Source organism: Eubacterium sp. AF16-48, from assembly GCF_003479405.1.
GTDB classification, from domain to species: Bacteria; Bacillota; Clostridia; order Lachnospirales; family Lachnospiraceae; genus Eubacterium_G; species Eubacterium_G segne.
The window spans coordinates 346,029-403,699 of the sequence record NZ_QUHB01000001.1 but is presented as its reverse complement, the minus strand read 5'-3'; the positions used below and the strand labels follow the sequence as shown (position 1 = coordinate 403,699).

Sequence of the window (57,671 nt, the reverse complement as noted above, 5' to 3'; positions counted from 1 at the left end):
TATATGTGTGGGCAAAATATATGTTAAAACATAAAATATTTCTTTGCCGTTTGTTATCCGGGTAAGATATATACTGGATAAAAATGATTAAAATTTTATTGGAGGACTGATTATGAGTACAGCAGCTAAAGTTATAGCAAGAGAGAGGATAGAAACTCTTCTTGATGATAACAGTTTTGTTGAAATCGGCGGATTGGTTAAAGCAAGAAGCACAGATTTTAACATCAAGGCAAAAGATACTCCATCAGACGGTGTTATTACCGGATATGGTGTTATCAATGGAAAGTTAGTGTATGTTTACAGCCAGGATTCATCAGTACTTGGTGGTTCAGTTGGAGAAATGCACGCTAAGAAAATTTCTAACCTCTACGATATGGCTATGAAGATGGGAGCACCTGTTATTGGTCTTATTGACAGTACAGGTCTTAGACTTCAGGAGTCAGTAGACGGACTTAATGCATTTGGACAGATTTATATGAAACAGTCACTTGCATCAGGGGTTATTCCACAGATTTCAGTAATATTTGGAAATTGTGGTGGAGGATTAAGTGTTATTGCAGGACTTTCTGATTTTACATTTATGGAGAAGGATAATGCGCATTTATTTGTGAATTCTCCGGATGCAATTGAAGGAAACAGAAAAGAAGTGTGTGACAGTTCATCAGCTAAGTTCCAGAGTGAGACAGCAGGAAATGTTGATTTCGTTGGAACACAGCAGGAAATCATGGAGGGATTAAGAGACCTTATATCAGTCATTCCTTCAAATAATGAGGATGAAGCATTTGATTTAGAATGTGATGATGATTTAAACAGAGCAGCAGAAGGAATTGAAAACTGCGGTGAGGACACATTACAGGCACTGACAAGCATTTCAGATGAGGGATATGTTCTTGAAGTTAAGAAAGATTATGCTCCTGAAATGGTTACAGCTTTCATTAAGTTAAATGGAGCTACAGTAGGTGCAGTAGCTAACAGAACTAAATCTTATGATGAAGATATGAATGTTACAGCAGAATATGAAGCAAAGCTTACAGCTAACGGCTGCGAAAAGGCTGCAGATTTTGTTGAATTTTGTGATGCTTTTGAAATTCCTATACTTACATTAACTAATGTTAATGGATTCAAGGCAACAAAATGCCAGGAAAAGAAGGGTGCAAAAGCTACATCAAAGCTTATATATGCTTTTGCTAACGCAACAGTTCCTAAGGTAAATCTTATTGTGGAAGATGCAATAGGAAGTGCATATATTGCAATGAACAGCAAGGCAACAGGTGCAGACGTTGTTTACGCATGGCCAACAGCCAAGGTTGGAATGATGGATGCTGCAAGTGCTGTTAAGATTATGTATGCTGATGAAATTGAAAGCGGTGATGCAACAGAAGTTATCGCTGAAAAGACAGCAGAGTACCAGAATCTTCAGGGCAGTGTAATGTCAGCAGCTGCAAGAGGATATGTTGATAGTATTGTTGAACCTGTTGATACAAGAAAGTACATAATAGGTGCATTTGAAATGTTATATACAAAATTTGAAGACAGACCTGGTAAAAAGCACGGAACAGTTTAATAGGAGGACAATATGAATATTAAAAGAAAGTTACGTTTAATATTTTCACTGGTTTCTCTTATAATTTGTTTTGGTTTAAGCAGTGTTATGGTTATGGCAGATGATGTGATTAATCTTGATGAGACTGCTACACAGGAGGAGACAACGTTATCTGCTGAGGATATGAAAACATATGCAGACGGCAAGATAACCATGGCTCAGGCAAAAGCGTTAGTTGAACAGTATGCCAATGCCATATCTCAGTATTCAAATTGCAGTGATGATGAATTAGAATATCTTGGTGGATATTTTAGTTATCAGACAGACGCATTTGAGAACTTTGCCAAAACTGTTGGCGATGAGAAATGCGGTGAATATAAGTCTTATGACAAAATTGAAGTTGAAGAAACAGAAGACGGAAAAGTAGATGTAAGCGCTATGCTTCATTTTGAAAAAAGAGATTTAAAGATGATTATGCATGTATCATTATTTGACAATCTCGGATGTGTGCCTACATCTATAGAGTTTAATCTTCCTGACGAAGGAAACAACACTTTGTTAGGTAAGCTTCAAACAGCAGGTGGTAACACATTACTTGGAATGGGCGTTGTATTCCTTGTATTAATTTTTATAAGCTTTATTATTTCCTGCTTTGGATTCATTCCAAAAATTGTTGATTCCTTTGGAAAGAAAAATAAAGCTTCAGAAGAAGCAGCCACACCGTCTGAAAGTACGGTAAGTACTACAGAAGAGACAACGGATGATTCAGAGCTTATAGCTGTTATTGCTGCTGCAATAGCCGCAAGCGAACATACATCTACAGACAGTTTTGTTGTAAGATCAATAAGAAGACGTTAATTACTATCTATATTTAGGAGGATACAAAATGAAAAGTTATACAATTACAGTTAATGGAAATGTATATGATGTAACTGTTGAAGAAACAGGAAGTACAGCAAGTGCACCGGTAAGACCTGCAAAGAAGGCAGCAGCACCTGCTAAGCCGGCAGCACCTGTAGCTACCGGAAAAGAAGGAAGTGTTAAGGTTACAGCACCTATGCCTGGAAAAGTTTTATCAATCAGTGCAAATCCTGGTCAGGCAGTTAAGAAAGGTGAAACAATATTAGTATTTGAAGCAATGAAGATGGAAAATTCTGTTGTTGCTCCGGAAGATGGAACAGTTGCAAGCATTTCTGTTAGCGTTGGAGACAGCTTTGAAGCAGGTGCAGTTATTGCAACATTAAACTAGTTAATATTAAAAAAACTGGAGGTAACAAATGAACATCTTTGATACATTGGGAAATCTGGTAGGACAATCAGCGTTTTTTAGCCTTAGTGGTGGAAACTATATTATGATTGCCGTAGCCTGTGTTTTCCTATACTTAGCAATTAAAAAAGGATATGAACCATTATTGCTGGTTCCTATTGCCTTTGGTATGCTCTTAGTAAATATGTATCCGGACATTATGAAAGCACCTGCTGATGGTGAAGCGGGAGGATTGTTATATTATTTCTACATATTAGACGAATATAGTATTCTTCCTTCACTTATTTTCATGGGTGTAGGTGCCATGACGGACTTCGGACCGCTTATTGCAAATCCAAAGAGTTTCCTTCTTGGAGCTGCAGCACAGTTCGGTATATATGGGGCATATTTCCTTGCAATTTTCATGGGATTTGGTGGAAAGGCAGCTGCAGCCATCTCTATTATCGGTGGAGCAGACGGACCTACATCTATTTTCCTTGCAGGAAAGCTTGGACAGACTGATTTGTTAGGACCTATCGCAGTAGCAGCATATTCGTATATGTCATTGGTTCCTATTATTCAGCCACCAATTATGAAATTATTAACAACTAAGAAGGAACGTGAAATTAAGATGGAACAGCTTAGACATGTTTCACAGTTAGAGAAAATTTTATTTCCTATAGTTGTTACTATCGTTGTTGTTATGATTTTACCTACAACAGCTCCATTAGTTGGTATGCTTATGTTAGGTAACTTATTTAGAGAATCCGGAGTTGTTAAACAGTTACAGGAAACAGCAAGTAACGCACTTATGTACATTGTAGTTATCTTACTTGGAACAAGTGTTGGTGCTACAACAAGTGCTGAAGCATTCCTTAATGTTGACACAATTAAAATCGTAATTTTAGGTTTGGTAGCCTTTGCAGTAGGTACGGCAGCCGGAGTTTTGTTTGGTAAACTTATGTGTGTTGTAACACATGGAAAAGTTAATCCACTTATTGGTTCTGCAGGTGTATCAGCCGTGCCAATGGCAGCAAGAGTATCACAGAAGGTTGGATCTGAAGCTGATCCTACAAACTTCCTTTTGATGCATGCAATGGGACCTAACGTAGCCGGAGTTATTGGTACTGCAGTCGCTGCAGGAACATTTATGGCTATATTCGGAATTTAAATGGAGGAAATAAAAATGGCAGATAAGAAACCGGTAAAGATTACCGAAACTATATTAAGAGACGCACATCAGTCACTTATTGCCACAAGAATGCCTACTGAGGAAATGCTTCCTATTATCGACACAATGGATAAAGTAGGTTATCATGCAGTTGAGTGTTGGGGTGGTGCAACTTTTGATGCATCCCTTAGATTTTTAAAAGAAGATCCATGGGAGAGACTTAGAAAGTTAAGAGACGGGTTTAAAAATACAAAATTACAGATGCTTTTCAGAGGACAGAATATTTTAGGCTATAGTCATTATTCAGATGATGTTGTTGAATATTTTGTTCAGAAATCAATAGCTAATGGTATTGATATTATTAGAATCTTTGACTGCTTAAATGACCTTAGAAATTTAGAAACAGCTGTAAAGGCAGCAAACAAGGAAAAAGGTCATGCACAGATTGCTCTTTCATATACATTAGGAGATGCATATACTCTTGATTATTGGAAAGAAACAGCAAAGAGAATTGAAGATATGGGTGCTAACTCACTTTGTATTAAGGATATGGCTGGACTTCTTACACCATATAAGGCAACTGAATTAGTTCAGGCATTAAGAGAAGGAACAGACATTCCAATAGATCTTCATACACATTACACATCAGGTGTAGCAGCTATGACATATATGAAAGCTGTTGAAGCAGGATGTGATATTATTGATACAGCTATTTCACCGTTCTCTATGGGAACATCACAGCCGGCAACAGAAGTTATGGTTGAGACATTTAAGGGAACACCTTATGATACAGGTCTTGATCAGAAGCTGTTAAAGCAGGTTGCAGATTACTTCAGACCATACAGAGAAGAGTGCCTTAAGAATGGATTATTAAATCCAAAGGTTATGGGTGTTAATATTAATACACTTCTTTACCAGGTACCTGGTGGAATGTTATCAAACCTTGTTTCACAGTTAGATGAAATGGGTGCATCAGACAAGTTTGAACAGGTTCTTGAAGAAGTTCCAAGAGTTCGTAAGGACTTTGGTGAACCACCTCTTGTTACACCATCAAGCCAGATTGTTGGTACTCAGGCAGTTTTAAATGTTGTTATGGGTGAAAGATACAAGATGATTAATCAGCAGGCAAAGGATTTGTTAGCAGGAAAATATGGTCAGACAGTTAAGCCTTTCAATGAAGAAGTTCAGAAGAAGGCAATTGGTGATGAAAAGCCTATTACCTGCAGACCGGCAGATTTGTTAGAGCCATCTCTTGATAAGTTTGAAAAAGAATGTGCACAGTGGAAACAGCAGGATGAGGATGTTCTTACATACGCATTATTCCCACAGGTTGCAAAGGAATTTTTCGAATACAGGGAAGCACAGCAGACAAAGGTTGATCCGGCTGTAGCTGATAAGGAAAACGGAGCATATCCGGTATAATATTTATATTATGAAAGATTTTAAACACCTGCTTATTAAAAGCAGGTGTTATCTTTTAATAAGGGTAAATTTCCCGGAAAAAAGGATTTAGAAATGAGTAAGGTATTGATTATTGGAGGCGGCGCGGCAGGAATGATGGCTGCCATAGCTGCTGCATATAATGGAAATGAAGTTCATGTTTTTGAAAAAAACGAAAAAAACGGAAAGAAACTTTTTATAACAGGCAAAGGAAGATGCAATATTACAAATGCATCGGATATAGAAAATCATTTTGCCAATATAATGAGAAATTCAAAGTTTTTGTACAGTGCATATCATTGTTTAGACAGCTACGGAGTATGTACAATGATAGAAAGTGCAGGAGTAGAAACAAAAATTGAAAGGGGAAACAGAGTTTTTCCTTTAAGTGATAAGTCCTCAGATGTAATTTATGCATTAAACAAAATGATGAGAGACATTGGAGTTAATATTCACTTGAAATCAGAGATTGTATCTGTTAGTAAAGAAAATGAAAATATAATATTAAAAGAAAAAAATGGGAAAAAACATATTGGTGATGCCTGTATAATAGCAACGGGAGGCATTTCGTACCCTGTTACAGGTTCTACAGGAGACGGATATAAATTCGCAGAAAAAATAGGACATACTATAACAGAGAGATATCCATCTTTGGTGCCATTTAATATTAAAGAGGAATTTTGTAAGGAACTTCAGGGACTATCCCTTAAAAACGTGGAGCTTAAAATTCAGGATGAAACAGGAAAACAATATTATAGTGAAATGGGAGAAATGCTTTTTACTCATTTTGGAATAAGCGGGCCTCTTGTTTTGTCGGCAAGTGGTCATATAAGTGACAAGTTAAAGGAACATCAATTTATTGCAAAAATAGACTTGAAACCGGCTCTTTCTAATGAGGCATTAGACAAAAGAATATTGAAAGATTTTGAAGAAAACATAAACAGAAATTTCAATAATTCATTAGATAAATTATTGCCTAAAAAACTTATTCCGGTTATTGTTGAATTATCCGGTATTAATCAATATAAAAAAGTACATGAAATAACAAAAGAAGAAAGAGAAAATCTGGTTAAATTAATAAAAGAATTGAAAATGAGTATTTCAGGTGCAAGAGGCTATAATGAGGCAATTATTACAAAAGGCGGAGTGTCAGTAAAGGACATTAACCCAAAAACCATGGAGTCAAAAATTGTGCCGGGTATATATTTCGCAGGGGAAGTTCTTGACATAGATGCACTGACAGGAGGGTATAACCTTCAGGTGGCGTGGAGCACAGGATATTTAGCAGGAAGCAGTATTTATTAAAATGGAGGAATTTATGTATAATATAGCAATAGACGGACCGGCAGGGGCCGGAAAAAGTACAATAGCCAAAATAGTAGCAAAGGAACTGGGATTTATTTATGTGGACACAGGTTCTATGTACAGAACAATGGCACTTTCATGCTATAGAGCAGGAATAAAAGCTGATGAAGAAGAAAAAGTTGTGGCAAAATGTAGGGAAGCGGAAATATCCATTAGGTATGAAAATGGTGTTCAGAAAATGAAGCTAAACAATGAAGATGTAAGCGGTGAAATAAGGCAGGAGGTTATTGGAAACATGACCAGTGCCATTGCAGTGTATGGTCCGGTAAGAGAAAGATTAGTGGAAATGCAGCGTGACATAGCAAGCAAAAATAATGTCGTTATGGATGGAAGAGATATTGCTACTGCCGTGCTTCCAAATGCAGACCTTAAAATATATTTAACGGCAAGTTCTAAAACAAGAGCTGAGCGAAGATATAATGAACTTCTGGAAAAAGGTGTGGACTGTAACATAGAAGATATTGAAAAGGATATTAAAGACAGGGATTACAGGGATATGAACAGGGAAATTTCACCTTTAAAGAAAGCTGATGACGCGGTTTTAATTGATTCATCCAATATGAATATTGAAGAAGTTGTAAATAAAATTAAAGAGCTTGCAAAGGAAGGTAAATAGTATATGGATATTGTGCTGGCAAAAAGCGCAGGCTTTTGTTTTGGTGTTAAAAGAGCCGTAAACAGTGTTTATGATGAAATAGAAAATCATAATACAGGAATATATACCTATGGTCCCATTATCCACAATGAGCAGGTTGTACAGGATATGGAATCAAAGGGTGTAAAGGTTATAGATGATTTAGAAGGACTAAAGATAATTACAGAAGGAACAGTAATTATCCGCTCCCATGGAGTAGAAAAAAGTATTTATGATTTATTGGAAAATAAAAAAATACGAATAGTCGATGCAACATGTCCTTTTGTTAAAAAAATTCATAAAATTGTATTTGAGGAAAGTGCTAATGGCAGAGAAGTAATTATAATCGGAAATGATAAACATCCTGAGGTAGAAGGTATAAAAGGCTGGGTAAATGGCAAAGCATGGGTTGTAAACAACAGTGAAGATGTTGAAAAAATTACAATTAAATCGGATTCAAAGGTATGTATTGTATCACAAACGACATTTAACCACAATAAATTTAAATATTTAGTTGAAATTATAGAAAAAAAAGGTTATGATATTAATGTTGTAAATACGATATGTAATGCGACACACGAAAGACAAGCTGAAGCGAAAGAGATTTCGTCAAAAGTTGAGGCTATGATTGTCATTGGCGGCAGACATAGTTCGAATACACAAAAGCTATACGATATATGTAAGGAAGAATGCAAAAATACATTTTTTATTCAGACAACTGATGATTTAAAGGAAGGGTCTGAGTTTTACAGTTATATGAAGTCGTGTGAAGGTAATTCATTAAAGTCTATAGGTATTACAGCAGGGGCATCTACCCCAAAGAATATTATTGAGGAGGTCGTTCTTAATGTCAGAGATGAGTTTTGAACAAATGTTGGATGAATCATTCAAGACTATTCACAATGGAGAAGTTCTTGAAGGAAAGGTAATCAGTGTAAGAGAAGACTACGCAGTTCTTAATATAGGTTATAAGGCTGATGGTATTCTTACAAGAGATGAATACTCTAACACACCTGTAGATCTGACAACTGTAATTTCAGTAGGCGATGAACTGACAGTCAAAGTTCTTAAAGTTAATGATGGTGAAGGACAGGTTGCTTTATCATATAAGAGACTTGCTGCAGAGAAGGCAAATAAGAGACTTGAAGAAGCTTTTGAAAATAAAGAAGTTCTCAAAGCACCAGTTGTACAGATTTTGAAAGGTGGTTTGAGTGTTGATGTTGAAGGCGGAAGAGTATTTATACCTGCAAGCCTTGTGTCAGACAATTTTGAAAGAGATTTAAACAAATATCTCAATCAGGAAATTGAATTTGTTATTACAGAGTTTGTATTAAGTCCAAAGAAGAGGATAATAGGTGACAGAAAGCAGTTAATAGTTGCACAGAAGGAAGCTGCTAAGAAAGCTTTATTTGAAAGAATTAAAGTAGGTGATGTTGTTGAAGGTGTTGTAAAGAGCGTTGTAGATTTCGGCGCTTTTGTTGACATCGGAGGAGCTGATGGTCTTCTTCATATTTCTGAAATGTCATGGGGCAGAGTAGGAAACCCAAGAAAACTTTTCAAACCTGGTGATAAGGTTACTACATTTATTAAAGAAATTAACGGAGATAAGATTGCTTTAAGTCTTAAGTTTGAAGACACAAATCCATGGGCTAATGCAAGTGAAAAGTTTGCTGTTGGTGCTATTGTTACAGGAAAAGTTGCAAGAATGACAGATTTCGGTGCATTTGTTGAAATTGAGCCTGGTGTTGATGCATTATTACATGTATCACAGATTGCAAAGCATCATGTAGATAAGCCTGCTGATGAATTATCAATTGGTCAGGAAATCGAAGCAAAGATTGTTGATTTCAATGAAGAAGAAAAGAAAATCAGCTTAAGCATGAAGGAACTCCTTCCTGATGAAGAAGTTGAAGATACAGTTGAAGAGCCTGTAGAGGAAGCAACTGAGGACACAGAGGAATAAGATGAAGTAATTCATTTATTGACAACGTAAAAGCAGGCATATTAGTGCTTGCTTTTATGTTTTGTTATGGAAACAACAGGAGCAGATGAAAGCATCTGCCTGATATAAAAGAGATTTTCTTAAAATATAAGGAGCAAGGCGCTTTATGAGAGTTATTGCGGGAAAGGCACGCAGATTACAGCTTAAAACTGTTAAAGGAATGGATACCCGTCCTACCACAGACAGAATTAAAGAAACATTATTTAACATGATTAATGATTTAATGTACGATGCAGTATTTCTTGATTTGTTTAGTGGAAGTGGGGCTATTGCCATAGAAGCTTTAAGCCGTGGAGCTAAAAAAGCATATCTTGTGGAGAATAATAGAGAAGCCTGCAACTGCATAAAAGAAAATCTGAAATTTACACATCTTGAAGATGGAGCACAGTTAATGCAGATGTCATGCAACGAAGCCCTTGCCAGACTAAATGGCAGGGAAATGTTTGACGTAGTATTTATGGATCCACCTTATAACAAAGAATATGAGAAGGATGTGTTGATTTTTCTGGGAAAATCTGATTTAATAAATAAAAATTCTTTAATCATTGTGGAGGCCTCTCTAGATACAGATATGTCTTACGCAGAAGAATTAGGATTTGAGATTACGAAAGAAAAGAAGTATAAGACAAACAAGCATGTTTTTTTTAAGATTATGGAGTGAAAGGATGACTAGAGCGATATATCCGGGAAGTTTTGATCCCGTAACTATGGGTCACTTAGATATAATTAAGAGAGCTTCAAAAGTTGTGGACGAATTAATCGTCAGTGTTTTAAATAATAATTCTAAATCTCCGTTGTTTTCAGTAGAAAATCGTGTTAAAATGCTAGAAGAAGTTGTTAAGGATTTGCCAAACGTTAAAGTGATGTCTTTTGAGGGTCTTTTGGTGGATTTCGCAAAGGAAGTGAATGCCAAGGTTATAGTAAGAGGTCTTAGGGCTGTTACTGATTTTGAATATGAACTTCAGATGGCACAGACAAACACAGTATTAAACAATGAGATTGATACAATCTTTTTTACAACCAGTTTAGAGTATGCTTATTTAAGCTCAAGTACAGTGAAGGAAGCGGCATATTATGGCGCTGACATTAGCAAACTTGTTCCCGAAACAGTTGTAAATAAAGTTTATGATAAGATTAAGAGATAAAGGAGAAGCGATATGAGTAAGATTGAGCAGATTATTACAGAGATAGAAGAATATATTGATAATTGTAAATTTCAGCCATTATCAACATCAAAAATTATTGTCAACAAAGACGATATTGATGAATTGTTAGCAGAATTAAGATTAAGAACACCTGATGAAATTAAGAAATATCAGAAGATTATTGCTAACAAGGATGCTATTTTAAATGATGCTAAAGAAAGATCAGAGGCTATGATTGCTGAAGCAACAGCACATATTAATCAGTTAGTAAGTGAACATGAAATTATGCAGAAGGCATACAACGAAGCTAATCAGATTATTGAACAGGCACAAACTGAAGCTCAGGGAATCTTAGATTCAGCTACAAATGAAGCAAACGATTTAAGAACAAGAGCAATGCAGTATACAGATGATATTTTATCAAATGTTCAGAGCATTCTTACAACTGGTATGAATAGTTTTGAAAGTGCACAAAGCACTATGATGACTTCACTTAACAGCTCACTTAATGTTGTTGTTGAAAGCAGAAAAGAATTAAGTGGTCAGGAAGATGAAGATACTGCAAGTGATGATTCAGATGATGATTTAACTGTAGATTTATTATAATTTTCATAACACTAAATTGTACTGAATGGTGGAAAGATCTTAGTTTATCTAAGGTCTTTCTTTTTACGTATAGATTTTAAAAACTATGTAGATATTATTGAACAGATTGGCTTAGATAAGCTTATATACAGTAGAGATGATTCATAAAATTATGATATTGGAAATTTGATAAGTTTAATGAGATGAAAAATTAATTTAAAAAACTTCACTTGCGCAAAAAACGGATACGTTTACGCATAACCTATTGCAACATTAAAATCCCAACAATAAAATGTAGATAAATAAAGGCTATAAACGGAATACTTAAAAATGGGAGAATGAAAAGAAAAAACAGTAACGTTAATGTAATTTCAATTATAGGGAGAAATTGAAGTAGTAAACAAAAGTGGAGGATAAGTTATGAGGTAAAGGTCGTAAAGGAACTAAAAGACGAAAGAACCAAAAACTCAAACACATATCTTATGAGCAATGGAAGCAAAAAACTGGAATGGTATGGAGACGATATACGTTATAAGGAAAATGGTAAGTGGAAGGACTATGACAGCTCTTTAAAAGAAATAGAAAATAAAGATCTTAAGGAACTTGAAAAGACTGATGTTGTGGAAAGCAATAAAGCCATTGCCCAATATAAAATGGTGAATACTGAGGGAAACTCAAAACAGTATTTTCCGGAAGAACTCGGCAAAGATACCCCAATTATTATGAAAAAAGATAAATATGAAATTGCATTTTCGCAGAAAACGGAAAAAGGTGAAATGCCAAAGAAAAGTGATGGAGACTACGAAGTTATATATACCGGAGAGGATAGCAAAACACAGTACATATCACTAAATAATGGTGTTAAGGAAAATGTCATTTTTAACAGTAGACCTGCAGAAAATACGATTACTTATGAATATGTGCTTAATGGTATGTACATGGAACTGGATGAGAAAACCAATGTCATCGGAATATATGATGAAAAGGGTAAAAAGAAGGCATATATTTCATCACCATACCTGTGTGACAGTACCGGAATTAATTACAGCTTTAACATAAAATATGATATAAAAAATAACGGTGATACATGGACAGTTACCGAAGCATTGGATGAGAAATTTTTGAATTCAAAAGATACAAAATATCCGGTAACTCTTGACCCTACAATGTACTGGACGAGTAAGGATACCGTTGATGCAAGTAATCCAACCAGTGGTTATCCGGCGAATTATGTTATAGATGGCGGTAATGAAATGCTGGTTGGAAAAATATCAGAAGGATTTTATGGTCAGGCAATTATGAAATGGAGGGGACTTGAAGAAAGGCTGAAGAACAAGTTTATAAGTCTGGCTGTTTTGAACGTTGATATAAAGGAAGTGGTTGGAAATCCGGTAATAAATATATATCCGGTTGAAGAAAACTGGGATATTTCTCAGGTAACATGGAACACAAAACCGTCCAATTCTGATGAACTTATATCAAGTCAGACAGGATTTGAGCAGGGGAAAAATACAATCTGGACGTAAAGAAATGGGTGGAAAAGATAGCGTTTGGTGAGATTCCCGAAACATATGGAATTGCACTATGTACCGGGACGGAAGAGAACATGTCATATATGAGGATATGTGGAACAGCTACGAATAAAGCACCTATGTTTGTAGTGGATTACTTTGACCCTATAGATATGAATGGAAAGTATTATGGGGATTTTAATATTACGGGAGAATATCAGGAAGATACAGGAAAAATAGATCTGAACTGGGAAGATTACGGTGATGGCTCAGGTAAAGAAGTAGAGGAATACATGATTGCGACCAGAAAAAATGATGGGGATTTTAAAATGGTTGCAAGAACCAGTGATTTGGAGTATTCTTTAGACATAGACAGTGATACCACGGATATGGATGTAAGATTAGTTGCAATAAGAAAAGACGGAAAATATTTAAGTAACATACTTTCTTATAGTATTAACAGTGAAACAGGTGAAGAAAATCAGGATGAGGCAGGGACATATAGTGCCGTGACAAGAGATACTGATGGGGACGGTCTGGAAGACGGATACGAAATATGGGATTTTAAGACAAAATGGAATACTGAGACAGAGGATAGTACGGAAACGGAACCAAAGTACGTTCAGGATAGTGACGGAGATGGATTGCCTGACGGATATGAGGTTTTTACTCTTGGAACGGACCCGGCAGTAAAGAATGAAGATGGAAAAGACAGTGATGGAGATGGTTGGTCAGATGTAAGAGAGTACAGGGAAGGAACGGATCCATGGCTTGTTGATTCAGATTTTGATGAAGTGTATGATCCTGATGATTTTGGTACAGTTAATCCTAGGAAAACTGACAATCCACAGAATAAGGGAACAGATAGGCTTGGTGCATATTCGGCTCAGGTACATAAGGGATTATACGATTATGAGTATTCCGAAATGGAAGACGGTGTTAAAGTAACATATATAGTAAATATTTATCGTGGAGATACAAAGAAAATAACAACAGATTATGGAGATGTTACATTAAATAAAGTTATAAAATATTTCTATGATGAGAATGGAAACAACACTGCAATTGTAGAGGAAAATCAGAATGATATTAATCATACCATATGCATAACATACACATATGACAGTGATGGCAATGTGACCTATATATGTGATCAGAAGACAGAATATACAATGTCATACAAAAATGGTGATATGAAAACCTTGAAAGTTGGAGACGTTGAATTAGTCAATTATGAAAGTAACATAACAGAAAATAGTAATATTTTAGAACAAATTACTTCATATGGAAATGGTCAGAAAATAAGAACGGTGACTACAAAATCTATTGATGAAAATGGAAATTCATATACAAAAAAATCTGAAATATATTATTGTGATGATACACAATGTTCATATGTTACAGAATATGACAATGAAGGGAGAATACTTAAATTTATAGATTGTACGCGTAAAGAGAAAATAAGTTATGATTATGTATATTCAGACGACAACATCACCGTAGCAAGGAATGATGGATTTATGAAGGAAGTAAAAAATAGTCAAAATGTAGATGGAAACATAACAGATAAAAATATATCTTATACATTTGAAAAGAATCAGGGAAGCAAGGTGACATATCAAGAATCTCAGAAAACAGATATGTCGGACGAAGATAAAACCGTAACAACAGACACCTTGTATAATGGTGATAATATTGTGGTAACGTCTTCTGACGAGAATAAAAAGATAAGTTATGAGATATATTCGCAATTGTGCAAAAAGTATCTATTGAATAGTTATCAGGACGAAATGTCTGATACAAAGATATCATATAATATAAATGCATATGGTGAAAACAAAAAATATGAATATATTTATGATTTGTCGGGAAATATAACGGAAATTAAACTTGATGGAAACAGAATTTATGAATATGCTTATGATGTACATGGGCGATTAGTAAAGGAGTTGGATTATGTTAATAGCACGGGATGTGTTTACGGATATACAAGTACTGGAAATGTTGTGGCAAAGCATCTAAAAAAAATAAATTCGGATGGGAGTCTTACAAATATACAGGACATAAAATATAGTTATGAAAATGGTGATTGGGCTGATCAGTTGACGAAATATGGAAATCAGAAGATAACATATGATAGTGTTGGAAATCCTGTTAAATACCATGACGGGAAGAAATTTGAATGGATAAGAGGCAGAGAACTTTCAAAAATAATATTGAGTGATGATTCGGACGTAACTTATGAATACAATCAAAATGGACTTAGAACTCATAAAGAAACAAATATAACATCTACTGATTATGAATGGGATGAAAAAAAACTCATAAGAGAAACTGTTACATACAAGTTATCGGGAAGAAAATATGATATTTGGTATTATTATGATGGTAATGGAGACATCGCAGGTTTTGAGTATAATGAAATAAGTGAAATGAATCAGGAACTTAACAGGAAAAGCATTTATTATGAAAAAAATATGCAAGGGGATGTCATAGGACTGATTGATTCAACAGGTGCAAAGATTGCAAGCTATGCGTATGATGCATGGGGAAATGTGGTAGATACAGTTTGTTATGAGAAAAATGAGATACCATATGCATTGAATCATATTACATACAGAGGATATTATTTTGATAACGAGAGTGGATTTTATTACCTTCAAAGTAGGTACTATGATGCTGAAGTGGGAAGATTTATTAATGCTGATGATGTAAAATATATTGGCGCAAATGAAAATAGATGGAGTTATAATTTATATATGTATTGTGAAGGTAATCCAATTATAGGGAATGATGAAACTGGTAATTTAATTACTTATCCGATAAAAGTCACAAAGACGTTTAAGAGACATGTGTGGCAAGCTGCAAACGTTTTTCTCACCGCAAAGGGATATCTTGTTGCAAAGATGATGTTTCATCACGCTTTATATGGTGGGGGTAAAAAAATGCCTAGTAACAAATTACAAAAGCTTACAAATAAAATTAAAAGTGATATTCAGTTAAGTAGGGCGGTAAAAAAAGAACTTGATAAGTGCAAAAAAAGAATAGATGGACAGAAAGTATTTAATTTTGCATTTGAGTTTACAGAAAATAGAGATTTATATTATTCTGTTCAACATATTAGAGTGTTTGTTAATGCAAGAATGTATGACGGGCATAAATGGAATTTGGTCATATCTATAGGTGATATATATGATTTTACGGAGACGAGATCATGGTTTAGTTTTGCGGGATTAGCAAATAATATAGGTAAATATATGCAAGATTCAGGACAGTTGAAACCATTTCGTTGGGGATTGAATTATAAAACTACATTTTAGATTCTAAGAGAGGCGGTGTAAATATGATGAAAGCAAATGGAATTATAATAATTGGAATTAGTGTGGCTATGGTAATAACAGGATGTGGAAATAATACAAAAGAGTTTATTTTAGATGGATATAAGTCTTGCGATGAGTATTTTGATGATGGTTTTAAGAAATACACAGATTATTGTAAATACTATTATGATAAATCTTTTGATGTAACTTTTTCAGAAAATTCATATTATACAGTAGTGTCTAAAGATTACGTTAAGGTTATTAAGCAATATTTTAATAATTTTCAATCGGAATTTATGAGTGAACCAGATAAATATGATTTTGATAGTTCATGTATAACTGAGGGGGATTATTACTATAGGAAAGAGGAAGGAGGTGGCTATGACGTCGGTTTGTATGATTTAGAGAGTCATACATTATATTATATACATGATAATTAGAGAAGTAATGTAGATATTAGAAGATGAGGAAATAGAAGGACACGTAATATGGGCACTAAGTAACTATAGGAAAAGTGAAGTGTATGAAATAATGCAAAAATATACAGATCATCCCAGAAAATGGATTAGGGACATAGCTATAAAATATGTGGTTAAATATGAAAAAACAATTCGGTTATAAAATAACAGCTTAATTGAAACAGGAATGTTTTTCACGGAAAAATCCAACAGGAAACTACATATAGCAGTGCAGCACCTTATTAAAGGAGAAATTTTATATGAGAAAAAAGGAATTGGATGGTGTTATATATGAATTAGAGGACATTAGAAAAAAATATGAAGATAAGTACGAAGAGTTAATTAATGAAACTGACATGAAGTGTAAGAGAAAAGAATACTGGAAAGGGGGAAACATGCTTCATACGGGAGCGTATTGTCCAAGTAAAACCGTTGATATGATATGTGGAAATGTAAGTAGGGGAAAACGTGTTAGAAAAGAAGCAAAAGTTGGATACACGAACTTTTTTGATGATAATGACTTACTGATAAGAGCTGATAGTAAAGATGAAAGCTATGAAAGTATAAAAAAAATGGTGGAAGAAAGGGGTGAAGAAATCTTTCCCTGCAGGGAGTTTATTTTTTACACAAGTAATGAAATGCATACGGTAAAATTTGGTTATGGGGGAGGGGAAAACGAAGTAGAAGATGTCTCTAAGTGTATTTATAAAGACGGATATCTACAGGAGTATATTTTATACATAAACATATTGGACGAAAACAAAGGGACAATTGAAGGGGAGCGATATATATTCAGGTAATAGAATAAGTGCAGTTGTAATGTATACATATTTTGGAGATACGGGGCAGTACTTTGAAGAAAAACATGAGATAAATAATTAAAATTCATACTGTTTAATAAAAAACAGGACTACCGGTATTATGTACTGATTAGTCCTGTTTTTTTAAATGAAATGTTTTTATTAGTTTTTTACAAGATATAAAATAAAAAATAATAATGTAAAAACAACAGATGATTCTAATTTGCCCACTAAATAATATACCTTTAATTTTGAATGACAAATCTGACTTAAAGATTGCATTGTAATGGAAATGCCACCAAAAACAGTAAACAAAAGTATAAGGTATGTACAAAGAACAGTGTTTCCACTTATGTTTTCAAATATAATAGCAGTTCCTGACGTTATTTCACTTACGCCGCAAAGAATTGATTTAAACGTGGCATTTATGGGAAGAGTCAAAAGCAACCGGGACATAATATTGAAACAAATAACATAAACCGACAGGGTTGTTAAGGATTTAACAGATAAAAGTATTGGGTTGCCGGTAAAGGGCATAGCTTTTGAATTATTAACTGTAATGTCAGGTTTTAATAAAAAACGGTTGGCTGTTCCTACAATAAAGGCAGGGCAATATACAAGAATGACACATAACAATGCTGGATTAATAAATGCAGTATTTTTTATAAAAGAATTTTGCAGATAATTTAGAAATATATAATTAAGCAAAAAAGACAAACTACAATTGTTACAAAAAGTTACTAAATATGCAGCTTCGGAAAAAGATATTTTTTTATGAATATATAAATCTGATATGGTTTTAGCTCCCATGGGATATCCGCAAATAAAGCCGATAATTACGGCAAAACACCCGTTATCAGATATTTTAAAGAAAATCTTTAATATTGGCTTTAAAATATAACTTATCTGGGAACACAAATCATGTTTTTGCATTATATTTACTATTAGCATAAAAGGAAGCAGTGCAGGAACAAGAGTGTATAGACACAAGGCAATGCCATCCTTTACACTTTTTGATATTAAAGCAGGAAATGTAACAGTTAATACTATGGCAAAAACACATAGGATGGTTTTAATAATTTTTTTCATAAATGCCTTTTTTATTTATAATATTTTGGCAAATTTATATTATTACAACAATATAGGTTGAAATTAATTGAAAAATACAATAAAATGTACAAGGAAGTTTAGAGGTGTACATATGAAAATATCGTCTATTTCAAGTGGAAGTAAAGGCAATTGTATTGTTGTTGATAATGAAAATACAACATTAATGGTTGACGTGGGAATTAGCAGAAAAAAAACAGAAGAAGGTCTGGAGTTTTTTGATAAGACGGCAGATGATGTGGATGGAATACTTATAACCCATGAACATAGCGACCACATAAAGGGGTTGGGAGTGTTCCTTAGAAAGTACCAAAAGCCTGTATATGCCACAGAGAAGACTATTGATTATATATTGAATGAATCATCCATAGGGCAGGTAGATACAGATTTATTTAATGTTATATCTCCTATGAAGGATTTGGTTATAGGGGATATGCAGATTATGCCAATGAAAATCAGTCATGATGCAGCGGATCCTGTTTGCTACAAATTTATGAGCAATACATCAGGGGACAACAAAGTTTGTGCCGTTGTTACTGACTTAGGGGAAAGTAGCGAGCCTTTAATAAATAATTTACAGGATTTAGATGCTATTTTGCTGGAAGCAAATCATGATATTAATATGTTACAGACAGGGCCTTATCCATATTATTTAAAGCAGCGTATATGGGGAAATAAGGGACATTTGTCTAACGAGGCATGCGGAAATCTTATTAATAATATAATAAGTGACAGGTTACAGCATATTATGTTGGGACATTTAAGTCAGGAAAATAATTATCCGGCTTTGGCATTTGAGGCAGTGAGAAATGAAATAAATTTTGGAAATAATAAGTTTTGTGCAGATGATATAGACCTGAAAGTTGCCAGTGGCACAAGGCCTTCATCCCAGATTATTATATAAATATATTTTACTTATGTAGGAGGATTTTATGAAGAAGACAATTATAACAGTTGTTGGAAAAGACACAGTAGGAATTATTGCAGGAGTTTGTTCATATCTTGCAGAAAACAATGTAAATATTCTTGACATTTCACAGACTATCGTGCAGGAGTATTTTAACATGATGATGATTGTTGATTGTAATAATGCATCAAAGCCGGTACATGAAATGGCAGATGATTTGGATAAAATCGGAGAAGAAATCGGAGTTGCAATAAAGATGCAGCACGAAGATATTTTTAACAGCATGCATAGAATTTAAAAAACGGAGGCTTTAGATGATAAACAGATTTGAAGTAATAGAAACAAACAAGATGATAGACAACTATAATCTTGATGTTAGAACAATTACATTGGGAATTAGTCTGATGGACTGTATAAGCAGTGATTTAGACATACTTAACAATAATATTTATAATAAAATAAAGAGACTGGCAAAAGACCTTGTTCAGACAGGGGAGGATATTTCAAAGGAATATGGTATTCCTATTGTAAATAAGAGAATTTCCGTTACACCTATAGGTATTGTGGGAGCTAGTGCCTGCAAGACACCGGAGGATTTTGTAACTATTGCCAAAACCTTAGATAAGGTAGCAAAAGAGGTTGGAGTTAATTTCTTAGGAGGCTATTCAGCTTTAGTAAGTAAGGGAATGACTACGGCAGAAGAAAATCTTATAAAGTCAATTCCTCAGGCTTTAGCATGTACTGAAAGAGTCTGCAGTTCAGTAAATGTAGGCTCTACTAAGACCGGTATTAATATGGATGCAGTACGTCTTATGGGAGAAATAGTGTTAGAAACAGCTCAGGCAACTAAAGAACAGGACTCTTTAGGATGTGCCAAGTTAGTTGTATTTTGCAATGCACCTGATGATAATCCTTTTATGGCAGGAGCATTCCACGGTGTTACGGAAGCCGACGCAATTATCAATGTTGGTGTATCCGGTCCCGGCGTTGTAAGACACGCATTAAAGAAAGTTCGTGGAGAGAACTTTGAAGTTCTTTGTGACACAATAAAGAAAACAGCATTTAAAATAACAAGAGTAGGTCAGTTAGTAGCTAAGGAAGCATCTGAGAGACTTAATGTTCCTTTCGGAATAATCGATTTGTCTTTAGCACCTACACCTGCCATTGGAGACAGTGTTGCAGATATTTTAGAGGAAATAGGCTTAGAAAGAGCCGGTGCTCCGGGAACTACAGCTGCCCTTGCCATGCTTAATGACCAGGTTAAAAAAGGTGGTGTAATGGCTTCGTCATATGTAGGTGGATTAAGTGGTGCGTTTATTCCTGTAAGTGAAGATCAGGGAATGATAGATGCAGTAAAAGAAGGAGCTCTTACAATAGAGAAGCTTGAAGCGATGACTTGTGTATGCTCAGTTGGTCTTGACATGATTGCAATACCGGGAGATACAAAGGCTACAACTATTGCCGGAATAATTGCTGACGAATCAGCTATTGGCATGGTTAATCAGAAGACTACAGCTGTTAGAATTATCCCTGTTGTTGGAAAACAGGTGGGAGATGAGGTTGAATTTGGTGGACTTTTAGGTTATGCACCGATAATGCCTGTAAACAACTTTGCCTGTGACAATTTTGTAAACAGAACAGGAAGAATTCCTGCACCTATACATAGTTTTAAGAACTAATAACAAAAAAGACTACTTACCACAATTACCATATGTGTGGCAGGTAGTCTTTTTAGATTGTTATCTATAAGGGTCATTGAATAATTATTTTACGGTTAAATTCCGTAGACAGTTCCTTTTTGTATTTATTTGCATAAACCATTCTATATATAGAATCTGCCTTGATATTTATATCCAGGATTTTTCTGTCAAAATCATCACATACGCTGTAATAATCGGAAAATTTACTTATTAAATTTATGTTACTGTTGTTTTTTATTGCAGATAAAACCCCGGAATCTTTTCTAAAGGCAAGGAGCCTTCCAAACTTAAGGTAATCATTATCTTTAAAATAATCCATATCAGCTTTGGTAATACCTAAAAGTATGTGACAAAGACATCTGGAAATGCCGGCATAGGTATAGTTTTTGGACTGAAGCATAGATATAAAGTCCTCATAGCCGGTATAATTTCCTTTTAAATTATTAATTCTGTTACTTAAAAAATCTGAAACATCACTATATTTTGTAAAATCACTTTCCTGTAAAAGAATATATCCTAAAATTTCTGAAAAATGTTTAAGAAAAATAGGTTCAGCCTTTGAATAAAGGGAAAGGGAGTTTGCCGGTATCACAGAACTTAGGTCAGGAGTATGGTTGTCTGACAAGGCATTTCTTATTCCTGAAGCAGAAGCAAATTCCATGTTTATGTTAGTGTCATTGTAACCGGCTCCCTGTCTTTTAATGAAAAAAGCCTTAATTTTTGATGATGTTTTATATAATGCTTTTAAGTATTCAATTGCTAAAATATTATTAGAAGATGAAATGATATTATCAAAATCCTCCTGAATAATGGCGGGATTTTTTGAAAGCATATATTTTTTTAATGAAATCCCACGGGCTTTTGGGAAGGTCATTCCTGATTTGAGATTTTCTAACAATGAATCTCTGTATTCTGTTGGTTCATCTGCTAATACATGGGCAATTTCTTCTAAAAGCTTTGTATTTTCCGTTTCACATCCAAAGCATAAGTAATCTATGGAGTTGAGTTTGTTAAAGAAACTTACTGATGATGTGGCAAAAGTTTCAGCAGAGGCTGTAGAATAACATACCGGAAGCTCAAAAACCACGTCGGCACCGTTTTCTATTGCAGTTTTACTGCGAAGAGATTTGTCAAAAATAGCAGGAAGTCCCCTTTGAACAAAATTTCCGCTACATAAAATTACAATATTCTCAGCTCCTGTTTTTTGACGCACCGTGTCAATTAAATATTTATGACCGTTGTGAAAAGGGTTAAATTCTGCGATTATACCTGCTGTTTTCATTGAAATCTCCTAAAATATCCTTCTAAATATAGTATACCGGATTATTGTATCATTATTGCACTATTCTATCAATTAATTAAGGCACAAATTGTTATATGTATTGTAAAATAAATAGTTGTTGTTTCTTCAAAAAAGGTATATTATAATTATTTGTGTGATTGAAGAATATATGAGAAACAAGGAGAAGATGAATATGGGTTTTATTGAGCAGTTAAAGGAAAAAGCCAGACATGACAGAAAGACAATTGTTTTGCCGGAAGGAATGGACAGACGTACATATGAAGCTGCAGAACAGATTGTTAAGGAGGATTTTGCAGATATTATTCTGTTAGCCTCAGAGGAAGAGGTGGCAAAGTATGGAAAAGATTATGACACTGAAGGCGTTACAATAATTAACCCGAGAAAATACGAAAAGATACAGGATTATGCTGAACAGTTCTACCAGCTAAGAAAGGCTAAGGGGATGACTAAAGAACAGGCATATGCCATTTTAGTCAGTGACTATATGTATTTTGCATGTATGATGTTAAAGGCTGGAGATGCAGACGGAGTTGTATCAGGAGCATGCCATTCATCAGCTAATACCCTTAGACCGTCTTTACAGATTATAAAGACAAAGCCAGGTAGTAAATTGGTTTCAGCATTTTTTGTAATATGTGTGCCTAATAAGGATATGGGAGCTAATGGTGTATTCGTAATGGGAGACTGTGGACTGAATCAGAATCCTAATCCGGAACAGTTAGCAGATATAGCTGCAAGTAGTGCAGAGTCTTTTGAGTACTTAGTTGGGGAGAAGGCAAGAGTTGCCATGTTATCCCATTCTACCCACGGCAGTGCAGCTCATCCTGATGTGGATAAAGTAGTTGAGGCTACTAAAATAGCCAACAAGGAATATCCACAGTATCTTATTGACGGAGAATTGCAGACAGATGCTGCTTTAGTTCCTGAAATAGCAGAATTTAAGGCACCGGGAAGCCCGGTAGCGGGAAGAGCCAATGTTCTTATATTCCCTGATTTAGATGCAGGAAATATTGGATATAAGCTTTTGCAGAGACTTGGACAGGCTGAGGCATATGGTCCTCTTTGTCAGGGAATTGCAAGACCGATTAACGATTTGTCAAGAGGATGTAGTGCTAAGGATATAGTTGGTGTTGTGGCAATTACAGCAGTACAGGCACAAATAGATTAAATGAGAAAAACTCATTTATAAATAGGTTCCCAATGAAATGCCACCAACGGAAAGTAGGGGCAATAAGATGTGATTAGAAGAAAACAGGAGTTTGAAATGGAAGTTTTAGTTATTAATTGTGGAAGTTCATCACTTAAGTTTCAGTTAATTAATTCAGATAATGAAAAGGTATTGGCAAAGGGACTTTGTGAAAGAATAGGAATTAGCGGCAGTGCTATTACATATGAAAGTGTTAATTGTGAAAAAAACACAAAAGAAATAGATATGCCAACTCATAATGAGGCCATAACAGCTGTTATTTCTGCCCTTACGGCAGAAAACACAGGAGTTATAAAGGATATGAGTGAAGTTGGAGCAGTAGGACACAGAGTGGTACACGGTGGAGAGTATTTTTCAAAGTCAGCTTTAGTTACTGAAGATGTACTTGAAAAAATTGAAAAGTGTAATAATTTAGCACCTCTTCATAACCCGGCAAATATTATTGGAATAAAGGCATGTATGAAAATAATGAAGGATACACCAAATGTGGTTGTGTTTGATACAGCTTTTCATCAGACAATGCCCGAGGAAGCGTATTTATATGCTCTTCCTAGAGAATACTATGATGACTATAAAATAAGAAGATATGGATTCCATGGAACTTCCCATAGCTTTGTGTCAAAGAGAGCAGCTGCTATTTGCGGCAAGCCTTATAATGAATTAAAAACAATTGTTTGTCATTTAGGAAACGGTGCCAGCATATGCGCAGTTGACGGTGGAAAATCAGTGGACACAAGTATGGGGCTTACACCTTTAGCAGGAGTTATAATGGGAACCCGTTCAGGAGATATTGACCCGGGAATTTTAGAAGTTATTGCAAATCATACAGGAAAGAATATTTCAGAAATAACTGAAATATTAAATAAAAAGTCCGGAGTTGCAGGACTTTCAGGAGTGTCTAGCGACTTTAGAGATATAGAAAAGGCAATAAGTGAAGGAAATGAAAATGCAAAATCAGCATTTGATGCTTACGTACATACTGTTGTAAAATTTATCGGTGCCTATGTTGCAGTAATGAATGGTGTAGATGTAATTGCTTTTACAGCCGGCGTTGGAGAAAACAATGGTCATGTAAGAAAAGATGTGTGCAGTCATTTAAAATATCTTGGAATTGAAATAGATGATGAGGCAAACTCAAAACGTGGAGAGGAAGTAATGATTTCCACTAAAGAGTCAAAGGTTAAGGTTTATGTTATACCAACCAATGAGGAACTTGCAATTGCAAGGGAGACGGTAGAAGTTTTAGCTTAAGCAGCAAATTGAAAAAATAAAAAAAGTATTTGACAAACCTATGGCTGATATGTATAATTTATAAGGTGCTTTGAAGAAGGAATATTATGTTAATTGATTTATACGATTTACTACAGGAAGAAGACGGGGTAAGAAATTACCCGGTAGAGCTTGAAGCGAAGGAATTTAAAACTAAAAAGAGCCGTTATCCTATTTCTGACAGTGATATTAAGTTGTCTTTTAGAAATAAGGGTAAGAAGCATATTGATTTTAAATGCGTTGGGAAGGTTACATTGATTATTCCGTGTGACAAGTGTTTAGAGCCTGTACCGTATGAGATTAATATTGATTATTTCAAAGATTTAGATATGAATAAATCTTCAGAAGAAAAGATTGCTGAGTTAGATGAAGAAGTTTATCTTGAAGGTACAAAATTTGATTCTGATGTATTTGTTTATAACGAGATTCTGGTTAGTTTACCTATGAAAGTCCTATGCAAAGAAGACTGCAAAGGAATTTGCAATAGATGCGGCGCTAATCTCAATATGGGATCCTGTAAGTGCGATAACGCAGAACCAGGTACGGGAATGTCGAAAATTTTAGATGTTTTTAATCAGTTTAAGGAGGTGTAAACCATGTCTATCTGTCCAAAGAACAAATCTTCTAAAGGAAGAAGAGATAAGAGAAGAGCTAACTGGAAGATGTCAGCTCCAAACCTTGTAAAGTGCAGTAAATGTGGAGCATTAATGATGCCACACAGAGTATGCAAGGCTTGTGGAAGCTATAACAAAAAAGAAATTGTTTCAGTTGACTAATTATAAAAAAGTGGCTGTTGCTTTAATCATTGAAATGATTGCTAAAGCGACAGCCACTTTTTCTTGATTTTATAACGTATTTTTAGTATATTATCCTTATGCAAAAAAGGAGGATTTGGAATGTCGAAAGCTATTGTAGCCTTAGATTGTATGGGTGGAGACAATGCTCCGGGAGAGATTGTTAAAGGTGCTGTTTTAGCAGCTAATGAAAATAAAAACATTAATATAAAACTTGTAGGCAGAAAAGAAGATATTGAAAAAGAACTTACAAAGTACGATTACGACAGTAATCTTTTGGAAATTATAAATGCAACTGAAGTTATTGAAACAGGGGAACCACCTGTTGCTGCTATTAGAAGCAAGAAGGATTCATCCCTTGTAAAATGTATGTACATGGTTAAAAACGGTGAAGCAGATGCCATGGTATCTGCCGGAAGTACAGGAGCTAACCTTGTAGGCGGACATGTTATTATTGGAAGATTAAAAGGGGTAGAAAGACCACCTCTTGCACCACTTATTCCTACAAAGAAGGGTGTTTCACTTCTTATAGATTGTGGGGCGAATGTTGATGCGAGACCATCTCATTTAGTTCAGTTTGCCAAGATGGGTTCCGTGTACATGGAAAATATTGTAGGTATTAAGAATCCTAAAGTTGCCATTGTTAATATTGGTGCTGAAGAGGAAAAGGGGAATGCCTTAGTTAAGGAAACATACCCTCTTTTAAAGGAAATTAAGGATATTAATTTTGTGGGAAATATTGAAGCCAGGGATATTCCTGAAGGAAAAGCAGATGTAATTGTCTGCGATGCTTTTGTGGGAAACTGTATTTTGAAATTGTATGAAGGCGTGGCATCGGTACTTTTAAGCAAGATTAAAGGAACCTTAATGGCAAGTCTTAAAACAAAAATAGGAGCTCTTCTTATTAAGAAAGATTTGAAGAAGACACTTAAATCATTTTCCATTGAGGAATACGGCGGAGCACCTCTTTTAGGTCTTAAAGGACTCTTAGTAAAAACTCATGGAAGTTCAAAAGCAATAGAAATCAAAAATTCAATTCTGCAATGTGGAACATTTAAAGAAATGGATTTAAATAATAAATTTAAAGAGAAATTAAATTTAGAAAATAAATAGATTGAAAAGGAGAGTATAATGGAATTAGAAAGATTAATAAAGGCAGTGGCTGATGTTTTAGATTTAGACCCTGCAACAATAACAGCTGACAGTAAATTTGTTGATGATTTAGGAGCAGATTCATTAGATGTGCTGGAAATAGTAATGGGAATTGAAGAAGAATTCGGTATTCAGGTTCCTACAGATGAAGCACAGTCAATAGTTACAGTTGGTGATGCTTACGAAAAAATTAAGAAAGAACTTGAAAAATAAGCCCTAGAAATAGGGCTTAAAAAACGCAATAATTTAAGAGGATATATATGAATAGTGATTACGCCTTATTAGAAACAAAAATAGAATATGTTTTTAAGGATAAAGACCTGCTGCTTAACGCATTAACCCATACATCTTTTGCTAACGAACATAGAAGTAAGGGAATAAAGGACAACGAGAGGCTTGAGTTTTTAGGTGATGCCGTTTTAGAATTGGTGTCTAGTGAGTTTTTATTTAAAACCATGCCGGATATGCCGGAAGGGAATATGACGAAGCTAAGAGCAAGCCTTGTGTGTGAACCTACTTTGGCAAATGATGCGAGGGAAATTGGTCTTGAGGAATTTATTTATTTGGGAAAAGGTGAGGAAGAAACAGGTGGAAGAAAGAGAAATTCCATTGTTTCAGATGCCTTTGAAGCCCTTATAGGAAGCATATTTTTAGATGGTGGAATAGATAATGCTAGAGATTTTATAATTAAATTTGCTTTAAATGATATTGAAAATAAAAGATTATTTTATGACAGTAAAACAATTTTGCAGGAAAGAATTAATATTGCAAAGGTTGGTAAGCTTTCATATGAAATAACAGGTGAAACTGGGCCTGATCATAATAAAACCTATGAGGTGGCTGCGATGCTTGATGACAAAGTAATTGGCAGTGGCATGGGTCATACCAAAAAGGCGGCTGAACAGCAGGCGGCGTACAGTGCCTTGAAAAAATTTAGATAAGAGGGAACAACATGTATTTAAAAAGCATTGAAATACACGGATTTAAGTCTTTTGCAAATAAAATAAATTTTGAATTTCACAATGGGATTACAGGAATTGTAGGGCCAAACGGTTCAGGAAAAAGTAATGTTGCAGATGCCGTAAGATGGGTATTAGGGGAGCAGAAAACAAAACAGCTTAGAAGCTCGAAAATGGAAGATGTTATATTTGCAGGAACAGAAAACCGTAAACCTATGGGATATGCATATGTTGCCATAACATTTGATAACTCAGATCATAAATTAAATATAGATTACGACGAAGTTACAGTTTCAAGAAGATTATTCCGCTCCGGTGAAAGCGAATATATGATAAACGGAACTCAGGTGAGATTAAAAGACATCAATGAGTTGTTTTATGACACAGGTATTGGAAAAGAAGGTTATTCCATTATAGGTCAGGGACAGATTGACAAAATATTAAGTGGTAAGCCGGAGGAAAGAAGAGAACTTTTCGACGAAGCTGCAGGAATTGTTAAGTTTAAAAGAAGAAAAAATGAAGCTTTAAGAAAACTTGACGACCAGAACCAGAATCTTGTAAGAGTTTCAGATATTTTAGGGGAACTGGAAAGACAGGTGGTTCCTTTAGAAAAGCAATGTGAAAAGGCTAAAAGATATCTTTTATTGAAAGATGATTTAAAAGTAAACGATGTAAACATGTTTTTAATTGAATACAATGAGATTAAAAACAGATTAACACAGCTTGATGAAAAAATTAAAATCGCATCAGGCGACATGCAGGTGGCATCTGATGAGTTTGAAAAAATCAAGGCGGATTACACTAAACTTGAGAAAATTATTGAAGAAATTGACAATACAATTGAAACCAAAAAGGCTTCATTTAATGAAACTATATTGAATATTGAAAAGTTCGAGGGACAGATTAATGTTATCAGGGAGCAGATTAATTCAGCAAAAAATAACGAATCCTACATTAATCAGAGAATAGATTCCGTTAATGAGGAAATTAAACAGCAGGGCATTGAATTAGAAAATGCACAAAGGGAAAAGACGGAAAATGAGGGTAAGTTAAAGGAAGTCATTGCTTCCCAAACTGAAATAAATGAACAGATTGAGGAAAAAGGTCAGGGAATAAAGGAATTAGAGGAAAAAATTGAGAAGGACAAAGGAGAAATAATTGAACTTCTTAACGCCAAGGCTTTAATTAAAACAAAAATACAAAGATGTGATACCTTGTTAGAGCAGATTAACATAAGAAAATCACAACTTAACCAGAAACTTATTGAATTTAAAAGTCAGAGAGATGGTCAGGACAACGTTATTAAGGAGTTAGAACAGCAGCTTGAAAACGTTAAAAGTGACATAAAGAAAATAAATGATACTTTAAATAAATATAACAATGATTTGGCAGATTTGAGAGTGGAAAACAGCAGACTTTCAAAGGAATTGTCGGAAAACAATGAGAAGTATCATAAATTAAAATCAAATCTTGAAACTTTAAAGAACATTACCGAACGTTATGAGGGATATGGAAGCAGCATAAAGAAGGTAATGGAATTAAAGGAAGGCCGTAAAGGGATTATTGGTGTTGTAGCAGACATTATTAAGGTTGACAAAAAGTATGAAGTGGCTATAGAAACAGCATTAGGTGGAAATATTCAAAATATTGTCACTGATACGGAAACCACGGCTAAGGACACCATTGAGTATCTTAAAAAGAACAAATATGGACGTGCCACTTTCCTGCCTCTTAGCAGTATGAGCAACAAAACTAATTTCAATGCTCCTGATGCATTAGAGGAAAAGGGAGTGTTGGGGCTTGCCAGTGACTTAGTGGATATTAAGAAAGAATACGAAGGGGTAGCTAAATACCTTCTTGGAAGAGTTATGGTGGTGGACACCATTGACCATGCCATTTCCATTGAGAGAAAATACCGTTACACTGTTAGAATTGTTACCCTTGAAGGTGAATACCTAAATGTAGGTGGTTCGATTTCCGGTGGTGCCTTTAAAAACAACAGTAATCTTCTGGGACGAAGACGTGAAATAGACGAAATTCAAAAGAAGCTTGTTATATTAAAAGAAGAAAAAACAGGTCTGGATAAGGCTTTAACAGATAACAGAGGTGAAATAAGTGTTGTTTCAGAGGAAGTAAATAAAATTACATCAGGTTTACAGGAACAGCTTATTATTAAAAATACCATTGAGATTAATTTAAAGCAGGCAAAAGATAAGAAGGACAGCATAGCAAGGGAATATAAGGATTATACCAGTGAAAGCGATGATATTGCTGTTCAGATAAGCGACATCAATAAAAACAGTGTATCTCTTAATGATGAACTGACGGGAACAGAGGACAGAAGTAACCTGTTAGAAAAGGAAGTTGTAGAGAATACAAAGAAACTTAATTCTCTAAAAGAAGAATTGGCTCAGCAAAATGGTCTTTTAGAAGAAATAAATATTGAAATTGCAAACTATAAGCAAAAGCACGAATTTATTGTTGAGAAAATCAGTAATGCAGGTAAGGTTATTGAAGGCTTTAAGCAGGAAATAGAAGATATTAAAAATAATTCTAAGGAAAACAACAATGAAATAAGTGCCAGAACAGAAGCTATTGATAATCTTACTAAAGAAACTGAGAAGAGCCGTAAGCAGGTTGAACTCTTAAAGGAAGAAATTCAAAAGGCTAAAGATGAAAAGGATAAGCAAAGCCGTGAACACAAGGAATTTTTTGAAAAACGTGAACAGCTTTCAGAGAGAATTTCAGCTTTAGATAAAGAAGTTTACAGACTAAGCAGCCAGAAAGAGGCATTAGAGGAAAAATCTGAAAACAAAGAGGCTTATATGTGGAATGAATATGAAATCACATACAGAAAAGCCTGTGAAATGAAGAATCCTGATTACAGTGATAAATCAGAGATAAGAGATAATATAGCCAACATAAGAAAAGAAATGAAATCATTAGGTGATGTAAACATTAATGCCATTGAAGAGTTTAAGGAAGTAAATGAGCGTTATCAGTTTATGAAAACCCAGCATGACGACCTTATGGAAGCTAAGGAAAATCTTCTTAAAATAATTGATGAACTTGAAGTGGGAATGAGAAAGCAGTTCAAGGAGAAATTTGAGGAGATTAAGATTGAATTTGATAAAGTATTTAAGGAGTTGTTCGGTGGTGGAAAAGGCACAATTGAGCTGACGGAAGCAGAGGATATTTTAGAGGCAGGAATTAATATTATTTCCCAGCCACCTGGAAAGAAACTCCAGAATATGATGCAGTTATCAGGTGGAGAAAAGGCACTTACAGCCATAAGTCTGTTGTTTGCCATCCAGAACCTGAAGCCTTCACCGTTTTGTCTTTTAGATGAAATAGAAGCAGCTCTTGATGGCTCTAATGTTGTAAGGTTTGCAGAGTATTTACATAAACTTACAAAAAATACTCAGTTTATTGTTATAACTCACAGACGTGGAACTATGAATTCAGCCGACAGATTATATGGTATAACAATGCAGGAAAAGGGTATTTCTGCATTAGTATCTGTAGATTTGTTAGAGAAGGATTTAACAAAATAACAGAAAGGAGACGCAAAAAGCGTATTAAATATGGCAGGAAAGTTTTTTGAAAAATTAGTTTCAGGACTTACAAAAACCAGAAACAATATTGTGTCAGGATTAAATTCCATTTTTACGGGATTTTCCAATATAGATGATGACTTTTATGAAGAGTTAGAGGAAACTCTTATTATGAGTGATATTGGAGTGAATACTACAGAAGAAATTCTTGATACATTAAAGGAACAGGTAAAAGAATTAAAAATTAAGGAGCCTATGGAATGTAAGGATTTGCTTATAAAAAACATAGAAGAGCAAATGGATATAGGGGAAAATGCATACGATTTTGAAAATCAGCGTTCCGTAATTTTAATGATTGGTGTAAACGGGGTGGGAAAAACCACTTCCATTGGAAAACTGGCAAGTCAGTTTAAGAAAAATAACAAAAAGGTAGTTTTGGCTGCCGCTGATACGTTTAGGGCGGCTGCTGCAGAACAGTTAAAAGAATGGGCTGACAGGGCAGGAGTTGACATTGTTTCAGGAAAGGAAGGCTCGGATCCGGGTTCTGTCTTGTTTGATGCCATATCATCAGCTAAAAATAAAGGTGCAGATATTCTTTTGTGCGATACAGCAGGAAGACTTCATAATAAGAAAAATCTTATGGAAGAATTAAAGAAGTTAGACAGAATCATTGAAAAAGAATATGGTGGATGCCATAGGGAAAACTTCATAGTTCTTGATGCCACAACAGGACAAAATGCCTTAGTACAGGCTAAGCAGTTTAAGGAATGTGCTGACATTACCGGTGTTATTCTTACAAAAATGGATGGAACTGCTAAGGGTGGAATAGCCATTGCCATTCAGGCGGAACTTGGCATACCTGTAAAATATATAGGTGTGGGAGAACAGATTGATGATTTACAGAAATTTGATGCACACGATTTTGTGGAAGCATTATTTAACGTACAGGAGTAATTTAGTCAGATAGAGGTATTGTTATGGAGAAAAAATTAACTTTAAGAAAATTTGAGGAAGCTAGTGAAATAGTAAAAAAAGTAACTATTAATACAAACTTAATTTACAGTGATTATTTCAGTGAACAGACAGGTAACCATGTGTATATTAAACCTGAAAACATGCAGTTTACAGGGGCTTACAAGGTAAGAGGTGCGTATTATAAAATCAGCACTCTTTCTGAAGAAGAAAGAGAGAGGGGTCTTATTACTGCATCAGCAGGAAATCATGCCCAGGGTGTAGCTTACGCAGCAAAAATATATGGAGCTAAGGCTACCATTGTAATGCCTACGGTAACTCCACTTATGAAAGTGAACAGAACCAAAAACTATGGTGCAGACGTGGTTTTATATGGTGATGTATACGATGATGCCTGCAAATATGCTTTAAATCTTGCATCAAAGCAAGGATATACATTTATTCCACCATTTGACGATTTGGATGTGGCAACAGGTCAGGGAACAATTGCCATGGAAATATTTAAAGAACTTCCAACAGTTGACTGTATTTTGGTTCCAATAGGAGGAGGCGGATTAGCAACAGGTGTAAGCACATTGGCTAAAATGCTTAATCCGAGAATTAAGGTTATTGGTGTGGAACCTGAACATGCAGCCTGTATGAAGGCAAGTCTTGAAGCAGGACATGTTGTTACATTAGATAGTGCCAATACCATTGCTGACGGTACTGCGGTAAAAACACCGGGAGAGATTATCTTTCCTTATATCCAGAAAAATATTGATGAAATTATTACAATTAAGGATGAAGAATTAATAGATGCATTTTTAGATATGGTTGAAAATCATAAGTTAGTTGCTGAAAATTCGGGACTTCTTACGGTAGCAGCTCTTAAACATCTGAAATTTAAGGACAAAAAGGTTGTTTCAATCATAAGTGGTGGTAACATGGACATAATCACAATGTCATCTACCCTTCAGCATGGATTAATCCAGCGTGGAAGAGTATTTAGTGTTTCCGTATTGCTTCCTGACAAGCCGGGCGAATTGGTTAAGGTGGCAAATGAAATTGCAAAGCAGCAAGGTAATGTAATTAAGTTAGAGCATAATCAGTTTGTTTCAGTAAACAGAAATGCAGCTGTTGAATTAAAGGTTACATTGGAATGCTTTGGACATGACCATAAGGAACAGATTCTTGAAGCCTTGAAAAAAACAGGTTATAATCCAAAGGAAGAAGCTCCAAATTTATAAAATAAAACAAAAACAAAGGTGTCAAGAAAAAATACTTGACACCTTTTGCTTTTTACTGTATTATACTCTAGGTGGTAAAATCAAATCATATAGAAAGGTATGTTTACGATGAAAGATGTATATAAAAGTTCTATGTTATATGATTTTTATGGCGAACTTCTTACGGAACATCAAAAGGAAATATATGAGGATTTTATATTAAATGACTATAGTCTTGGAGAGATTGCCCAGGAAAGGGGAATTTCAAGGCAGGGAGTTCACGACATGGTGAAACGCTGTGACAGGATATTAAACGGTTACGAGGAAAAGCTACACCTTGTAGAGAGATTTTCCAAGACTAAGGAAGATGTGAGAAGAATCTGTCAGTTAGCAGACAGTGATATAAATCAGAAAAATATTTCTGAAATAAAAATGATAGCTCAGGAAATATTAGATAATTATTAGGAGGTATGGCTTTGGCATTTGAAAGCTTATCCGATAAGTTACAGAATATATTTAAAAATTTAAGAAGTAAAGGCCGTCTCACGGAAGATGATGTAAAGGCTGCCTTAAAAGAAGTAAAAATTGCTTTATTAGAAGCAGATGTAAGCTTTAAGGTAGTAAAGGACTTTATTAAAAAGGTTCAGGAGAGAGCTGTAGGACAGGATGTTATGAGTTCTCTTACACCGGGACAGATGGTTATTAAGATTGTTAACGAAGAGCTGACAGCACTTATGGGTTCTGAAACTACGGAGCTTAAGCTTCTTCCTGATAACCAGATAACGGTTATTATGATGATGGGTCTTCAGGGTGCGGGTAAAACTACAACCACTGCCAAGATAGCCGGCAAGTTAAAGGCTAAAGGTAAAAGACCGCTGTTAGTTGCCTGTGATGTTTACCGTCCTGCAGCTATTGACCAGTTAAAAATTAACGGTGAGAAACAGCAGGTTCCTGTATTTGCCATGGGAGACAAACAAAAGCCTCTTAATATTGCAAAGGCAAGTATTGAACATGCCAAAAAGAATGGCAATAATGTAGTTATTTTAGATACGGCAGGACGTTTACATGTTGATGAGGACATGATGAATGAACTTGTGGAAATAAGAGACAATATTGATATTACACAGACTGTATTGGTTGTAGATGCCATGACAGGACAGGATGCTGTAAATGTAGCTAAGGAATTTAATGAAAAAATCGGTATTGACGGTATTATCGTTACTAAGTTAGACGGTGATACAAGAGGTGGTGCGGCATTATCAATTAAGGCAGTTACCGGAAAGCCGATTCTTTATATAGGTATGGGAGAGAAACTTTCAGATTTAGAACAGTTTCATCCCGACAGAATGGCTTCAAGAATCCTTGGTATGGGTGATGTGTTATCACTTATTGAAAAGGCTGAACAGGCTATAGATCAGGATAAGGCAAAAGAAATGGAACAAAGGCTTAGAAAGGCACAGTTTACATTTGATGATTATCTTGAATATATGGGACAGATTAAGAACATGGGTGGTTTGTCATCACTTATTAATATGATTCCCGGGGTAGGCGGTCAGATTAAGGACGACATGCTTCCTGATGAGAAACAGTTGGGAAAAATAGAAGCTATTATTTTTTCAATGACTAAAGAAGAAAGAGGAAATCCTGACCTGATTAATCCGTCAAGAAAAAGACGTATTGCCAATGGAGCAGGTGTAGACATTAGTGAAGTAAACAAACTGGTTAAGCAGTTTGAACAGGCAAGAAAAATGATGAAGAATATGCCTGGAATGATGGGGGGCAGGAAAAAACGAGGTGGATTTAAAATGCCTTTTGGCTTTTAGATATAATTGACTAATTATCAGATAAAATTTATGGAGGTAAAAAAATGGCAGTAAAAATTAGATTAAAGAGAATGGGAAAGAAGAGAAATCCTGTTTACAGAATAGTTGTTGCTGATTCAAGATCACCTAGAGATGGAAGATTCGTTGAAGAAATCGGAACATATGATCCAAATCAGGAACCAAGCTTAGTTACTGTAAATGAAGAAGCTGCAAAGAAATGGTTAGCTAACGGAGCACAGCCAACAGAAACAGTTGGAAAGCTTTTAAAGCAGGCCGGAATTGAAAAATAATTAATCGGAGGGCAGATTCATGAAAGAATTGGTAGAAACAATTGCAAAAGCACTTGTTGACTCTCCTGATGAAGTTGTAGTAACCCAGACAGAAAATGAAAGGGAAATTGTTATACAGTTACATGTTGCTTCAGATGATATGGGCAAGGTAATTGGAAAGCAGGGAAGAATTGCAAAGGCTATTCGTTCAGTAGTAAAGGCTGCATCTTCTAAATATGACAAGAAAGTTAAAGTAGAAATAGCAGAATAAAGTATTACTTTAATGCAAGTGCAACAAGGCTGGAGATTATTTCCAGCCTTGTTATTTCTATAGGTGATTTAAAAAAATACATGCATTATATCAAGGCGAGGAAAAGATGGAAAAATATTTAAGAGTTGGAGTTATAACATCTACCCATGGTGTTCATGGTGAAGTAAAAGTTTATCCTACAACAGATGACGTAAGAAGATTTGACTACTTAAAGGATGTAGTTTTAGATACAAAAAAAGGATATATGGAATTACAGGTTACAGGGGTAAAATATTTTAAAAACATGGTTATTTTGCGCTTTAAACAATTTGACAACGTAGACCAGGTTATTCCCTATAAAGGAATGGACTTACTTGTAACAAGGGAAAATGCAGTACCTCTTGAAGAAGGGGAATATTTTATAGTAGATATGGTAGGATGTAAAATCATTACTGATGAAGGGGAAGATTTCGGAGAGTTAGTGGATGTAATGCAAACAGGGGCAAACGACGTATATGTTGTCAAAACCCATGAAGGAAAAGAAGTGTTGCTTCCGGCCATAGATGAGTGTGTGTTGGAAAAAAATATTGAAAACAAGGTTATAAAAGTTCATATAATGAAAGGATTATTAGATTAATGAATTTTCACGTTTTGACATTGTTTCCTGAAATGATTGAACAGGGGGTAAATACAAGTATTACCGGAAGGGCAATTCAGAATAATCTTATTAGCGTAAATGCAATTAACATAAGAGATTTTGCAGGAAATAAATATGGTCAGGTAGACGATTATCCATATGGTGGCGGTGCCGGAATGGTTATGCAGCCGGGGCCTGTATATAGAAGCTACGAGTCTGTGGTGGAAAAAATTGGCTACGCTCCAAGAGTTCTTTACATGACACCTCAGGGAAAGGTTTTTAACCAGGGTATGGCTGAAGAATTCGCAAAGGAAAAGGATATTGTTTTTCTATGCGGTCATTATGAAGGAATTGATGAGCGGGTGCTGGAAATGATAGTTACAGATAACGTGTCCATTGGAGATTATGTACTTACGGGAGGGGAGCTTCCGTCTATGGTTATGATTGATGCCATATCAAGATTAGTTCCCGGAGTGCTTAACAATGAAGTTTCAGCGGAATTTGAATCTTTTAATGATAATCTGCTGGAGTATCCTCAGTATACAAGGCCGGCAAAGTTTATGGAAAAGGATGTTCCGCCTATTCTTTTGTCAGGAGACCATGGAAAGGTTGACAGGTGGAGAAGAAATCAATCCATTCTAAGAACAATGGAAAGAAGGCCGGACTTAATGGAAAAGGCTAAACTGGATAAGGAAGACCTCAAATTCATAAGAACCATGGAAAAATAATACTTGCAAAAAAAGACAAGTTATGTTAAGATAACAAATGCTGTATAAAAGTAATAAAAGATGGTCCTCTGTTACCGGTCTGGTATTAAGAACATCGGAATAAATGAGGAGGATATTATGCAGGAATTAATCAAAGAAATTGAAGCAGCTCAGATTAAGGAAGTTACAGATTTTAACGTAGGTGATACTATTAAGGTTCACGCTAAGATCGTGGAAGGAAACCGTGAAAGAATTCAGGTTTTTGAAGGTCTTGTTATTAAGAAACAGGGTGGAAGCAACAGAGCAACATTTACTGTAAGAAAGAACTCAAATGGTATCGGTGTTGAAAGAACATGGCCACTTTACTCACCATCAATCGCTAACATCGAAGTTGTTAGAAGAGGTAAAGTTAGAAGAGCTAAACTTAACTACATCAGAAGCAGAGTTGGTAAAGCTGCTAAGGTTAAAGAATTAGTTAAATAATAATGACTACTTTCAAAAGGAGCGGGTTTTACTCGTTCCTTTTTTCGTCATTTAAAACAGGGAGATTGTAATGGATTATCAGTGGTATCCGGGGCATATGACTAAGGCTATGCGCCAGATGAAAGAAGATATAAAACTTATAGATTTAGTTATAGAATTATTAGATGCAAGAATTCCCATTAGCAGTAGAAATCCTGACATAGATAATTTGGGAAAAAATAAGGCAAGACTTGTTTTGCTTAACAAATCAGATTTAGCTGATGAAGCACAGAACAATAAATGGATACAGTATTTCAAGGATAAGGGAATTATTGCCTTAAAAATTAATTCAAAAAATAAACAGGGAATTAAAGATATAAACAATGCGGTTTTAACTGTATGTAAAGAAAAAATAGAACGGGATAAAAGAAAAGGTATAAAAAACAGACCTGTAAGGGCTATGGTAGTTGGAATACCTAATGTGGGAAAATCTACATTTATTAATGCATATGCAGGTAAAAATTGTGCCAAAACAGGAAACAAGCCGGGAGTAACCAAGGGAAAGCAGTGGATTAGGCTTGGTAAGAACTTAGAACTGTTAGACACACCGGGAGTGTTGTGGCCTAAGTTTGATGACCAGAAAATTGGATTGCACCTTGCTTTTATCGGTTCAATGAATGATAATAATCTTGATATGGCAGAACTGGCTTATCAGCTTATCAAGGAAGTCTCAAAAACATATCCGGAGGCATTTCTTAACAGATATGGTATAGTGGGAGATGAAGACCCTTTACAGGTAATGTATCAGGTAGCGGAAGTCAGAGGATGCAAGTTAAAGGGTAACAAACCTGATCTTGATAAAACATCATCTATGATTATGGATGATTTTAGAAGTGGAAAGTTAGGCAGAATAACTATTGACTGCTTGAATTAGAGGAATAAAATGCAAAGTATTAACGAGATAAAAGAGATACTTAAAAACACAGATGTAACAGCCCTAAGTGAATTTATAAAGCATTATAATACTGATGAAAGAAGCGGTGTTAAAAAGCTGGTACTTAAGGCAGAAAAAGAAATAGAGGCTTATAATAAGGAAGTTGCCAGAACCGAAAATCTGAAATTTTTTGAAAATAAGTATAGTGATTATAATTATATTTGTGGAATTGATGAGGTGGGAAGAGGTCCTCTTGCGGGTCCGGTAGTTGCCGGAGCGGTTATATTGCCAAAGGATTGTGATATTTTGTATATTAATGATTCCAAAAAGCTTACGGCATCCAAAAGAGAGGAATTATTTCAGATAATAATGGAAAAGGCAGTAAGTGCCAAAACGGCTTTGGTAAGCCCTCAGTATATAGATAAAGTAAACATTTTGCAGGCAACATATGAGGCTATGAGAAAAGCCATTGCAACTTTAAATGTGCAGCCTGATATTTTGTTAAATGATGCAGTAAATATCCCTTTGGTTAATATTAAACAGGTTCCTATTATAAAAGGAGATGCCAAAAGCATTTCCATAGGGGCTGCAAGTATTATTGCAAAGGTTACAAGGGATGCAATGATGGTGGAATATGACAAAATATATCCGGAATATGATTTCGCATCTAATAAGGGATATGGCTCTGCAAAGCATATAGAAGCCCTGAAGAAATATGGTCCATGTCCAATTCACAGAAGGTCATTTATACATAATTTTATATAACATAAAGGGGATACATGAACAAACGTAATATTGGCAGTCTGTATGAGGAAAAGGCAGTAGAATATCTTAAAAATAATGGCTTTACGGTTATTGTTAAAAATTTCAGATGCCCTAAGGGTGAGATTGATATTATAGCCATAAAAGAAGATATATTGCGGTTTATTGAGGTAAAATACAGAAAAAATACTGAATACGGATATGCAAAAGAGGCAGTAAATAAGACAAAAATGAATAAAATATATAATTCGGCAATGTGGTTTATTACCTGTAATCCGGTATATTCAGACACCCAGTGCAGTTTTGATGTAATAAGTATTCAGGGTGATAATATTGAGTATATTTTTAACAGTTTTAATTCATTTTAATAGATGAGGTATAAATGAAAAATATAGTTATTTTAAATAAAGAAAACAGAAATAGTACAAGGATTAACTTTAAAGATAATGTTCCTTATATATCTTACAGGGCTCTTGCTGATATTAAGTGGCTTAAAAACGGATTTTCAACCAGACTTGGAGGGGTAAGCGAGGGAGTTCTTTCTACCATGAATTTAGGCTTTGGAAGAAATGATTTGCCGGAAAATGTTGTAAAGAACCATGAAATTATTGCAAATGCCATTGGATTTAATCCTGAAAATATCGTGGCAAGTAAGCAGACTCACACAACAAATGTAAAAATAGTGTCAAAAAAAGATTGTGGCAAAGGTATTTACAGGGAACGGGATTATGATGATGTAGATGGAATGATAACCAATGAAAAGGGAATTGTATTGGCAACATATTTTGCAGACTGTGTTCCTTTGTATATGGTAGATACTAAAAATAAAGCCATAGGGCTTAGTCATTCAGGATGGAGAGGAACTGTAGGAAAAATAGGAAAGGTTACTTTGGATTTAATGAAAGAAACTTACGGAACCAATCCTAAGGATGTAATAGCCTGCATCGGACCTTCAATATGCAGAGACTGCTACGAAGTAAGTGAAGATGTGGCAACTGAATTTGAAGCCGCTTTTAAGGGTAGGGAAAAAGATATTTTAATTAATAAAGGTAATGGTAAATATCAGTTGGATTTGTGGGAATGTAATTATATAATATTTAAGGAATGTGGTGTATACGAAGAAAACATACATATGCCGGATATTTGTACATGTCACAACATGGAAATGATGTTTTCCCACAGGGCAACACAAGGCAGAAGAGGAAATCTTGCTGCATTTTTAAGTATAGATAAATGATAAACAGAGAGGTGTATATATGAATAAACCTATAGTAGCTATAGTTGGAAGACCAAATGTAGGAAAATCTACATTATTTAATGCATTAGCAGGTCAGATGATTTCAATAGTAAAAGATACTCCGGGGGTAACAAGAGATAGAATATATGCAGATATCGACTGGCTTAACCACCAGTTTACATTAATTGATACAGGAGGAATTGAGCCGGACAGCAGTGATATTATATTGTCACAAATGAGAGAACAGGCGCAGATTGCCATAGATACTGCAGATGTTATAATTTTTATGACAGATGTAAAACAGGGACTTATTGATGCTGATGCAAAAGTGGCAGATATGCTTAGAAGAAGCAGAAAACCGGTTATTCTTGTAGTAAATAAAGTGGATAATTACAATAAAATGATGGCCGATGTTTTTGAGTTTTATAACTTGGGAATCGGGGAGCCTATAGCAATTTCAGCAGCCCAGAGAAGCGGACTTGGTGATATGTTAGATAAGGTTACTGAGCATTTTGCATCTCTTAAGCTAGAGGCAGAGGATGATGACAGACCTCGAATTGCCATAGTGGGAAAACCAAATGTAGGAAAGTCCTCTATTATCAACAAACTTACAGGAGAAAGCAGGGTAATTGTTTCTAATATTGCAGGAACTACAAGAGATGCCATTGATACAGACGTTAAATGGAACGGAAGGGAATATGTATTTATAGATACGGCAGGACTTAGAAGAAAATCAAAGGTAAAGGAAGAAATTGAAAAATACAGTATTATAAGAACCGTTACTGCAGTGGAACGTGCCGATGTGGTGGTTATTGTAATTGATGCCATTGAAGGAGTAACGGAGCAGGATGCTAAAATAGCAGGTATTGCCCATGAAAACGGTAAAGGTGTCATTATTGCAGTAAATAAATGGGATGCCATAGAAAAGAATGACAAAACGGTTTATGAATATAGTAATAAAGTAAGACAAATTTTATCTTTTATGCCATATGCGGAAATTATGTTTATTTCAGCTTTAACAGGACAGAGATTATACAAGCTTTTTGACATGATTGATTTTGTAATTGAAAATCATTCAATGAGAGTTGAAACAGGAATACTTAATGAAATTATGGCAGAGGCAGTTGCTATGCAGCAACCACCATCAGATAAGGGTAAGAGATTAAAACTGTTTTATATTACTCAGGTTGCGGTAAAACCACCTACATTTGTTATTTTTGTAAATGACAAAGAATTAATGCACTTTTCTTACACAAGATATATTGAAAATAAGATTCGTGAAGCATTTGGATTTAAGGGAACTCCTCTTAGATTTATTATCAGGGAAAGGAAGGAGAAGTAATGGTTTTACAAAAGGCACTTTGTATTATAATAGGATATGTTTTCGGTTTGTTTCAGACGGGATTTATCATTGGGAAAATGCATAATATAGATATAAGGGATTATGGCAGTGGTAATTCAGGAACTACCAATACCATGAGAACTTTAGGTAAAAAATATGGATTTATAACATATTTTGGGGATGCCCTAAAGGCTGTTTTTGCCATTATCCTTACATCATTTATGTTTGGAAAGGTATGTAGTGACAGCATGATGGTTATTGCTTTATATACGGGACTTGGAGTAGTTCTGGGACACAATTTTCCTTTTTATATGAATTTTAAAGGGGGAAAGGGAATAGCGGCATCATCAGGAGTGATTTTTGCAATATCATTTTTTGACTGGAAGTTTGTTATAATGGGCTTTTTGACATTCTTTATAGCCCTTTATCTCACAAAATATGTATCATTTAGTTCTCTTTGCATGATGACGGGATTTTTTATTGAAATGATTGTATGGGGACAGTTGGGAATGGTACATAACCTCCATAGCAATGATAAAATAGAAGCTTATATTTTAGTTTTCATTATGACTGCTCTTTCTTTTATAAGACATAAAGAAAATATTAAGCGTCTTTTAAATGGAACTGAGAGAAAAATCGGTCATAAAAAGGAGGAAAGCAATGGCTAAAGTTGCAGTACTTGGCGGTGGCGGATGGGCTATCGCTTTAGCAAAGGTTTTATATGAAAATGGAAATGATGTTACTTTGTGGTCATTTCTTCAAAAAGAAGTAGACGAGCTTACAAATGACAGGGAAAATAAAATATGCCTTCCGGGAATTAAGATTCCCGAAGCAATTCATATTACAAACAGTATGGAAGAGGCTGCAAAGGACAAGGAAATGATTGTTATGGCAGTGGCATCCTCCTATGTAAGAAGCACTTCAAAACTGTTAAAACCCTATGTAGATGAAGGTCAGATAGTTGTTGATGTGGCAAAGGGTATAGAAAATGAAACCTTTGACACAATGACGGAAATTATTGAACAGGAAATTCCGGGAGTAGAGGCTGTGGTTTTATCAGGGCCAAGTCACGCAGAAGAAGTGGCAAGAAACATACCTACAGTAGTGGTTGTTGGGGCTAAAAAATTCAAAGTTGCCTTGAAAGTTCAGAATCTGTTTGCCAATAAGGTTTTTAGAACCTATATAAGCCCTGACAGAAAAAGCATAGAATTAGGCGGTTCCCTTAAAAACGTTATAGCTTTAGCTGCGGGAATTATTGATGGATTGGGTTTTGGAGATAATACGGAAGCTGCCCTTATTACCCGTGGAATAAAGGAAATCACACAATTAGGCGTTGAAATGGGGGGCAATGCCAAGACTTTTTACGGACTTTCAGGAATCGGGGATTTAATTGTTACATGTAACAGTAAACATTCAAGAAACAGAAGAGCCGGTGTGCTTATTGGTAAAGGCTATACCCTTGATGAGGCTGTAAAAGAAGTAAAAATGGTAGTAGAGGGTGCTGTATCAGCTAAGGCGGCATTAGAGCTTGCAAGAAAATATAATGTCAGCGTTCCTATTATTGAGGCGGTTAATCAGGTTTTGTTTGAGGGAAAAACTGCTATTGACGGAATGTGGGAATTAATGGAAAGAGAGCAGACAAACGAATATAGGGATTTGCAGTGGGATGAATAAGTCTTATGATACTTAAATCATATTTATTTAACCTGAATTTATAACAATTATAACTATGGAGGTTTTATGGAACATAGGAAAATAAATAAACCTGAGCACAAAGGAAAAAAAGGACTTGCGGCATTTCTCTTTAGCCGTATTTTCATATTCGGTCTTATGGTGGCATTGCAGGTAGGAGTGTTTATGGCTTTGGCATACAATGCTTCTTTAAGTAAAGGAATGTCCTATTGCATTACAATTTTACAGATTCTTGTAGTTATATATATTGTAAATGATAAATCAGACCCTACCATGAAGCTTATCTGGGTTATATTCATTATGATTGTTCCGGCATTTGGGATATTGATGTATCTTTATTTTATGCTACAGCCGGGGTCAATTTTGCTTAAGAAAAAACTTGAACATATTGACGTAAGGTCAGACAGATATTTAATTCCTGACCAGAATATATACAATGATTTGCAGATTCAGGATAAACAGGTGTCCATGATTGCTAAATATGTATACGACAACACAGGATGCCCGGTATATAGAAATACGGAAGTTACATATTTTAACTGTGGTGAAGCCAAGTATAAGGCATTAATTGAGCAGTTAGAGGAAGCACAGGATTTTATATTTATGGAGTACTTTATTATTGAGGAAGGAAGAGTTTGGAATTCCATTTTAAGAGTCCTTGAAAAGAAAGTACAGCAGGGGGTTGAAGTCCGTGTAATGTATGATGGGTTATGTTCCCTTACAAAGCTTCCTGTAGGATATTTTAAGAAGTTAAGAAGAAAAGGCATTAAGTCTAAAACCTTTGCTCCAGCAAGACCGTTTTTTACCACCCAGCAAAATAACAGGGATCACCGTAAGGTTTTGGTTATTGACGGCAAGGTGGCATTTACAGGGGGCATAAATTTAGCTGATGAATATATGAATATAGTGGAACGATTCGGTTACTGGAAGGATACGGCAGTTATGCTCAGAGGGGATGCTGCTAAAAGCTTTACCCTTATGTTTTTGCAAATGTGGAATGTAACTGAAAAGACCATAGGAAATTTTGACAGATATTTAGACATTGATATTCCTTATAAATTCCCAAATAACGGTTATGTTATTGGCTATGGAGATGATCCATTTGGGAAGGAACATGTTGGAGAGTCAGTGTATTTGCACATAATAAATACTGCAAACAGATATTTACATATTGTAACTCCATACCTTGTAATTGATAATGTTATGATGTCATCCCTTAAATTTGCTGCAAAGCGTGGGGTTGATGTAAAAATTGTAATGCCGGGAATACCTGATAAGGCATATGCATTTTGCTTAGCAAGAACCTATTACAGTGAGTTAATTGAAGCGGGAGTTGAAATATATGAGTATACTCCGGGATTTACCCACGCCAAAATGTTTATCAGTGATGATGAAAAGGCTACAGTAGGAACCATAAATCTTGATTACAGAAGTTTGTTTCTACATTTTGAAAACGGATGTTTTATTTATAAAAACAAGACAATTTTAGATATTGAAGAAGATTACCAGCAAATGTTAAAGGACTCTAAAAAGGTATCTCTTATAGAGTGCAGAAACAGGCCGGTATTATATAAGGCGTGTGGAAAAGTTTTAAGACTTTTAGCACCTCTTATGTAATAAAAACAATCCTCTTTGCGTATATTTTAGTATTAATATATGCAAGGAGGATTTTTTATGGATTTTAACGTATATAAAGACATAGAAAAACGAACAAATGGAGAGATTTACATAGGTGTTGTAGGGCCGGTGAGAACAGGAAAGTCAACTTTTATTAAGAATTTTATGGATGTGGCAATTGTTCCAAATATTGAAGATGATAATGAGGTAAAAAGAACAATGGATGAACTTCCCCAGTCGTCTTCAGGAAAAACAATTATGACTACAGAGCCTAAATTTATTCCTAACAATGCTGTTGCCATTAAAATCGGTGGGAAAGCAGATGTAAAGGTAAGGCTTATTGATTGTGTGGGATTTATGGTAGATGGAGCCACGGGACATATGGAAGATGACAAAGAGCGGATGGTAAAGACACCATGGTTTGATTACGATATTCCTTTTTCCAAGGCGGCTGAAATTGGGACAGAAAAGGTTATTTCAGAACATTCAACAATAGGTGTTGTCATAACGTGTGACGGAAGCTTTACCGACATAGAGCCGGAGGCGTATAACAGGGCTTTGGATAAAACGGTAAAGGAATTAATGAGTATAAATAAGCCTTTTATAATTTTGGTAAATTCCTTAGACCCTACATCTAATGAATGTCAGGCTTTAACGGCAGAAATTGCAGCAAAATATAACGTGTCCACATTGGCCATAAACTGCCTTAGATTGAATGAAATGGATGTAAATAACATACTGGAAAATATTTTGTTTGAATTTCCTATAACGGAGATTGTTTACAATGTACCGAAATGGCTGGAAATTATGGATTTTGAAAATGAACTTATGAAGTATATTGTGAATTTCTCTAAAGATGTACTTTCAAAAATTATTAAAATAAAGGATATTAAGAAGTTAAAGCTTCAGCCTGACGGAGAGTATATTAAAGGGGCACAAATGGCTTCAGTTGAACTTTCTAATGGAAAACTGGTATTTAATTATGATATAGATGAAAAATATTATTACGATATGCTGACAAACATGACAGGAACCAAAATTGAGAATCAGCTCCAACTTATAAAAATGGTAAGGGAGATGGCTTCCCAGAGAAGCAATTACATTAAGGTCAATGAGGCAATAAGCAAAGTGAGAAATACCGGATACGGCATTGTCACACCGGATAAGGAAGAAATTGTTCTTGAAAATCCGGAGCTTATCAGAAGTGGCAATAAATATGGGGTAAAAATCAAGGCAACTGCGCCTTCGATACATTTTGTTAAAGCAAATATTTTAACGGAAATATCTCCTATTATAGGGAGTGAGGAGCAGGCAAAGGATTTAATTGACTTTATTAATAACAAAGAAAGCGAAGATAATATCTGGGAAACAAATATTTTTGGAAAATCCATAGGTCAGATTGTAGATGAAGGAATAATGACGAAAATAAATAATTTAACAGAGGAAACCCAGTCAAGAATGCAGGGAACAATTGAGAAGATTACTAATGACCAAAGTAGGGGAGTTATATGCATTGTGCTGTAAAAAACGTATAAATGACAAAATAATTGTGACTTTTTCCTAAAACATGCTTGTCTATTAAATATATAAATGTTAATATTAATAAATAAAGAGGTTGAACGTTTAACTTATTAAAAAATTATGGAGGAAAAAGATATGAGAAGAATTTTTTCGATTATTTTGTCTTTAGCTATGTTATTTACTATGCCGGGAATGGCACAGACATTAGTAACTACAGAAGTTAAAGCAACTGATGTGTCAGCATCAGGAGATTTTACATCGGGAAATTATGTAGGTCAGAATTTGGCATTTGTTGATGATTCAAACACAAGTGCTGAAGCTTATACCTATAAAGTTTCAAAGGAAGGTAAATCAGGAAGACTTATACCAAACAATAAATATGCATATTTTAAGGTTGAAAATAATGCAATAACACAAAGTGATAATGATTTGTTTGTGGAGGTTACATACTATGATGAAGGAAATGACTTTTTCCAGGTTCAGTATAATGCAACAGGCAGTAATTATAAGCAGGCTACCATAAATAAGTCAAATTCACTTACATGGGTTACAACAACGGTATGTATAGATGATGCATCATTCAAAAAAGCACAAAACGGAGGATGCGACTTTAGAATTTGGGGAAGAGGAAATTCAGGTACAACCATCTCTAGCATTAAATTAACTAAGCAGTCAGTAAACCCTGACGCAGAACCTCTTGGAAAGAGAACCGGGGGAACTGCAAATTCAGAGTTCAAAGGAAAATCCTTTGCAGGATATCAGGGATGGTTTGGAACCGGTGGACAGTATAATTCATGGCAGCATTATGCATATGGTGATGCAGATGCTGATGGAACTAACTGGCCAAGACCGGGAAAGATTTCAATAGATTATTTCCCGGATGTAACTGAATATGCCGAAAGCTCATTGGCACAAACAGGTTTTTCTAATTTAGGAAACGGAAAGTCAACAAAGTTATTTGATTCAAATACAAAGGATGTTATTGATACTCACTTTAAATGGATGAATCAGTATGGAATAGACGGAGCTGCAATACAGCGTTTCGTTGGTGGTCTTACAGGTAGAACAATTACAGCTACCCAGGAAGCAACACAGCTTAAGAAAATTCAGAATGCTGCTGAAGCTAACAACAGACTTATGTATGTTATGTATGACATAAGTGGTGGCAGCCAGATTACTGATTCAAGCGATACAACTTCAATTAGTTCATATGTTAAGGATATGAAGTTTGACTGGGTGTACAATATTGAGCAGTCTCTTGAAATGTTAAACTCTAACGCATATGCTACAGTAGACGGAAAGCCTGTTGTATGTGTATGGGGATTTGGATTCAGCAATGCTGAAAATACAAGACCTAGCAGACGTGCTGACTACGAAGAAATCATTAGATTCTTCCATAGCAGAGGTTGTTATGTAATAATTGGTGTTCCAAGAGAATGGAGAAGTCAGAGCCAGTATATAGATATTTATAATCAGGCAGATATGATTTCACCATGGTATGTTGGTGCATTAGGAGCAGATGAAGGAAGTGTTGATTCAATTTACGCTAACTACTTAGATCCGGATATTACATATTGTAAAAATAATAATATGGATTATTATCCTGTTGTGTTCTCAGGATTTTCATGGACATTATGGCAAAATGGAAAGCCTAACATGATTGCAAGAAATGCAGGTCAGACATTCTGGAATCAGGCATATAAGTTAAAGCAAAGAGGTCTTGATGCATTCTATGTGGCTATGTTTGATGAATATGATGAAGGAACTGCCATTGCAAAGAATGCAAGTGATTATTTTGATATTCCAACAAATCAGTACTTTGTAACTGCAAGCTGTGACGGATACTGGCTTTCATCTGACTTCCAGCTGAGAGTGGTAAATGAAGCTATTAAGATGATGAAAGGTCAGAGAAGTACCGTAAGCAAGGTCCCTGTGGCACATTCTAACGGACCGATTTATTATAGAAACAGTTTTGAAAGTAAATATGTAACATGTGTTGATTCCAAGTATAATGGCAATTATCCGGTTGACCCATGTTTTAAGAACAATAAGGTTCTTTCATCAAGCAATGCCAGTGGTAATGCATCTATAGTAAAGAATAATACAGCAAAGACAGGTGATTATTTAGCAGCATTTAGTGGTAACGGAAATGGAAATAATTCATCATATATTTATCAGATTTCTGAAACTGCCATTAAAATTAAAAAGGGAATGAAGCTTTCATATTCTATGTATGCAGTAAATAACGGAGGCAGAAATACATATGTTGATTTATTGTTAGATGACGGAAGTTACGTAAGTGCAAGAGGATTTGCTTCAAATGGAGTTTCAATGGGCTCATCTTCAACCAAAGGAAATGTAGGAAGCTGGAGTGATTGTTCATTTACATTTGGCAGTGATAGTCTTGTAGGAAAGAGCATTGTAGGTGTTGCATTAGCATATGGCGGAAATGCAGGAAATTACAGCTCATACTTTGATAATATTATTATTGAAGATGGAGAAGGTCAGGGTGTTGAAGAAACAACAGAGGCACCAACTCAGCAGCCAACTACAGAAGCTCCTGTTTCAACAAATATGAAGTTGTCAATTAACGGATACCAGATTAGTTCAACTCTTGAGGGATTTAGAACAATTTATTCTATTAAGGATGATGACAAGGAAGCATCAGAGGTAGGACTTATATATGGTTTAACAGACAGAATATCAGAGAGTGATATGGTCGTTGGAAGTCAGAACCAGTATGTAACAGTAGCTAAAGCTACAGATGAAGGTAAGAATCCGTTTAAGCTTTCAGATGATGTAAACACAACAAGTTACACCATGACAATGCTTTATGGAAATTCCGGTACGGGAATGCTTAGCAGTAAAATATCTGTTAGAGCATATGCTAAGTTAAATAACGGTAAGTATGTTTATGGTGATATTAAGACAATGTCAATATATTCCGTGGCAAATGTTTTATATCAGCAAAAGAAAATGATTACATATTCAGGACATAATTATCTTTACGAAAAGATTTTAAATGTTGTAACTCCGGGATATACAAAAGTTGATTACGATTGGAGTAACATAATTGTAAAAGGTAAATAAATTAATAGCTAAATAAAAAAAGAGTCTATTACTGGAATGGGTAATAGGCTCTTTTTTTGACTGTATCATATTAATTACAGATTACTTATTGACAAGTAAATATATTTATAATATTATTACATACAATATATTAATACACATAAAATATGTAAATAAAAAGGAGAAAACAATGAAAAACAACTTACAATATGAAAACGTAGAACGAAACACCACATTACTAATAGAAAACGAGATGTGTGAGACGGAAGTTTTAAATGTGGAAGATTGTGAAACAACTTTATTGTATGAAAAAGAAGATTCCATATTTAATGAAACGTCATTATTAACAGAAGGCAGTAATGAATTAAAAATGAAATTTATGGCGGCAGTACATTCTGATGTGGGAATTTTCAAAAAACAAAATCAGGATAGTTTATGTTTGAAAATTGCTGATACACCATCAGGACAGGTGGCTTTTTTAGTGGTGTGTGATGGCATGGGAGGACTGAAAAAGGGAGAATTGGCAAGTGCAACAATAATAAGAACCATGTCAGAATGGTTTGAAAATTCCTTACCTAAAATTATTGAATCCGGTTATGAAAATGAAAAAGTAAAAACAGACTGGGAAAACATTATAAAAGAACAAAATGAAATTATTAATGAATATGGTGAAAATAATCATTTGCAATTAGGAACTACGCTGACGGCACTTCTTGTGGTGGGAAATAATCTCCTGATTGTTCAGGTGGGAGATAGCAGAGTTTATAAACTAAGTGACACTATAGAACAGGTGACGGAGGATCAGACTGTTGTTCAAAGGGATATAAAATTGGGACTTATTACTCCGGAAGAAGGGAAAAAAGACCCAAGACAAAATGTTTTACTACAGTGTATTGGAGCATCAAGTGTTGTTGTACCTGAATTTACAGAGGGAAAGGTATCTGTAGGGGATGAATATTTATTATGCAGTGATGGATTCAGACACAAAATAACAGATAATGAAATATATGGACTGTTAGCTTCTAATCTTATGACAAATGAAGCAATTATGAAAAAGAGTCTTGTAGACCTTGTAGAATTGAACAAAGAAAGAAAAGAAAAAGATAACATTACTGCAATGTTGTTAAAGGTAATTTAGGAGGAGCAATATGTCGAGAATAGGAGAGGTAATTGAGGGAAAGTATGAAATATTAAAGGAAGTAGGAAGAGGAGGTATGTCCGTTGTATATCTGGCAATGGATAACCGGTTAAATAAACAGTGGGCAGTAAAGGAAATTAAGAGAAAAGGAACAAACAGTGAAAATCAGATAGTAGTTCAAAGTCTTTTGTCGGAGGCTAATCTCATGAAAAGGTTAGACCATCCAAATCTTCCGAGAATAGTGGATATTATAGAAAACGGACAGACAATTTATATTGTTATGGATTACATAGAAGGTGAACCTCTTGACAAGATATTAAAAAAGAAAGGTGCACAGCCGGAGGCAGCTGTTATTGAATGGGGAATCCAATTAGCAGAAGTTTTAGATTATCTGCATACAAGGAAGCCACCTATTATTTATCGTGATATGAAGCCGGCTAATGTTATGCTTAAACCTGATGGAAATATTAAATTATACGATTTTGGTATTGCAAGAGAATATAAGGAACAGAATTCATCGGATACTGTAAGTCTTGGAACCAAGGGATATGCTGCACCGGAACAGTTTGGAGGAATGGGACAGACAGATGCCAGAACAGATGTATACGGACTGGGAGTAACACTTTATCATCTTGTAACGGGAAAAAATCCCTGTGAGCCACCTTATGAAATATTGCCAATCAGGGATGTAAATCCACAGTTATCTGTTGGATTAGAATATATTATTCAAAAGTGTACTCAGTTAAACCCGGATGAAAGATTTCAGTCATGTATGGAAGTGTTATATGCACTTAATCATTTAGATGAATTAGGAGAACCATATAGAAAAAAACAAAAGTCAAAGCTTAATAAGTTTATTTTGACATCTGCATTTACATTAATAATGGCGCTGGCAGGAACAGGAACACTTATAGGATATAGAACTACATTGAATCAGACCATTTCTGACACTATACGTGTATATGGTGCAGAGTCATCAAATGGTGGAAATCTTGACAAATTATATGAAGCAATTGATAAATACGGAATTGCACCGGGTAATAAATCATTAAACGAGTTGGTTACTAACTATTTGGACGTGTTTGAAGAAAATATTCTTAGTTTGTCAGGTGATTGCTTAAAGAAGGTGAATGATGGAACATTAACTGAACAGGAAAAAGAGAAATATAATCAGACTGAAAATGAAATGTTTAATCAGCTTGACAAAATTATTAATGAATCAGATGTGGAAAAATTAGACGAAGAGTATAGAAATGACATATATTTCAGAGCAGGGGATCTGTATATGGATTATTACATGTTTAGTGAAGGCAAAATGGATGACAATGTAATAAAAAGTCGTAATGAGGAAGCTGCTTTGAGATATAAAAAAGTGACAGATAATTACGATAAGAAAAATGTTCAGTTTAAAAACAGAATATGCGAAATAAGCAAGGTAATTAAGGCATTTAAAAAATCTTCAAGTGGGCTTAGTGATAATGGAAGTTCAATCACAGAAGAAGATCTGGTTAAGTATTGGAATGAAATGGTAAAGGCAATAGACGAAGAAGATTCATATATGAGAAAAGTTAACCTGTATCTTATAGTAGGGGATATAGTGTATGAACAAAGAACACAGTATTCTACTATATCAGATAATAATGTACAAAATCAGATAGAGGAGTATTGCATAAGTGCGTATGAATATTTAAAAAATGATACTAATAAGAAGAACGTAGATAGTTCATCGGAAGAAAGCATTAATGAGAAAAGGGTTAAGGCTGAGACATACTTCTCAAACATATATCAGCAGATAGCAAAGAAAACAATGGAGGACATATAATATGAACATAAATGACGTTTTAAGAATATTAACATATGTATTTTTTACTTTAGCAGCCATTTCTTTAATAACAAGTATTATTTTGTTCTTCAAACTTCGTATTAAAGAAGTTATTCAGGATCTGAATGGAACTTTGACACAGAAACAGGTTGAAGAGATGAGAAAAAGAAGTGGCAGTCATCAGCATAAAAATTATGGTCAGGATATTTTAGAAGGTGGATTAAATGACACAGGAAGCCTTGGAAAAACAGGAATGACAGGTAAAAATAAGACAGGAAAGTCGGGAAGAACAGGGCTTACAGGAAGAGTAATGGAAAAATCAGCATCTATGGAAGTGGCTAAAAATGCAAAATTTAATTCTAATTTTGTACTTGTTAAAAATATTGTTTACATTAATACATCAGAGTTTATTTAAAGGGGAGGGAATAATATGCATTTAGATGTTAAAAAATTTATAAAGACAATTATGCAGTTGGGTGTAGTGTGTATACTTCTCTTGGTATTTTCAGATGTTACACAGGTAAGCGCAGCAAGACCTAAAATGGTAATTGATTCAAGAAATAAGGAAGACAGAAATGTGCGGATTACAGTGACTGCAACAAACTTAGAAGAAGTGGATGTGGCTGAATTTTATTATTATGATAGAAAAAATCGAATTCACAATTTAAAAATATCAAATATCAGAAAATATAGAATTAACAAAAATACAATTATTTTAAAGTATAAATGTAATTTGAAGCAGTCAGGTAGTTATACATTAGCAATAGACATTATCTACAATAAAGGAACTTATTATAATATATATAAGGAGTTTTCATACATAAAAAAATCAGATAATAAGATATATGTTGGTTTAGGTGGGAAAGACAGGGAGGTAAATATAGATGGAGAGGTATATAGTAAAACAAAGCCATATATTTTACCTGATAATAGCGTAGAGGAAATAAGGGTTCCGGAGAAAAAATATTTAATAAAGGTCTTGTATAGAAGTCAGAAGAAAATAATATCAGAAAATGAGATATTTCTTAAGTGGGGAGAAAAGGTAGTATATCCTGTACAGATAATTTCAAAGAATAAAGAAAAATTAGCTGATAATTACATTCCACATATTGCATATTTTGAACTAAATATTGCGGGGGATAATGAGGGAGCTATAACAGTGGAATCCGGAAACGATAAATTAACGCTTAGGAAAGTTTTAATAATTGATGGTACAAAACCGAAAATAAAAATTGACAATAAATTTACAGATAATAAAACAAAATACATTAATCACGATGTTTCAATACCGGTAACTATTGAGGAAAAGAATTTTGATTCAGGTAAAACAACTGTAAAAATAAATGGAAAAAATGCTACCGTATCATGGAGTGGAAGTGGCAATACCCATAGAGGCAATATTAAATTAGGTGAAGGGAAAAATATTGTAGAAGTCCAGTCCACAGATAAGGCAGGAAACAAGTCGGAAACAGTTAAATCATGTGTTGTTATTATTGATAAAAAAAGTCCCAAAGTAGTTATTAAGGGATTTGAAAACGGCACCGGAAAAGGCTTGAAAAATGGTGAGAAGGTTCCATATCCACTTAATATAATTCTTTCAGATGAAACAAAAATAGGAAAACATGCAGTAAGTTTATATAAACTATCAGATGATGGAAAAAAGAAATCTGAAATCGATTTAAAATCGACGGTTGACGGAAACAGAATTGAATATTCAATTGATGATTTGAAGGATGATGGGTACTATACGCTGTCTATATATGTTACAGACTATGCAGGAAATTCACCAAAGAAAAATACTTTAAAATCAGATGGAAAACGCCCTTATGTTATATCTAAAGGAAAGGTAACAGGGGCATTTACGGTAAATAGAGATGGATCTTTATATGTAGCGGAAAAGGAAGACTTGTTCGACAATCCCATAAAGGATTTAAATGACATAGTTATATATGAATATAACAAGAACGAGATAAGTAAAAGTAGCGTCGTGATAATAGATAGCATATCCACTAAAACTCTTGATTCTAATATGTATACTTTCAAAAAATTAGACAAGAGTGACAATCCAAAATACAGGTACGAATATAGGTATGTTATAAAAAAAGACAACTTTAATGAAGGAAATTATAACATACAGATTAATTCAACTTCTATTGCAGGACAAAATGGAACATTAATTGCAAGAACTAACGAAAGCAATAGCTTAAATAAGATGATTATCATTGATAAAACACCACCGGAAATAGTGATGTTTGAAGGTACTTCCAGTGGAAAAATCAAATTAAAAATACGTGACGATAATATGGACGAAAATTCCGTGAAAATTTTGATAGGTGATAAGTCTTATGACTTGAAGAAAAATGATGATGAATCAACATCCACAAATTCGGTTTTTGAAGGTGATATTGGTAAAAATCCTTTAAATGCCAAGATTTCCTGTAGTGATTTGGCGGGAAATATAACTAAAGGTGGAAAAATTACAATAATAAAAGAAAGTTACATAAAGCAGATATTGATATTTGGAGGACTAGCATTAGGAGCAATAGTTTTTATTGCTTTAACAGTTATAACCATTGCAATGGTTAATAGAAATAACAAATAAAAAGTGAGGCACAAGAGGAAATGAAGAAGAAAAAATGTATGATAACTTTGGTTATTTTTAGCATGTGGGTTGTAATGACAATAATTAACGGAAATTGCGTTGGTGCAATTAGAAATGAAAGTGAAGAAAGCTGTGGTAAAATTGAAACCACATCTAATTATACAGAAACAGTATCGCAGGAAGAAACAGAAAGTAAAAATGAAAGTACATCCGGTGAAACAACGTCAGATTTATCAGAGGAGATAACCTCATACTTAACAGAAGAAATAACCTCTAATGTAACTGAAAACATATCAGTAGATGAAACAGGTATCATAACAGAAACACAATGTACTATTGTACAACCCCTGAAGCCTGACAAAGAAGCAACGACCGCAAAAATAAAACAAAGAAACATAAAAATTGTAGTTTATAATAATGGTAAAAAATATGAGATTATAGAAAAAAATAAAAAAGAATTAGTGTTACCTAAAAATTATGAGAAAATGATTAAATCCTATCCTTTTCTTAAAAATGACGGATATGTTTTTTGTGGATGGTACAAGGGAAAAAATAAGGTGACTGTTATCAGGAAAAACACAGAACTTACATTAAAATGGCGAAAAATAAAAGTACGATTAATCAATGTTAAAAATGCTAAAGGGAAGGTAAGATTATATTTTAACAATAAGGATTGGAATAAAATAGATGGTATTGAGGTAATGTATTCATCTAATTTGAAATTTGCAAATTCAAGGATAATCAAATTGTCCACATGGAAGAAAAAAGTAAAGAGTTATGAATTTAAACACTCAGGGAAAAAGTTTAAAAATGGAAAAGCGTATTTTTTTAAAGTAAAGTTTTTTTATTATATTAATAGTAGAAAAAAGTATTATAAAGGAACAGGTCCATATAAATGGGTTCGCTACTACAAAAGAACATAATGTAATGTCTTTTAAAGCAGTTTTTCTCCCACCAATACATTGATTTCTACGCATTTATTACTTTATAATAGCCTTTAATACAAAAAATCAGTGCCAAAACTCGCAAATATCAGGAAATTATTAGTTAATATAGGGATTAACGGGAGTTATTTCCTTGAAATAATTATTTCCATATGCTAAAATTATACATTGAGTTTATGAGCAATAATAAAAAGAGGAAAGGAATTTGTTCGATTATGAATACTTACGAAGAATTAAAGGCTCGTGGTCTTATTGCGCAGGTGACAGACGAGGAATTAATTAAAGATTTAATTAATAAAGGAGAGGCTGTTTTCTATATAGGTTTTGACCCTACAGCAGATAGTTTGCATGTTGGACATTTTATGGCTCTTTGCCTTATGAAGAGACTTCAGATGGCAGGAAACAAACCTATAGCATTGTTAGGTGGCGGAACAGCCATGATTGGTGATCCTTCAGGAAAAACAGATATGCGTAAAATGATGACTAAGGAGACTATCGATCATAATATTGAATGCTTTAAAAAGCAGATGAGCAGATTTATAGACTTTTCTGACGGAAAAGCATTAATGGTTAATAACGCTGACTGGTTATTGGACTTAAATTACATTGATGTTTTAAGAGATGTTGGAGCACATTTTAGCGTAAACAGAATGCTTACTGCAGAATGTTATAAGCAGAGAATGGAAAAAGGACTTACTTTCCTTGAATTTAACTATATGATTATGCAGAGTTATGACTTTTACAGATTGTATCAGGATTACGGCTGCAATTTACAGTTCGGTGGAGATGACCAGTGGAGCAACATGCTTGGTGGTACGGAACTTATCAGACGTAAGTTAGGAAAAGATGCCTCAGCCATGACTATTACACTACTTCTTAATTCAGAAGGAAAGAAGATGGGTAAAACAGTTAGCGGTGCAGTATGGCTTGATCCTGAAAAAACTTCACCATATGAGTTCTATCAGTATTGGAGAAATGTAGATGATGCAGATGTTATTAAGTGCTTAAAGATGCTTACATTTGTTCCGTTAGAAGAAATAGAAGAAATGGAAAAGTGGCAGGGAAGTGAATTAAATAAGGCAAAAGAAATTCTAGCATATGAGCTTACAAATTTAGTTCATGGTGAAGAAGAAGCAAAGAAGGCACAGGATGCATCAAGAAAGATATTTGCCAACGGTGGTATTTCAGGTAATATTCCAACTACAACATATTCAAAAGATGAAATAGATGCCGGAAAAGATATTCTTACACTGTTAGTAGATACAGGACTTGCAAAATCAAGAGGTGAAGCGAGAAGACTTGTACAGCAGGGTGGTGTTTCCGTCAACGGAGAAAAGGTTAATGCCATTGAAACATCATTTACTACTTCAGAATTTAATGAAGATGGGGTTTTACTTATTAAAAAAGGTAAGAAAGCTTTCCACCAGATAAAAGCAGATTAATTATATTAATATAACCGGAGGCATAAAAATGAAGAAATATGGATTAAATGAA

55 protein-coding genes (1 of these 55 only partly in view) are annotated in these 57,671 nt (G+C 34.6%); 53 read left to right on the top strand and 2 right to left on the bottom strand.

What is annotated here, in order from left to right; translation table 11 throughout:
• The first annotated feature begins 112 nt into the window (after window positions 1-112).
• The 16 genes from DWW68_RS01835 to DWW68_RS01760 all read left to right on the top strand — a co-directional run bounded on the left by DWW68_RS01835 (window position 113) and on the right by DWW68_RS01760 (window position 17,220).
• Window positions 113-1,564 (top strand): carboxyl transferase domain-containing protein, encoded by a 1,452-nt coding sequence (locus tag DWW68_RS01835; RefSeq protein WP_118588660.1) that lies wholly within the window; start codon window positions 113-115, stop codon window positions 1,562-1,564.
• Window positions 1,565-1,576: 12 nt separating this feature from the next.
• On the top strand, window positions 1,577-2,401 hold the full coding sequence (locus DWW68_RS01830) for an OadG family protein (protein ID WP_243052982.1): 825 nt from the start codon (window positions 1,577-1,579) through the stop codon (window positions 2,399-2,401).
• A gap of 28 nt (window positions 2,402-2,429) precedes the next feature.
• Window positions 2,430-2,792, top strand: coding sequence for a biotin/lipoyl-containing protein (locus tag DWW68_RS01825; protein WP_021953139.1), 363 nt, complete (start codon window positions 2,430-2,432; stop codon window positions 2,790-2,792).
• Between the two features lie 28 nt (window positions 2,793-2,820).
• The gene (locus DWW68_RS01820; protein ID WP_118588659.1) at window positions 2,821-3,960 is read left to right on the top strand and encodes a sodium ion-translocating decarboxylase subunit beta; all 1,140 of its coding nucleotides are present in this window, start codon (window positions 2,821-2,823) and stop codon (window positions 3,958-3,960) included.
• Window positions 3,961-5,382 (top strand): oxaloacetate decarboxylase subunit alpha, encoded by a 1,422-nt coding sequence (locus DWW68_RS01815; RefSeq protein WP_347497812.1) that lies wholly within the window; start codon window positions 3,961-3,963, stop codon window positions 5,380-5,382.
• Between the two features lie 93 nt (window positions 5,383-5,475).
• On the top strand, window positions 5,476-6,705 hold the full coding sequence (locus tag DWW68_RS01810; RefSeq protein ID WP_118588658.1) for an NAD(P)/FAD-dependent oxidoreductase: 1,230 nt from the start codon (window positions 5,476-5,478) through the stop codon (window positions 6,703-6,705).
• Window positions 6,706-6,718: 13 nt separating this feature from the next.
• Window positions 6,719-7,381 carry a (d)CMP kinase gene (gene cmk / locus DWW68_RS01805; RefSeq protein WP_118588657.1) on the top strand — a complete coding sequence of 221 codons (663 nt, stop codon included), beginning with the start codon at window positions 6,719-6,721 and terminating at the stop codon, window positions 7,379-7,381.
• Between the two features lie 3 nt (window positions 7,382-7,384).
• Window positions 7,385-8,266, top strand: a complete 882-nt coding sequence (gene ispH / locus DWW68_RS01800) for a 4-hydroxy-3-methylbut-2-enyl diphosphate reductase (RefSeq protein ID WP_021953134.1) — start codon at window positions 7,385-7,387, stop codon at window positions 8,264-8,266.
• Window positions 8,247-9,362 carry a 30S ribosomal protein S1 gene (rpsA, locus tag DWW68_RS01795; RefSeq protein ID WP_021953133.1) on the top strand — a complete coding sequence of 372 codons (1,116 nt, stop codon included), beginning with the start codon at window positions 8,247-8,249 and terminating at the stop codon, window positions 9,360-9,362. Before ispH ends, rpsA begins: the two co-directional genes overlap by 20 nt.
• Window positions 9,363-9,507: 145 nt before the next feature.
• Window positions 9,508-10,062, top strand: coding sequence for a 16S rRNA (guanine(966)-N(2))-methyltransferase RsmD (gene rsmD, locus DWW68_RS01790; RefSeq protein WP_118588656.1), 555 nt, complete (start codon window positions 9,508-9,510; stop codon window positions 10,060-10,062).
• Window positions 10,063-10,066: 4 nt separating this feature from the next.
• A complete protein-coding gene (gene coaD / locus DWW68_RS01785; RefSeq protein ID WP_021953131.1) occupies window positions 10,067-10,546 on the top strand; it encodes a pantetheine-phosphate adenylyltransferase in 480 nt (159 codons plus the stop codon).
• 12 nt (window positions 10,547-10,558) lie between these two features.
• On the top strand, window positions 10,559-11,152 hold the full coding sequence (locus DWW68_RS01780; RefSeq protein WP_021953130.1) for a hypothetical protein: 594 nt from the start codon (window positions 10,559-10,561) through the stop codon (window positions 11,150-11,152).
• Window positions 11,153-11,613: 461 nt separating this feature from the next.
• Window positions 11,614-12,657, top strand: coding sequence for a hypothetical protein (locus tag DWW68_RS01775; protein WP_118588655.1), 1,044 nt, complete (start codon window positions 11,614-11,616; stop codon window positions 12,655-12,657).
• An 8-nt stretch (window positions 12,658-12,665) separates the two neighbouring features.
• Entirely contained in the window at window positions 12,666-15,962 is a 3,297-nt protein-coding gene (locus DWW68_RS01770; protein ID WP_118588654.1) for an RHS repeat-associated core domain-containing protein, read from the top strand.
• 23 nt (window positions 15,963-15,985) lie between these two features.
• Entirely contained in the window at window positions 15,986-16,402 is a 417-nt protein-coding gene (locus DWW68_RS01765) for a hypothetical protein (protein WP_021953126.1), read from the top strand.
• A 278-nt stretch (window positions 16,403-16,680) separates the two neighbouring features.
• On the top strand, window positions 16,681-17,220 hold the full coding sequence (locus tag DWW68_RS01760) for a hypothetical protein (protein WP_118588653.1): 540 nt from the start codon (window positions 16,681-16,683) through the stop codon (window positions 17,218-17,220).
• 162 nt (window positions 17,221-17,382) lie between these two features.
• On the opposite strand, the gene DWW68_RS01755 is transcribed toward DWW68_RS01760, so the two are convergent.
• On the bottom strand, window positions 17,383-18,309 hold the full coding sequence (locus tag DWW68_RS01755) for a nucleoside recognition domain-containing protein (protein WP_118588652.1): 927 nt from the start codon (window positions 18,307-18,309) through the stop codon (window positions 17,383-17,385).
• A gap of 112 nt (window positions 18,310-18,421) precedes the next feature.
• On the opposite strand from DWW68_RS01755, the gene DWW68_RS01750 reads away from it, so the two are divergent.
• From DWW68_RS01750 to DWW68_RS01740, 3 genes are read left to right on the top strand one after another with little or no spacing between them, the layout of a single operon-like run.
• Window positions 18,422-19,231 carry an MBL fold metallo-hydrolase gene (locus tag DWW68_RS01750; RefSeq protein WP_118588651.1) on the top strand — a complete coding sequence of 270 codons (810 nt, stop codon included), beginning with the start codon at window positions 18,422-18,424 and terminating at the stop codon, window positions 19,229-19,231.
• A gap of 28 nt (window positions 19,232-19,259) precedes the next feature.
• Window positions 19,260-19,532 (top strand): ACT domain-containing protein, encoded by a 273-nt coding sequence (locus tag DWW68_RS01745; protein WP_021953122.1) that lies wholly within the window; start codon window positions 19,260-19,262, stop codon window positions 19,530-19,532.
• 16 nt (window positions 19,533-19,548) lie between these two features.
• Window positions 19,549-20,913, top strand: coding sequence for a PFL family protein (locus DWW68_RS01740; RefSeq protein ID WP_118588650.1), 1,365 nt, complete (start codon window positions 19,549-19,551; stop codon window positions 20,911-20,913).
• Window positions 20,914-20,986: 73 nt separating this feature from the next.
• Here the strand turns inward: DWW68_RS01740 and DWW68_RS01735 are convergent, their stop codons facing one another.
• Window positions 20,987-22,216 (bottom strand): nucleotidyltransferase family protein, encoded by a 1,230-nt coding sequence (locus DWW68_RS01735; RefSeq protein ID WP_118588649.1) that lies wholly within the window; start codon window positions 22,214-22,216, stop codon window positions 20,987-20,989.
• A 193-nt stretch (window positions 22,217-22,409) separates the two neighbouring features.
• Between DWW68_RS01735 and pta the strand changes: the two genes are divergently transcribed.
• The 34 genes from pta to alaS all read left to right on the top strand — a co-directional run.
• On the top strand, window positions 22,410-23,405 hold the full coding sequence (gene pta, locus DWW68_RS01730; RefSeq protein WP_118588648.1) for a phosphate acetyltransferase: 996 nt from the start codon (window positions 22,410-22,412) through the stop codon (window positions 23,403-23,405).
• 96 nt (window positions 23,406-23,501) lie between these two features.
• Complete coding sequence (locus tag DWW68_RS01725) at window positions 23,502-24,695, top strand: acetate kinase (RefSeq protein ID WP_118588647.1); 1,194 nt, start codon at window positions 23,502-23,504, stop codon at window positions 24,693-24,695.
• 86 nt (window positions 24,696-24,781) lie between these two features.
• Window positions 24,782-25,306 carry a DUF177 domain-containing protein gene (locus DWW68_RS01720; protein ID WP_118588646.1) on the top strand — a complete coding sequence of 175 codons (525 nt, stop codon included), beginning with the start codon at window positions 24,782-24,784 and terminating at the stop codon, window positions 25,304-25,306.
• A gap of 3 nt (window positions 25,307-25,309) precedes the next feature.
• A complete protein-coding gene (gene rpmF / locus DWW68_RS01715) occupies window positions 25,310-25,489 on the top strand; it encodes a 50S ribosomal protein L32 (protein ID WP_021953116.1) in 180 nt (59 codons plus the stop codon).
• 120 nt (window positions 25,490-25,609) lie between these two features.
• Window positions 25,610-26,620, top strand: a complete 1,011-nt coding sequence (plsX, locus tag DWW68_RS01710; RefSeq protein ID WP_118588645.1) for a phosphate acyltransferase PlsX — start codon at window positions 25,610-25,612, stop codon at window positions 26,618-26,620.
• Window positions 26,621-26,638: 18 nt separating this feature from the next.
• The gene (gene acpP, locus DWW68_RS01705; RefSeq protein ID WP_021953114.1) at window positions 26,639-26,872 is read left to right on the top strand and encodes an acyl carrier protein; all 234 of its coding nucleotides are present in this window, start codon (window positions 26,639-26,641) and stop codon (window positions 26,870-26,872) included.
• 47 nt (window positions 26,873-26,919) lie between these two features.
• Complete coding sequence (rnc, locus tag DWW68_RS01700; protein WP_021953113.1) at window positions 26,920-27,600, top strand: ribonuclease III; 681 nt, start codon at window positions 26,920-26,922, stop codon at window positions 27,598-27,600.
• Between the two features lie 11 nt (window positions 27,601-27,611).
• Complete coding sequence (gene smc, locus DWW68_RS01695; protein ID WP_118588644.1) at window positions 27,612-31,172, top strand: chromosome segregation protein SMC; 3,561 nt, start codon at window positions 27,612-27,614, stop codon at window positions 31,170-31,172.
• Window positions 31,173-31,202: 30 nt separating this feature from the next.
• Window positions 31,203-32,126: a signal recognition particle-docking protein FtsY gene (ftsY, locus tag DWW68_RS01690; RefSeq protein WP_118588643.1), complete on the top strand. Its 924-nt coding sequence runs from the start codon at window positions 31,203-31,205 to the stop codon at window positions 32,124-32,126.
• Between the two features lie 23 nt (window positions 32,127-32,149).
• On the top strand, window positions 32,150-33,370 hold the full coding sequence (ilvA, locus tag DWW68_RS01685; protein WP_021953110.1) for a threonine ammonia-lyase: 1,221 nt from the start codon (window positions 32,150-32,152) through the stop codon (window positions 33,368-33,370).
• Between the two features lie 108 nt (window positions 33,371-33,478).
• The gene (ylxM, locus tag DWW68_RS01680; protein WP_021953109.1) at window positions 33,479-33,814 is read left to right on the top strand and encodes a YlxM family DNA-binding protein; all 336 of its coding nucleotides are present in this window, start codon (window positions 33,479-33,481) and stop codon (window positions 33,812-33,814) included.
• 11 nt (window positions 33,815-33,825) lie between these two features.
• Window positions 33,826-35,172: a signal recognition particle protein gene (gene ffh, locus DWW68_RS01675; protein ID WP_118588642.1), complete on the top strand. Its 1,347-nt coding sequence runs from the start codon at window positions 33,826-33,828 to the stop codon at window positions 35,170-35,172.
• A 44-nt stretch (window positions 35,173-35,216) separates the two neighbouring features.
• Window positions 35,217-35,462 (top strand): 30S ribosomal protein S16, encoded by a 246-nt coding sequence (gene rpsP / locus DWW68_RS01670; RefSeq protein WP_021953107.1) that lies wholly within the window; start codon window positions 35,217-35,219, stop codon window positions 35,460-35,462.
• Between the two features lie 19 nt (window positions 35,463-35,481).
• Window positions 35,482-35,712, top strand: coding sequence for a KH domain-containing protein (locus DWW68_RS01665; RefSeq protein ID WP_021953106.1), 231 nt, complete (start codon window positions 35,482-35,484; stop codon window positions 35,710-35,712).
• Between the two features lie 106 nt (window positions 35,713-35,818).
• Window positions 35,819-36,328, top strand: a complete 510-nt coding sequence (rimM, locus tag DWW68_RS01660; RefSeq protein ID WP_118588641.1) for a ribosome maturation factor RimM — start codon at window positions 35,819-35,821, stop codon at window positions 36,326-36,328.
• On the top strand, window positions 36,328-37,056 hold the full coding sequence (gene trmD, locus DWW68_RS01655; RefSeq protein ID WP_118588640.1) for a tRNA (guanosine(37)-N1)-methyltransferase TrmD: 729 nt from the start codon (window positions 36,328-36,330) through the stop codon (window positions 37,054-37,056). The genes rimM and trmD overlap by 1 nt, the downstream gene beginning before the upstream one ends.
• A 117-nt stretch (window positions 37,057-37,173) precedes the next feature.
• Window positions 37,174-37,518 carry a 50S ribosomal protein L19 gene (rplS, locus tag DWW68_RS01650; protein WP_021953103.1) on the top strand — a complete coding sequence of 115 codons (345 nt, stop codon included), beginning with the start codon at window positions 37,174-37,176 and terminating at the stop codon, window positions 37,516-37,518.
• Window positions 37,519-37,588: 70 nt separating this feature from the next.
• A complete protein-coding gene (ylqF, locus tag DWW68_RS01645; protein ID WP_021953102.1) occupies window positions 37,589-38,431 on the top strand; it encodes a ribosome biogenesis GTPase YlqF in 843 nt (280 codons plus the stop codon).
• A gap of 9 nt (window positions 38,432-38,440) precedes the next feature.
• Complete coding sequence (locus tag DWW68_RS01640) at window positions 38,441-39,196, top strand: ribonuclease HII (RefSeq protein ID WP_118588639.1); 756 nt, start codon at window positions 38,441-38,443, stop codon at window positions 39,194-39,196.
• A gap of 14 nt (window positions 39,197-39,210) precedes the next feature.
• Window positions 39,211-39,561: a YraN family protein gene (locus tag DWW68_RS01635; RefSeq protein ID WP_021953100.1), complete on the top strand. Its 351-nt coding sequence runs from the start codon at window positions 39,211-39,213 to the stop codon at window positions 39,559-39,561.
• 14 nt (window positions 39,562-39,575) lie between these two features.
• Window positions 39,576-40,430, top strand: coding sequence for a peptidoglycan editing factor PgeF (pgeF, locus tag DWW68_RS01630; RefSeq protein ID WP_118588638.1), 855 nt, complete (start codon window positions 39,576-39,578; stop codon window positions 40,428-40,430).
• A 19-nt stretch (window positions 40,431-40,449) separates the two neighbouring features.
• On the top strand, window positions 40,450-41,772 hold the full coding sequence (der, locus tag DWW68_RS01625; RefSeq protein ID WP_118588637.1) for a ribosome biogenesis GTPase Der: 1,323 nt from the start codon (window positions 40,450-40,452) through the stop codon (window positions 41,770-41,772).
• Entirely contained in the window at window positions 41,772-42,440 is a 669-nt protein-coding gene (gene plsY, locus DWW68_RS01620; RefSeq protein ID WP_021953097.1) for a glycerol-3-phosphate 1-O-acyltransferase PlsY, read from the top strand. Before der ends, plsY begins: the two co-directional genes overlap by 1 nt.
• Window positions 42,433-43,446 (top strand): NAD(P)H-dependent glycerol-3-phosphate dehydrogenase, encoded by a 1,014-nt coding sequence (locus DWW68_RS01615; protein ID WP_021953096.1) that lies wholly within the window; start codon window positions 42,433-42,435, stop codon window positions 43,444-43,446. The genes plsY and DWW68_RS01615 overlap by 8 nt, the downstream gene beginning before the upstream one ends.
• A gap of 66 nt (window positions 43,447-43,512) precedes the next feature.
• Window positions 43,513-45,081, top strand: coding sequence for a cardiolipin synthase (gene cls, locus DWW68_RS01610; protein ID WP_021953095.1), 1,569 nt, complete (start codon window positions 43,513-43,515; stop codon window positions 45,079-45,081).
• A gap of 57 nt (window positions 45,082-45,138) precedes the next feature.
• Window positions 45,139-46,605 (top strand): stage IV sporulation protein A, encoded by a 1,467-nt coding sequence (spoIVA, locus tag DWW68_RS01605; protein ID WP_118588636.1) that lies wholly within the window; start codon window positions 45,139-45,141, stop codon window positions 46,603-46,605.
• Window positions 46,606-46,737: 132 nt separating this feature from the next.
• On the top strand, window positions 46,738-49,692 hold the full coding sequence (locus DWW68_RS01600) for a glycoside hydrolase family 71/99-like protein (RefSeq protein WP_118588635.1): 2,955 nt from the start codon (window positions 46,738-46,740) through the stop codon (window positions 49,690-49,692).
• Between the two features lie 169 nt (window positions 49,693-49,861).
• Window positions 49,862-50,809, top strand: a complete 948-nt coding sequence (locus DWW68_RS01595) for a PP2C family serine/threonine-protein phosphatase (protein WP_199641167.1) — start codon at window positions 49,862-49,864, stop codon at window positions 50,807-50,809.
• Between the two features lie 10 nt (window positions 50,810-50,819).
• The gene (locus DWW68_RS01590) at window positions 50,820-52,631 is read left to right on the top strand and encodes a serine/threonine-protein kinase (RefSeq protein ID WP_118588634.1); all 1,812 of its coding nucleotides are present in this window, start codon (window positions 50,820-50,822) and stop codon (window positions 52,629-52,631) included.
• Between the two features lies 1 nt (window position 52,632).
• Window positions 52,633-53,046 carry a hypothetical protein gene (locus tag DWW68_RS01585; protein ID WP_118588633.1) on the top strand — a complete coding sequence of 138 codons (414 nt, stop codon included), beginning with the start codon at window positions 52,633-52,635 and terminating at the stop codon, window positions 53,044-53,046.
• Window positions 53,047-53,061: 15 nt separating this feature from the next.
• Window positions 53,062-55,233, top strand: coding sequence for a hypothetical protein (locus DWW68_RS01580; protein ID WP_118588632.1), 2,172 nt, complete (start codon window positions 53,062-53,064; stop codon window positions 55,231-55,233).
• 20 nt (window positions 55,234-55,253) lie between these two features.
• Window positions 55,254-56,156 (top strand): hypothetical protein, encoded by a 903-nt coding sequence (locus DWW68_RS01575; RefSeq protein WP_021953088.1) that lies wholly within the window; start codon window positions 55,254-55,256, stop codon window positions 56,154-56,156.
• A gap of 236 nt (window positions 56,157-56,392) precedes the next feature.
• Window positions 56,393-57,619, top strand: a complete 1,227-nt coding sequence (tyrS, locus tag DWW68_RS01570) for a tyrosine--tRNA ligase (RefSeq protein WP_021953087.1) — start codon at window positions 56,393-56,395, stop codon at window positions 57,617-57,619.
• Between the two features lie 28 nt (window positions 57,620-57,647).
• A protein-coding gene (gene alaS, locus DWW68_RS01565) for an alanine--tRNA ligase (protein WP_207721415.1) crosses the window boundary here: on the top strand, window positions 57,648-57,671 show its 5' portion. Its footprint extends 2,616 nt past the window's final position; only the first 24 of its 2,640 coding nucleotides appear in the window; the start codon lies at window positions 57,648-57,650; the stop codon falls past the right edge of the window.

Excerpts from the sequence above, each read along its gene's own strand:
- DWW68_RS01830 (WP_243052982.1), top strand. The coding sequence starts at position 1,577 with ATGAATATTAAAAGAAAGTTACGTTTAATATTTTCACTGGTTTCTCTT.
- DWW68_RS01810 (WP_118588658.1), top strand. The coding sequence starts at position 5,476 with ATGAGTAAGGTATTGATTATTGGAGGCGGCGCGGCAGGAATGATGGCT.
- DWW68_RS01600 (WP_118588635.1), top strand. The coding sequence starts at position 46,738 with ATGAGAAGAATTTTTTCGATTATTTTGTCTTTAGCTATGTTATTTACT.
- DWW68_RS01755 (WP_118588652.1), bottom strand. The coding sequence starts at position 18,309 with ATGAAAAAAATTATTAAAACCATCCTATGTGTTTTTGCCATAGTATTA.
- plsY (WP_021953097.1), top strand. The coding sequence starts at position 41,772 with ATGGTTTTACAAAAGGCACTTTGTATTATAATAGGATATGTTTTCGGT.
- DWW68_RS01665 (WP_021953106.1), top strand. The coding sequence starts at position 35,482 with ATGAAAGAATTGGTAGAAACAATTGCAAAAGCACTTGTTGACTCTCCT.
- DWW68_RS01745 (WP_021953122.1), top strand. The coding sequence starts at position 19,260 with ATGAAGAAGACAATTATAACAGTTGTTGGAAAAGACACAGTAGGAATT.
- trmD (WP_118588640.1), top strand. The coding sequence starts at position 36,328 with ATGAATTTTCACGTTTTGACATTGTTTCCTGAAATGATTGAACAGGGG.
- DWW68_RS01760 (WP_118588653.1), top strand. The coding sequence starts at position 16,681 with ATGAGAAAAAAGGAATTGGATGGTGTTATATATGAATTAGAGGACATT.
- coaD (WP_021953131.1), top strand. The coding sequence starts at position 10,067 with ATGACTAGAGCGATATATCCGGGAAGTTTTGATCCCGTAACTATGGGT.
- DWW68_RS01740 (WP_118588650.1), top strand. The coding sequence starts at position 19,549 with ATGATAAACAGATTTGAAGTAATAGAAACAAACAAGATGATAGACAAC.
- rpsA (WP_021953133.1), top strand. The coding sequence starts at position 8,247 with ATGTCAGAGATGAGTTTTGAACAAATGTTGGATGAATCATTCAAGACT.
- DWW68_RS01735 (WP_118588649.1), bottom strand. The coding sequence starts at position 22,216 with ATGAAAACAGCAGGTATAATCGCAGAATTTAACCCTTTTCACAACGGT.
- pgeF (WP_118588638.1), top strand. The coding sequence starts at position 39,576 with ATGAAAAATATAGTTATTTTAAATAAAGAAAACAGAAATAGTACAAGG.
- DWW68_RS01835 (WP_118588660.1), top strand. The coding sequence starts at position 113 with ATGAGTACAGCAGCTAAAGTTATAGCAAGAGAGAGGATAGAAACTCTT.
- der (WP_118588637.1), top strand. The coding sequence starts at position 40,450 with ATGAATAAACCTATAGTAGCTATAGTTGGAAGACCAAATGTAGGAAAA.
- rpmF (WP_021953116.1), top strand. The coding sequence starts at position 25,310 with ATGTCTATCTGTCCAAAGAACAAATCTTCTAAAGGAAGAAGAGATAAG.
- rplS (WP_021953103.1), top strand. The coding sequence starts at position 37,174 with ATGCAGGAATTAATCAAAGAAATTGAAGCAGCTCAGATTAAGGAAGTT.
- rsmD (WP_118588656.1), top strand. The coding sequence starts at position 9,508 with ATGAGAGTTATTGCGGGAAAGGCACGCAGATTACAGCTTAAAACTGTT.
- DWW68_RS01725 (WP_118588647.1), top strand. The coding sequence starts at position 23,502 with ATGGAAGTTTTAGTTATTAATTGTGGAAGTTCATCACTTAAGTTTCAG.
- acpP (WP_021953114.1), top strand. The coding sequence starts at position 26,639 with ATGGAATTAGAAAGATTAATAAAGGCAGTGGCTGATGTTTTAGATTTA.
- smc (WP_118588644.1), top strand. The coding sequence starts at position 27,612 with ATGTATTTAAAAAGCATTGAAATACACGGATTTAAGTCTTTTGCAAAT.
- plsX (WP_118588645.1), top strand. The coding sequence starts at position 25,610 with ATGTCGAAAGCTATTGTAGCCTTAGATTGTATGGGTGGAGACAATGCT.
- DWW68_RS01635 (WP_021953100.1), top strand. The coding sequence starts at position 39,211 with ATGAACAAACGTAATATTGGCAGTCTGTATGAGGAAAAGGCAGTAGAA.
- DWW68_RS01640 (WP_118588639.1), top strand. The coding sequence starts at position 38,441 with ATGCAAAGTATTAACGAGATAAAAGAGATACTTAAAAACACAGATGTA.
- ftsY (WP_118588643.1), top strand. The coding sequence starts at position 31,203 with ATGGCAGGAAAGTTTTTTGAAAAATTAGTTTCAGGACTTACAAAAACC.
- DWW68_RS01820 (WP_118588659.1), top strand. The coding sequence starts at position 2,821 with ATGAACATCTTTGATACATTGGGAAATCTGGTAGGACAATCAGCGTTT.
- DWW68_RS01780 (WP_021953130.1), top strand. The coding sequence starts at position 10,559 with ATGAGTAAGATTGAGCAGATTATTACAGAGATAGAAGAATATATTGAT.
- DWW68_RS01590 (WP_118588634.1), top strand. The coding sequence starts at position 50,820 with ATGTCGAGAATAGGAGAGGTAATTGAGGGAAAGTATGAAATATTAAAG.
- DWW68_RS01720 (WP_118588646.1), top strand. The coding sequence starts at position 24,782 with ATGTTAATTGATTTATACGATTTACTACAGGAAGAAGACGGGGTAAGA.
- spoIVA (WP_118588636.1), top strand. The coding sequence starts at position 45,139 with ATGGATTTTAACGTATATAAAGACATAGAAAAACGAACAAATGGAGAG.
- DWW68_RS01750 (WP_118588651.1), top strand. The coding sequence starts at position 18,422 with ATGAAAATATCGTCTATTTCAAGTGGAAGTAAAGGCAATTGTATTGTT.
- DWW68_RS01580 (WP_118588632.1), top strand. The coding sequence starts at position 53,062 with ATGCATTTAGATGTTAAAAAATTTATAAAGACAATTATGCAGTTGGGT.
- DWW68_RS01615 (WP_021953096.1), top strand. The coding sequence starts at position 42,433 with ATGGCTAAAGTTGCAGTACTTGGCGGTGGCGGATGGGCTATCGCTTTA.
- pta (WP_118588648.1), top strand. The coding sequence starts at position 22,410 with ATGGGTTTTATTGAGCAGTTAAAGGAAAAAGCCAGACATGACAGAAAG.
- rimM (WP_118588641.1), top strand. The coding sequence starts at position 35,819 with ATGGAAAAATATTTAAGAGTTGGAGTTATAACATCTACCCATGGTGTT.
- tyrS (WP_021953087.1), top strand. The coding sequence starts at position 56,393 with ATGAATACTTACGAAGAATTAAAGGCTCGTGGTCTTATTGCGCAGGTG.
- DWW68_RS01595 (WP_199641167.1), top strand. The coding sequence starts at position 49,862 with ATGAAAAACAACTTACAATATGAAAACGTAGAACGAAACACCACATTA.
- DWW68_RS01815 (WP_347497812.1), top strand. The coding sequence starts at position 3,961 with ATGGAGGAAATAAAAATGGCAGATAAGAAACCGGTAAAGATTACCGAA.
- DWW68_RS01775 (WP_118588655.1), top strand. The coding sequence starts at position 11,614 with ATGAGCAATGGAAGCAAAAAACTGGAATGGTATGGAGACGATATACGT.
- DWW68_RS01825 (WP_021953139.1), top strand. The coding sequence starts at position 2,430 with ATGAAAAGTTATACAATTACAGTTAATGGAAATGTATATGATGTAACT.
- DWW68_RS01585 (WP_118588633.1), top strand. The coding sequence starts at position 52,633 with ATGAACATAAATGACGTTTTAAGAATATTAACATATGTATTTTTTACT.
- ylxM (WP_021953109.1), top strand. The coding sequence starts at position 33,479 with ATGAAAGATGTATATAAAAGTTCTATGTTATATGATTTTTATGGCGAA.
- rpsP (WP_021953107.1), top strand. The coding sequence starts at position 35,217 with ATGGCAGTAAAAATTAGATTAAAGAGAATGGGAAAGAAGAGAAATCCT.
- ilvA (WP_021953110.1), top strand. The coding sequence starts at position 32,150 with ATGGAGAAAAAATTAACTTTAAGAAAATTTGAGGAAGCTAGTGAAATA.
- ispH (WP_021953134.1), top strand. The coding sequence starts at position 7,385 with ATGGATATTGTGCTGGCAAAAAGCGCAGGCTTTTGTTTTGGTGTTAAA.
- rnc (WP_021953113.1), top strand. The coding sequence starts at position 26,920 with ATGAATAGTGATTACGCCTTATTAGAAACAAAAATAGAATATGTTTTT.
- DWW68_RS01765 (WP_021953126.1), top strand. The coding sequence starts at position 15,986 with ATGATGAAAGCAAATGGAATTATAATAATTGGAATTAGTGTGGCTATG.
- cls (WP_021953095.1), top strand. The coding sequence starts at position 43,513 with ATGGAACATAGGAAAATAAATAAACCTGAGCACAAAGGAAAAAAAGGA.
- DWW68_RS01575 (WP_021953088.1), top strand. The coding sequence starts at position 55,254 with ATGAAGAAGAAAAAATGTATGATAACTTTGGTTATTTTTAGCATGTGG.
- cmk (WP_118588657.1), top strand. The coding sequence starts at position 6,719 with ATGTATAATATAGCAATAGACGGACCGGCAGGGGCCGGAAAAAGTACA.
- ylqF (WP_021953102.1), top strand. The coding sequence starts at position 37,589 with ATGGATTATCAGTGGTATCCGGGGCATATGACTAAGGCTATGCGCCAG.